51 protein-coding genes and 1 tRNA gene (2 of these 52 cut by a window edge) are annotated in these 57,671 nt (G+C 66.7%); 28 read left to right on the top strand and 24 right to left on the bottom strand.

The window, feature by feature from the left end; genetic code table 11:
• The 3 genes from TK90_RS01310 to rpsU all read right to left on the bottom strand — a co-directional run.
• On the bottom strand, positions 1-1,217 hold the 5' portion of the coding sequence (locus TK90_RS01310; protein ID WP_012981685.1) for an FAD-dependent oxidoreductase. The gene continues 187 nt to the left of window position 1, outside the view; 1,217 of the gene's 1,404 nt are visible here — the first part of the coding sequence; it begins with the start codon at positions 1,215-1,217; the stop codon falls past the left edge of the window.
• Positions 1,218-1,315: 98 nt separating this feature from the next.
• Positions 1,316-1,765, bottom strand: coding sequence for a GatB/YqeY domain-containing protein (locus tag TK90_RS01305; protein WP_012981684.1), 450 nt, complete (start codon positions 1,763-1,765; stop codon positions 1,316-1,318).
• Positions 1,766-1,805: 40 nt separating this feature from the next.
• A complete protein-coding gene (gene rpsU, locus TK90_RS01300) occupies positions 1,806-2,021 on the bottom strand; it encodes a 30S ribosomal protein S21 (protein WP_012981683.1) in 216 nt (71 codons plus the stop codon).
• Positions 2,022-2,197: 176 nt separating this feature from the next.
• Here rpsU and aroB point away from each other — a divergent pair, with 176 nt between their 5' ends.
• The 7 genes from aroB to TK90_RS01265 all read left to right on the top strand — a co-directional run bounded on the left by aroB (position 2,198) and on the right by TK90_RS01265 (position 15,498).
• On the top strand, positions 2,198-3,322 hold the full coding sequence (gene aroB / locus TK90_RS01295; RefSeq protein ID WP_012981682.1) for a 3-dehydroquinate synthase: 1,125 nt from the start codon (positions 2,198-2,200) through the stop codon (positions 3,320-3,322).
• Positions 3,312-4,502: a deoxyguanosinetriphosphate triphosphohydrolase gene (locus TK90_RS01290; protein WP_012981681.1), complete on the top strand. Its 1,191-nt coding sequence runs from the start codon at positions 3,312-3,314 to the stop codon at positions 4,500-4,502. Before aroB ends, TK90_RS01290 begins: the two co-directional genes overlap by 11 nt.
• Before the next feature lie 12 nt (positions 4,503-4,514).
• The gene (locus tag TK90_RS01285; RefSeq protein ID WP_012981680.1) at positions 4,515-6,365 is read left to right on the top strand and encodes an SPOR domain-containing protein; all 1,851 of its coding nucleotides are present in this window, start codon (positions 4,515-4,517) and stop codon (positions 6,363-6,365) included.
• 161 nt (positions 6,366-6,526) lie between these two features.
• Positions 6,527-10,990 carry a glutamate synthase large subunit gene (gene gltB, locus TK90_RS01280; RefSeq protein WP_012981679.1) on the top strand — a complete coding sequence of 1,488 codons (4,464 nt, stop codon included), beginning with the start codon at positions 6,527-6,529 and terminating at the stop codon, positions 10,988-10,990.
• Positions 10,991-11,251: 261 nt separating this feature from the next.
• Entirely contained in the window at positions 11,252-13,036 is a 1,785-nt protein-coding gene (gene dnaG, locus TK90_RS01275; protein ID WP_012981678.1) for a DNA primase, read from the top strand.
• A 200-nt stretch (positions 13,037-13,236) separates the two neighbouring features.
• Complete coding sequence (gene rpoD / locus TK90_RS01270) at positions 13,237-15,126, top strand: RNA polymerase sigma factor RpoD (protein ID WP_012981677.1); 1,890 nt, start codon at positions 13,237-13,239, stop codon at positions 15,124-15,126.
• A 295-nt stretch (positions 15,127-15,421) separates the two neighbouring features.
• Positions 15,422-15,498, top strand: a tRNA-Ile gene (locus TK90_RS01265).
• 65 nt (positions 15,499-15,563) lie between these two features.
• On the opposite strand, the gene TK90_RS01260 is transcribed toward TK90_RS01265, so the two are convergent.
• The gene (locus TK90_RS01260; RefSeq protein ID WP_148216239.1) at positions 15,564-16,565 is read right to left on the bottom strand and encodes a hypothetical protein; all 1,002 of its coding nucleotides are present in this window, start codon (positions 16,563-16,565) and stop codon (positions 15,564-15,566) included.
• Positions 16,566-16,888: 323 nt separating this feature from the next.
• Here TK90_RS01260 and TK90_RS01250 point away from each other — a divergent pair.
• Positions 16,889-18,060, top strand: a protein-coding gene (locus TK90_RS01250; RefSeq protein ID WP_148216238.1) for an IS3 family transposase whose coding sequence is annotated in 2 segments (ribosomal slippage) — positions 16,889-17,147 and positions 17,147-18,060 — 1,173 coding nt in all. Because the reading frame shifts where the segments join, the coding sequence is not laid out codon by codon here.
• Positions 18,061-18,074: 14 nt separating this feature from the next.
• Here the strand turns inward: TK90_RS01250 and TK90_RS01245 are convergent.
• The 7 genes from TK90_RS01245 to TK90_RS01215 all read right to left on the bottom strand — a co-directional run bounded on the left by TK90_RS01245 (position 18,075) and on the right by TK90_RS01215 (position 26,692).
• Positions 18,075-18,503 carry a hypothetical protein gene (locus TK90_RS01245; RefSeq protein WP_012981673.1) on the bottom strand — a complete coding sequence of 143 codons (429 nt, stop codon included), beginning with the start codon at positions 18,501-18,503 and terminating at the stop codon, positions 18,075-18,077.
• Between the two features lie 678 nt (positions 18,504-19,181).
• The gene (locus tag TK90_RS01240) at positions 19,182-19,889 is read right to left on the bottom strand and encodes a hypothetical protein (RefSeq protein WP_012981671.1); all 708 of its coding nucleotides are present in this window, start codon (positions 19,887-19,889) and stop codon (positions 19,182-19,184) included.
• A gap of 19 nt (positions 19,890-19,908) precedes the next feature.
• Positions 19,909-23,178, bottom strand: coding sequence for an LAGLIDADG family homing endonuclease (locus tag TK90_RS01235; protein WP_012981670.1), 3,270 nt, complete (start codon positions 23,176-23,178; stop codon positions 19,909-19,911).
• Between the two features lie 101 nt (positions 23,179-23,279).
• On the bottom strand, positions 23,280-23,999 hold the full coding sequence (locus TK90_RS01230; RefSeq protein ID WP_026148211.1) for a 2OG-Fe(II) oxygenase: 720 nt from the start codon (positions 23,997-23,999) through the stop codon (positions 23,280-23,282).
• Between the two features lie 118 nt (positions 24,000-24,117).
• Positions 24,118-24,900, bottom strand: coding sequence for a molybdopterin-binding protein (locus TK90_RS01225; RefSeq protein ID WP_012981668.1), 783 nt, complete (start codon positions 24,898-24,900; stop codon positions 24,118-24,120).
• Positions 24,901-24,906: 6 nt separating this feature from the next.
• A complete protein-coding gene (gene hemH / locus TK90_RS01220; protein WP_012981667.1) occupies positions 24,907-26,001 on the bottom strand; it encodes a ferrochelatase in 1,095 nt (364 codons plus the stop codon).
• 109 nt (positions 26,002-26,110) lie between these two features.
• Complete coding sequence (locus TK90_RS01215; RefSeq protein ID WP_012981666.1) at positions 26,111-26,692, bottom strand: HNH endonuclease; 582 nt, start codon at positions 26,690-26,692, stop codon at positions 26,111-26,113.
• 391 nt (positions 26,693-27,083) lie between these two features.
• Here TK90_RS01215 and TK90_RS01210 point away from each other — a divergent pair, with 391 nt between their 5' ends.
• From TK90_RS01210 to TK90_RS01175, 8 genes are all read left to right on the top strand, one after another.
• On the top strand, positions 27,084-28,217 hold the full coding sequence (locus tag TK90_RS01210; protein WP_012981665.1) for an NAD(P) transhydrogenase subunit alpha: 1,134 nt from the start codon (positions 27,084-27,086) through the stop codon (positions 28,215-28,217).
• The gene (locus TK90_RS01205) at positions 28,214-28,525 is read left to right on the top strand and encodes an NAD(P) transhydrogenase subunit alpha (RefSeq protein WP_012981664.1); all 312 of its coding nucleotides are present in this window, start codon (positions 28,214-28,216) and stop codon (positions 28,523-28,525) included. The genes TK90_RS01210 and TK90_RS01205 overlap by 4 nt, the downstream gene beginning before the upstream one ends.
• A complete protein-coding gene (locus TK90_RS01200; protein ID WP_012981663.1) occupies positions 28,522-29,910 on the top strand; it encodes an NAD(P)(+) transhydrogenase (Re/Si-specific) subunit beta in 1,389 nt (462 codons plus the stop codon). The genes TK90_RS01205 and TK90_RS01200 overlap by 4 nt, the downstream gene beginning before the upstream one ends.
• A gap of 376 nt (positions 29,911-30,286) precedes the next feature.
• Complete coding sequence (locus tag TK90_RS01195; protein ID WP_012981662.1) at positions 30,287-32,482, top strand: primosomal protein N'; 2,196 nt, start codon at positions 30,287-30,289, stop codon at positions 32,480-32,482.
• Between the two features lie 75 nt (positions 32,483-32,557).
• On the top strand, positions 32,558-34,321 hold the full coding sequence (gene argS / locus TK90_RS01190) for an arginine--tRNA ligase (RefSeq protein ID WP_012981661.1): 1,764 nt from the start codon (positions 32,558-32,560) through the stop codon (positions 34,319-34,321).
• Positions 34,322-34,324: 3 nt separating this feature from the next.
• Positions 34,325-34,909 (top strand): SPOR domain-containing protein, encoded by a 585-nt coding sequence (locus TK90_RS01185; RefSeq protein WP_012981660.1) that lies wholly within the window; start codon positions 34,325-34,327, stop codon positions 34,907-34,909.
• On the top strand, positions 34,909-38,832 hold the full coding sequence (gene hrpA, locus TK90_RS01180; protein ID WP_012981659.1) for an ATP-dependent RNA helicase HrpA: 3,924 nt from the start codon (positions 34,909-34,911) through the stop codon (positions 38,830-38,832). The genes TK90_RS01185 and hrpA overlap by 1 nt, the downstream gene beginning before the upstream one ends.
• Positions 38,833-38,857: 25 nt before the next feature.
• Entirely contained in the window at positions 38,858-40,114 is a 1,257-nt protein-coding gene (locus TK90_RS01175; protein ID WP_012981658.1) for an FAD-dependent oxidoreductase, read from the top strand.
• A 117-nt stretch (positions 40,115-40,231) separates the two neighbouring features.
• Here TK90_RS01175 and TK90_RS01170 read toward each other — a convergent pair whose 3' ends face one another.
• The 3 genes from TK90_RS01170 to TK90_RS01160 are packed head-to-tail and all read right to left on the bottom strand — an operon-like array spanning position 40,232 to position 42,634.
• Complete coding sequence (locus tag TK90_RS01170; RefSeq protein ID WP_012981657.1) at positions 40,232-41,554, bottom strand: HAMP domain-containing sensor histidine kinase; 1,323 nt, start codon at positions 41,552-41,554, stop codon at positions 40,232-40,234.
• A 40-nt stretch (positions 41,555-41,594) separates the two neighbouring features.
• Positions 41,595-42,311, bottom strand: coding sequence for a response regulator transcription factor (locus TK90_RS01165; RefSeq protein ID WP_012981656.1), 717 nt, complete (start codon positions 42,309-42,311; stop codon positions 41,595-41,597).
• On the bottom strand, positions 42,308-42,634 hold the full coding sequence (locus tag TK90_RS01160) for a PepSY domain-containing protein (protein ID WP_012981655.1): 327 nt from the start codon (positions 42,632-42,634) through the stop codon (positions 42,308-42,310). The genes TK90_RS01165 and TK90_RS01160 overlap by 4 nt, the downstream gene beginning before the upstream one ends.
• 96 nt (positions 42,635-42,730) lie before the next feature.
• Here TK90_RS01160 and TK90_RS01155 point away from each other — a divergent pair, with 96 nt between their 5' ends.
• Positions 42,731-43,045: a DUF2288 domain-containing protein gene (locus TK90_RS01155; protein ID WP_012981654.1), complete on the top strand. Its 315-nt coding sequence runs from the start codon at positions 42,731-42,733 to the stop codon at positions 43,043-43,045.
• 7 nt (positions 43,046-43,052) lie between these two features.
• Positions 43,053-43,448, top strand: coding sequence for a DUF3775 domain-containing protein (locus TK90_RS01150; protein ID WP_012981653.1), 396 nt, complete (start codon positions 43,053-43,055; stop codon positions 43,446-43,448).
• Positions 43,449-43,481: 33 nt separating this feature from the next.
• On the opposite strand, the gene TK90_RS01145 is transcribed toward TK90_RS01150, so the two are convergent.
• The gene (locus TK90_RS01145) at positions 43,482-43,793 is read right to left on the bottom strand and encodes a PilZ domain-containing protein (RefSeq protein ID WP_012981652.1); all 312 of its coding nucleotides are present in this window, start codon (positions 43,791-43,793) and stop codon (positions 43,482-43,484) included.
• A gap of 228 nt (positions 43,794-44,021) precedes the next feature.
• Between TK90_RS01145 and TK90_RS01140 the strand changes: the two genes are divergently transcribed.
• The gene (locus TK90_RS01140) at positions 44,022-44,336 is read left to right on the top strand and encodes a c-type cytochrome (protein ID WP_012981651.1); all 315 of its coding nucleotides are present in this window, start codon (positions 44,022-44,024) and stop codon (positions 44,334-44,336) included.
• An 18-nt stretch (positions 44,337-44,354) separates the two neighbouring features.
• Positions 44,355-45,650 (top strand): NAD(P)/FAD-dependent oxidoreductase, encoded by a 1,296-nt coding sequence (locus tag TK90_RS01135; RefSeq protein ID WP_012981650.1) that lies wholly within the window; start codon positions 44,355-44,357, stop codon positions 45,648-45,650.
• Between the two features lie 85 nt (positions 45,651-45,735).
• On the opposite strand, the gene TK90_RS01130 is transcribed toward TK90_RS01135, so the two are convergent.
• Positions 45,736-45,936 carry a YdcH family protein gene (locus TK90_RS01130; RefSeq protein ID WP_017926214.1) on the bottom strand — a complete coding sequence of 67 codons (201 nt, stop codon included), beginning with the start codon at positions 45,934-45,936 and terminating at the stop codon, positions 45,736-45,738.
• 89 nt (positions 45,937-46,025) lie between these two features.
• Between TK90_RS01130 and TK90_RS01125 the strand changes: the two genes are divergently transcribed.
• Complete coding sequence (locus tag TK90_RS01125) at positions 46,026-46,796, top strand: carboxylesterase (RefSeq protein WP_012981648.1); 771 nt, start codon at positions 46,026-46,028, stop codon at positions 46,794-46,796.
• 105 nt (positions 46,797-46,901) lie between these two features.
• Here the strand turns inward: TK90_RS01125 and TK90_RS01120 are convergent, their stop codons facing one another.
• A complete protein-coding gene (locus TK90_RS01120; RefSeq protein ID WP_012981647.1) occupies positions 46,902-47,642 on the bottom strand; it encodes a ferredoxin--NADP reductase in 741 nt (246 codons plus the stop codon).
• A gap of 149 nt (positions 47,643-47,791) precedes the next feature.
• Here TK90_RS01120 and TK90_RS01115 point away from each other — a divergent pair, with 149 nt between their 5' ends.
• Positions 47,792-48,373 carry a thioredoxin family protein gene (locus tag TK90_RS01115; RefSeq protein ID WP_012981646.1) on the top strand — a complete coding sequence of 194 codons (582 nt, stop codon included), beginning with the start codon at positions 47,792-47,794 and terminating at the stop codon, positions 48,371-48,373.
• Positions 48,374-48,482: 109 nt separating this feature from the next.
• On the top strand, positions 48,483-49,013 hold the full coding sequence (locus TK90_RS01110; RefSeq protein WP_012981645.1) for a hypothetical protein: 531 nt from the start codon (positions 48,483-48,485) through the stop codon (positions 49,011-49,013).
• Positions 49,014-49,304: 291 nt separating this feature from the next.
• On the opposite strand, the gene TK90_RS01105 is transcribed toward TK90_RS01110, so the two are convergent.
• The gene (locus TK90_RS01105; protein WP_012981644.1) at positions 49,305-49,658 is read right to left on the bottom strand and encodes a hypothetical protein; all 354 of its coding nucleotides are present in this window, start codon (positions 49,656-49,658) and stop codon (positions 49,305-49,307) included.
• A 293-nt stretch (positions 49,659-49,951) separates the two neighbouring features.
• Between TK90_RS01105 and TK90_RS01100 the strand changes: the two genes are divergently transcribed.
• Both TK90_RS01100 and TK90_RS01095 read left to right on the top strand, forming a co-directional pair.
• The gene (locus tag TK90_RS01100) at positions 49,952-50,158 is read left to right on the top strand and encodes a hypothetical protein (RefSeq protein WP_012981643.1); all 207 of its coding nucleotides are present in this window, start codon (positions 49,952-49,954) and stop codon (positions 50,156-50,158) included.
• A 280-nt stretch (positions 50,159-50,438) separates the two neighbouring features.
• Positions 50,439-51,431: an IS110 family transposase gene (locus TK90_RS01095; RefSeq protein ID WP_012981642.1), complete on the top strand. Its 993-nt coding sequence runs from the start codon at positions 50,439-50,441 to the stop codon at positions 51,429-51,431.
• 30 nt (positions 51,432-51,461) lie between these two features.
• Here the strand turns inward: TK90_RS01095 and nadA are convergent, their stop codons facing one another.
• Positions 51,462-52,544, bottom strand: a complete 1,083-nt coding sequence (nadA, locus tag TK90_RS01090) for a quinolinate synthase NadA (protein WP_012981641.1) — start codon at positions 52,542-52,544, stop codon at positions 51,462-51,464.
• 135 nt (positions 52,545-52,679) lie between these two features.
• Here nadA and TK90_RS01085 point away from each other — a divergent pair, with 135 nt between their 5' ends.
• Together TK90_RS01085 and TK90_RS01080 are read left to right on the top strand one after the other, a co-directional pair.
• Entirely contained in the window at positions 52,680-53,111 is a 432-nt protein-coding gene (locus tag TK90_RS01085) for a hypothetical protein (protein ID WP_041444123.1), read from the top strand.
• Complete coding sequence (locus TK90_RS01080) at positions 53,108-53,647, top strand: protein disulfide oxidoreductase (protein WP_012981639.1); 540 nt, start codon at positions 53,108-53,110, stop codon at positions 53,645-53,647. Before TK90_RS01085 ends, TK90_RS01080 begins: the two co-directional genes overlap by 4 nt.
• Before the next feature lie 97 nt (positions 53,648-53,744).
• Here the strand turns inward: TK90_RS01080 and TK90_RS01075 are convergent, their stop codons facing one another.
• The 5 genes from TK90_RS01075 to TK90_RS01055 form a co-directional block, all read right to left on the bottom strand.
• Positions 53,745-54,044, bottom strand: coding sequence for a HigA family addiction module antitoxin (locus TK90_RS01075; RefSeq protein ID WP_012981638.1), 300 nt, complete (start codon positions 54,042-54,044; stop codon positions 53,745-53,747).
• A 24-nt stretch (positions 54,045-54,068) separates the two neighbouring features.
• Positions 54,069-54,263 carry a type II toxin-antitoxin system RelE/ParE family toxin gene (locus TK90_RS01070; protein WP_018138988.1) on the bottom strand — a complete coding sequence of 65 codons (195 nt, stop codon included), beginning with the start codon at positions 54,261-54,263 and terminating at the stop codon, positions 54,069-54,071.
• 189 nt (positions 54,264-54,452) lie between these two features.
• Positions 54,453-55,445: an IS110 family transposase gene (locus TK90_RS01065; RefSeq protein ID WP_012981636.1), complete on the bottom strand. Its 993-nt coding sequence runs from the start codon at positions 55,443-55,445 to the stop codon at positions 54,453-54,455.
• 236 nt (positions 55,446-55,681) lie between these two features.
• Entirely contained in the window at positions 55,682-56,563 is an 882-nt protein-coding gene (locus tag TK90_RS01060; RefSeq protein WP_012981635.1) for an SUMF1/EgtB/PvdO family nonheme iron enzyme, read from the bottom strand.
• Between the two features lie 184 nt (positions 56,564-56,747).
• Complete coding sequence (locus TK90_RS01055) at positions 56,748-57,170, bottom strand: type IV pilin protein (RefSeq protein ID WP_012981634.1); 423 nt, start codon at positions 57,168-57,170, stop codon at positions 56,748-56,750.
• Between the two features lie 203 nt (positions 57,171-57,373).
• Here TK90_RS01055 and TK90_RS01050 point away from each other — a divergent pair, with 203 nt between their 5' ends.
• On the top strand, positions 57,374-57,671 hold the 5' portion of the coding sequence (locus TK90_RS01050) for a GspH/FimT family pseudopilin (RefSeq protein WP_012981633.1). The gene runs 251 nt beyond the window's last position; the window shows 298 of its 549 coding nt (coding positions 1-298); its start codon is at positions 57,374-57,376; its stop codon lies off the right edge, out of view.

Here is a 57,671-nt window from a genome sequence, read left to right as displayed (position 1 = left end):
AACCAGTCCGCCGGGGACGGACGGAAACCAAAGGCGATCAGCACGCGGTCGGCCGGGATCACATGCTCGGAGCCCGGCACCGGCTCCGGACGGCGGCGGCCGCGCTCGTCCGGCGCACCCATCTGGGTGCGCACCACCTTCACGCCCTCGACCTTGCCGTCGCCGACGATCTCGACCGGCTGCACGTTGAACTCGAACTGCACGCCCTCTTCGCGGGCATGCACCACTTCCTTGCGCGAGCCGGGCATGTTCTCTTCGTCGCGGCGATAGGCGCAGGTCACCGAGGCCGCGCCCTGGCGGATCGAGGTGCGGTTGCAGTCCATCGCGGTGTCGCCACCGCCAAGGACCACCACACGCTGGCCGGCCACGTCGATGAAGCCGTCTTCATCGTGCTCCCAGCCCATCACCTGGCGGATATTGGAGATCAGGAACGGCAGCGCCGGGTACACCCCCGGCATGTCCTCGCCGGGGAAGCCACCCTGCATCGCGGTGTACGTGCCCATGCCGAGGAACACGGCGTCGTATTCCTCCAGCAGGGTGTCCATCTGGATGTCGCGGCCGATCTCGGTATTCAGGCGGAACTCCACGCCCATGCCCTCGAGGATCTCGCGGCGGGTGCGGATCACCTGCTTTTCGAGCTTGAACGGCGGGATACCGAAGGTCAGCAGGCCACCGATCTCCGGGTAGCGGTCATAGACCACTGCCTGCACGCCGTTGCGCGCCAGGATATCGGCGCAGCCAAGGCCGGCCGGCCCGGCGCCAATCACGGCCACGCGCTTGTCGGTCGGGGTGACATCGGACAGGTCCGGGCGCCAGCCGGCCTTCAGGGCCTCGTCGGTAATGTACTTCTCCACCGAGCCGATGGTGACCGCGCCAAAACCGTCGTTCAGCGTGCAGGCGCCCTCGCACAGGCGGTCCTGCGGGCAGACGCGGCCGCAGACCTCGGGCAGGGAATTAGTCTTGTGCGAGAGCTCGGCGGCGGCGAACAGGTTGCCCTCTTCCACCAGCTTCAGCCAGTTCGGGATGAAGTTGTGAACCGGGCACTTCCATTCGCAATACGGATTGCCACAGGCCAGGCAGCGGCCCGCCTGCTGCCCCGCGGTCGCCGGGTCGAACTGACCAATGATCTCGCCAAACTCGTGGATACGAATCTCGGCGGGAGTCTTCTGAGGGTCCTGGCGCGGCAGGTCCAGGAACTGCATCGGATTGGAAGCCATGGATCACTCGCTCCGACGGGAACCGGCGGCATGACGCCACGGGGTTCAACCGTTCATGCGTTCAGGAATGGTTCGTTTCGCTCAAACGAGCGTAACGGTCAAGAATGCCCCAGTGCGGACCGGACCTTCTGGCTCACCACACCCATGTCGGCACGACCGAAGACCCGGGGCTTGAGCACGCCCATCACCTTGCCCATATCACTGGGACCGGCCGCGCCAGTCTCGGCGATCGCCTCGCCGATCATCTGCTCGAGCTCGGCATCGCCCAGCGGCTCGGGCATGTAGGCCTCGATCACGGTGATCTCGGCGGCCTCGCGCTCGGCCAGGTCCTCGCGGCCACCCTTGCGGTACTGGTCGATGGAGTCGCGACGCTGCTTGAGCATCCGGTTCAGGATGGCCAGCACCGCGTCGTCGTCGGCTTCGCGCCGCTCGTCGACCTCGAACTGCGAGACCTCGGCCTGGATCAAGCGCAACGCCGCGAGGCGTTCCTTCTCCCGGGCCCGCATGGCCTGCTTGACGTCATCCTGCAACCGGGCCTTGAGCGACATAAGGGTCCTCGATCCGGGCCAAAGGCCCGAAAGGCGATTCTTAGTACAGACGCACCCGACGGGTCATGTCGCGGGAATTCTTCTTCAGCTGGCGCTTCACCGCTGCGGCGGCCTTGCGCTTGCGCTCGGTGGTCGGCTTTTCGTAATACTCGCGGCGGCGGACTTCCGCGACCACGCCGGCCTTCTCACAGGTGCGCTTGAAACGGCGCAGGGCAACCTCGAAGGGCTCATTCTCGCGAACTCGTACGTGCGGCATACAATCTCCGGATGCGAATGCTGATTCGTCTACCAAAACAAAAACGCCACCCGAAACACTCCGGGCAGCCATGCAGAACTCCCTATGGTAATCCAACCGCCGCCATTTGCAAAAGTCCGTGAAACGATGCCCATCCTGACCGCGCACACGCTTACGCCCAAAGCGGTACGCACGCTATGATGCCCCTGATGAACGCACCCGGCACGCAAAACCTGAACGTCGAGCTGGGCGAGCGCAGCTACCCCATCCGGATCGGACCGGGCCAGCTCGCCGCTGCCGACACCCTGCGCCCGGCGCTGGAGGGCCGCCGCGTGGCAGTGGTGACGAACACCACCGTGGGCCCGCTGTACGGCGAGGCCCTGCGCGAAACGCTCGAACAGTGCGGGATCGCGGGCGAGCTCCTCTGGATCGAGCTACCCGACGGCGAGGCGCACAAGACCCTGGCCACGGTGGAATCGATCATCACCCGCCTGCTGGAGGCCCGGCTCGACCGGGGCAGCCGCATCGTCGCACTGGGCGGGGGCGTGGTGGGCGATATCGCCGGCTTCGCCGCCGCGATCTACCAGCGCGGGATCGACTTTGTGCAGATCCCGACCACCCTGCTGGCCCAGGTCGACTCCTCGGTGGGCGGCAAGACCGGGGTCAACCACCCGCTGGGCAAGAACATGATCGGCGCCTTCCACCAGCCGCGCGCGGTGCTGATCGACACCGACACCCTGAAGACGCTGCCCGAGCGCGAGCTGCAGGCCGGGCTCGCCGAGGTCATCAAATACGGGCTGATCCGCGATGCCGATTTCTTCGCCTGGCTGGAGGCGCATATCGACGAACTGCGGGCGCTGGAACCAAAGACCCTGGCCTATGCCATCCACCGCTCCTGCGCCTGCAAGGCGGAGATCGTCGCCGCCGACGAACGTGAAGGCGGCATCCGTGCCCTGCTGAACCTGGGTCATACCTTCGGCCATGCCATCGAGGCCGGGATGGGGTATGGCCAGTGGCTGCATGGCGAGGCCGTGGGCACGGGCATGGCGATGGCGGCGCGCATGTCGGAACGCATGGGCTGGCTGAGCCGAGCGGAACGCGAGCGCGCCGAGGCCCTGATCCAGCGCGCGGGCCTGGCCCTGGAACCCCCGGACACCATGACCGCCGAGCGCTTCCGCGAACTGATGGCGATCGACAAGAAAGTATCCAGCGGCCGCCTGCGCCTGGTGCTGCTGCGGGCGATCGGCCAGGCCGAACTCACCGACCAGTTCGACGTGTCGGCGCTGGACGCAACCCTGCACGAGGGCGCCCGTGTCGCCTGAGGCCCTGGCCACCACACCCCGGGTCGACAGGGCCTCCGGGCTCGCGCCGTACGCCGCCGACCCCTCGGCCTCGCGCGGGCGCACCTACCCGGAGGCACCAACACGCCACCGCAGCGATTTCCAGCGCGACCGCGACCGCATCGTGCATTCCAGCGCGTTTCGCCGCCTGGAGTACAAGACCCAGGTCTTCATCAGTCACGAGGGCGACCTGTTCCGCAACCGCCTGACCCACTCGCTGGAGGTCGCGCAGATCGGACGCTCGATCGCACGCGCACTGAACCTGAACGAGGACCTGGTCGAGGCGATCGCGCTCGCACACGATCTTGGTCATACCCCCTTCGGTCATGCCGGCCAGCACGCGCTGAACGACTGCATGAAGGCGTACGGGGGTTTCGAACACAACCTGCAGTCGCTGCGGATCGTCGACCTGCTGGAACGTCACTACGCGGAGTTTGACGGCCTCAACCTGACCTTCGAGACGCGCGAGGGCATCCTCAAGCACTGCTCGCCACAACGGGCGCGCGATCTGGGCGCGATCGGCGTGCGCTTTCTCGAAAAGCAGCAGCCATCACTGGAAGCACAGCTGGCCAACGTGGCCGACGAGATCGCCTACAACAATCACGATGTCGACGATGGCCTGCGTTCCGGGCTGCTCGACATGGACCAGTTGACCGAGGTCCGTCTGTTCCGCAAATGTCTGGAGGCAGTTCGTGCACGCTACCCGGACCTCGAGCCGCGACGGGTTCAGCACGAGACCGTTCGCCGCATGATCGACGCCCTGGTCTCCGACCTGATCGAAAGCAGCCAGGCCGCGATCGATCACGAGCAGCCCGAGACCCCGGACGACGTCCGCCGGGCCGGCCAGCCACTGATCCGCTTCAGCCCGGACATGGCGGAACAGGCACACGAACTGAAGGTCTTCCTGCGCGAGAACCTGTACCACCACCATCAGGTCCACGCGGTGATGCACAAGGCCCGCCAGCTGATCCAGGAGCTATTCGCCGCGTTCGACTCCGAGCCGCGGCTGATGCCCGAGCATTTCCAGCGGCATGCCGAGCGACTCGCCGAGGCCGACCCGCATGCCCCGCAGCGCGCGATTGCCGACTACATCGCGGGCATGACCGACCGCCACGCCATCCGTGAACACCACCGCCTGTTCGATCTGGGCACGCTGACCTGAGACTGAGACCCCATGGCGCTCTCCGACCAATGCCTGAAACAGCTCGGCCTGCATACGGCGCCGTTCGACGAGACGCCGGACGAACACTTCATCTACAGCGACCCGTTGCTGGACGGGCTGCTGGAGTCGGCGCGCGCCGCTCTCGATGCCCCGGGTGCCATCGTGATCATGACCGGCGAAAACGGCTCCGGGCGCAGCCTGCAGTTGATGCGCCTGCTGGCCATGCTGCCCGAGCCCTTCGAGCTGATCGCCTTTCGCGCGCGCATCAACACGCAGTTCGAATCGGTGGACAACACCATTCGCAACTACCTGCGCTCGCACAATGCCGATGACCCGGATCGCCCCCTGACCGAACTGCTGGCCGAGCGGGTGGCCCTCGGCCGCGATCCGGTGATCGCGATGGACGACGCCCACCTCGTCGGCACCGACATCGTGAACAACCTGATGCGCATGCGCAGCGAGGTGCTCGAGTCCCAGGGCCGCGCGCCGCGCGTGGTACTCGTGGGCTCCGGCGGCCTGCTCCGCCGCCGCCTGTACCTGCCCGATCCCTCCGACGAGGACCAAGTCACAAGGGTCAATCTGCGGGCCTTCAACCTCGAGCAGACCGGCGCCTACCTGCGCCACCGCCTGCAGGCGGCAGGCCTGGACGACCCCGATCGTCTGCTTGACCAGGAGACCATCCATCACCTGCAGACCACCAGCCAGGGCCTGCCCGGCAACCTGAACCGCGAGGCCAACCAGATCCTGGAGCGTCACTGCCGCAGCGAACGCCATGCCGCCAGTGCAGCCGGCACTACAGCGCCCGGCATTGCGCTGGGTGACGAGGCCGAACGCGAAGAGGCGTCGTCACCCACGACACGCGAGCCAGCGGGCGTCACCATCGACTCCGATGCTGACCTCGATCGCGAAAACGACGCCGAACCCGTGCTTCGCGCCCAGCGCGAAGAGGACGAATTCACTCCGGCCGCCGAGGCCCTCGCGCACACGGACGCCGATGACGAACCGGAGTGGCCACCGGAGCACGAACTCGACGCCCCCCCAGAGGAAAAGCGCGCCGCGCCCTTCTGGAACCAGCGCTGGTTTGTGCCGGCGGTGGCCGCCACGGTCGCTATCGGCATTGCCGCCCCCGTCGCCCTGCAGCTGATGGACGGTGGCGATACCGAGGCGGAACAGGAGGTCGTCGAACTCCCGTTGCCCGAAACCCGGCCCCCGGCATCCCCCGACCAGGACGACCTGGTCGCGCCCGACCCGCTGGAGCATACCGACGACACGTTGACCAGCCCGGACATCGAACCCCTGCCCGGCCAGGAACGCCCGAGCGGCGATCCGATTGCCGGCATTGAAGCCGAACCGGCCGCGGAACCCGAGCCACAGCCCGAGCCACAGCCCGAGCCACAGCCCGAGCCACAGCCCGAGCCACAGCCCGAGCCAGAACCCGCTCCGGAGCCTGAACCCGAGCCCGAACCAGCACCGGAGCCGGAGCCGGAGCCGGAGCCAGAACCGGAACCGGAACCGGAACCGGAGACGACGACCGAGGCCCTGGCCGACGAGGATGGCGACAGTGAGCGCCTGCGCGGCGACCTGGAGTGGCTCGGCAGCCAGTCCTCCGATGCGTTCACCATCCAGTTGATCGCGGCCCCGGACATGTCCACTGCTCGCGGCTATGCGGATCGCCACAACCTTGGCGGCATCCGCTACATCCCCACGCGGGTGAACAATCGCGACTTTGTGGTCGTGCTGGCTGGATCGTTTGCCAGTCGCGAGGCCGCCGAAGGCGCGGCGTCGGACCTGCCCGAGGCGGTACGCAACGAAGGCCCCTGGATCCGCTCCATCGGCTCCGTGCAAGGCGTGGCACGCGAGTAGACTCGCCACGTCGGCACCCGCCAACCCGCACCTCCCCGTGCCTACTTGACCGGCCCCGGTTTGCCGGGAGAATGACGGTTCGGCTATATTCCTGCGCCTTTTTTCGTGTTCTTTTCCAGCCCGACGGCCCGCCCTTCGCGCGCCGTGACCGGAGTTCACCGATGCGACAGAACCAACTGAACGGCACCCTCTACCGCCCCGAATTCGAGCGCGACAACTGCGGCTTCGGCCTCATTGCGCACATGGACGGCGTGGCCAGCCACTGGGTGGTGGACACCGCAATCAAGGCCCTGGAACGCATGACCCACCGCGGCGCGATCGCCGCCGACGGCAAGACCGGCGACGGCTGCGGGCTGCTGATGAAGACCCCCGAGGCCTTCCTGCGCACCCTGGCCTCGGAGTCGAACATCGAACTGGCGGAGCGCTTCGCCGCCGGCATCGTGTTCATCAACCCGGACCGGATCGCCGAGACGCGTGCCGCCGTGGAGAACGCGATCGAGCGCGGGCCGCTTTCGCTTGCCGGCTGGCGCGAGGTCCCGGTGAACCCGGAAGACGCCTGCGGGGCCGAGGCCCTGAAGAGCCAGCCGCACATCCTGCAGGTGTTCATCAACGCCCCGGCCAACATGGACGGCGACGCCTTCGAGCGCGCGCTGTTCGTGGTGCGCCGGCGCGCCGAGATCGCAATGGGCGACGACCCGGTGTTCTACGTGCCGAGCCTGTCCGCGCGCGTGGTCTCCTACAAGGGCCTGGTGATGCCGGAAAACCTGCCGGTGTTCTACCGCGACCTGCAGCGCCCGGAGCTGGAGACCTCGATCTGCGTGTTCCACCAGCGCTTCTCCACCAACACCTTCCCGCAGTGGGGCCTGGCGCAGCCGTTCCGTTTCCTCGCCCACAACGGCGAGATCAACACCGTGCAGGGCAACCGCAACTGGGCGGTCGCACGCCAGCACAAGTTCGCCACCGAGAACCTGCCGGAACTGGCCGAACTGGAGCCGCTGGTCAACCTGGAAGGCTCCGACTCGCAGAGCCTGGACAACATGCTGGAGGTCCTGCTGGCCGGCGGCATGGACCTGTTCCGCGCAATGCGCCTGCTGGTCCCGCCGGCGTGGCAGAACGTCGCGCACATGGACTCCGACCTGCGCGCCTTCTACGAATACAACTCCATGCACATGGAGCCCTGGGACGGCCCGGCCGGGATCGTGCTGACCGACGGCCGCTACGCCGCCTGCACCCTGGACCGCAACGGCCTGCGCCCGGCGCGCTATGTGATCACCAAGGACCGCCACATCACCCTGGCCTCCGAGATCGGCGTGTACGACTACGCCCCGGAGGACGTGGTCGCCAAGGGCCGCCTGAAGCCCGGGCAGATGCTGGCCGTGGACACCGAGTCCGGCGAGCTGCTGCAGCCCGAGGACGTCGATCGCATCAACCGCACGCGCCAGCCCTACCGCCAGTGGCTGCGCGCCCACGTGAAGCACCTGAAGAGCCAGCTGGACGATAACCAGCTGTTCTCCGGCGAGCCGATGCCGCCCGAGCGCCTGGAGACCTACGAGAAGCTGTTCGACGTGACTTTCGAGGAGCGCGACCAGATCCTGCGCGTGCTGGCCGAGGCCGGTCAGGAGGCCGTGGGCTCGATGGGGGACGACACCCCGTTCGCCGTGCTCTCCCGCCACACCCGCTCACTGTTCGACTACTTCCGCCAGCAGTTCGCCCAGGTCACCAACCCGGCGATCGACCCGCTGCGCGAAAGCATCGTGATGTCGCTGGAAACCTGCTTCGGCCGCGAGCAGAACCTGTTCGAGGAGACCCCGGACCACGCCCACCGCCTGGTGTCCGACTCCCCGGTGCTGTCCGAGGCCAAGTTCCGCGAGCTGTGCAACCAGACCGAGGACGCCTTCCGCGTCGAGCGCATGGACCTCAACTACGACGTCCATGCCGGCTCCCTGGAGGACGCCGTGAAGGCCCTGACCGCAAACGCGGTCGAGGCCGTGCGCGGCGGTGCCGTGGTGCTGGTGCTGTCGGATCGCGGCATCGACCCGGAACGCCGCCCGATCCCGGCCGCGCTGGCCGTGGGCGCGGTGCACCACGCGCTGATCCGCGCCAAGCTGCGCACCGATGCCAACATCGTCGCCGAGACCGCCACCGTGCGCGACCCGCACCACTTCGCGGTGCTGCTCGGCTACGGCGCCACCGCGATCTACCCCTACCTGGCCTACTCCGCGCTGCACGGCATGTGCGAGTCCGGCGAGATCCCGAACGCGGACCCGCTGACCCTGGCGCAGAACTACCGCCGCGGTATCAACAAGGGCCTGTTCAAGATCCTGTCGAAGATGGGGATTTCTACCATCGCCAGCTACCGCGGCGCCCAGCTGTTCGAGATCGTCGGTCTGGCCGACGAGGTCGTGGACACCTGCTTCACCGGCACCACCAGCCGCATCAAGGGCACCCGCTTCGCCGACATCGAGGCGGACCTGGAGACGCTGTCGAAGCGCGCCTGGAACCCGCGCAAGAGCGCCGGCCAGGGCGGCCTGCTGAAGTACGTCCACGGTGGCGAGTACCACGCCTACAACCCGGACGTGATCCAGACCCTGCATCGCGCCGTGCAGTCCGGCGACTACGGCGTGTACCAGGAATACGCGGACCTGGTGAACGAGCGCCCGGTGACCGTGCTGCGCGACCTGCTGAAGGTCCGCGACGACATCGAGCCGATCGATCTGGACGAGGTCGAGCCCGAGGCCGAGATCCTGCCGCGCTTCGACTCCGCCGGCATGAGCCTGGGCGCGTTGTCGCCGGAGGCCCATGAGGCCCTCGCCACCGCGATGAACCGCCTCGGCGGGCGCTCCAACTCCGGCGAGGGCGGCGAGGCCGTCTCCCGCTACGGCACCGAGCGCATGTCCAAGATCAAGCAGGTGGCCTCCGGCCGCTTTGGCGTGACCCCGCACTACCTGGTCAACGCCGAGGTGCTGCAGATCAAGGTCGCCCAGGGCGCGAAGCCCGGCGAAGGCGGCCAGCTGCCGGGCCACAAGGTCAACAAGATGATCGCGGAGCTGCGCTACTCGAATCCGGGCGTGGCCCTGATCTCGCCGCCACCGCACCACGACATCTACTCCATCGAGGACCTGGCGCAGCTGATCTTCGACCTCAAGCAGGTCAACCCGGATGCGCTGGTCTCGGTGAAGCTGGTCTCCGAGGCCGGGGTCGGCACGATCGCCGCCGGCGTCGCCAAGGCCTACGCCGACCTGATCACCATTTCCGGTTACGACGGCGGCACCGGCGCCAGTCCTCTGACCTCGGTGAAGTACGCCGGCACCCCGTGGGAGCTGGGCCTGACCGAGACCCACGCGACCCTGCGCGGCAATGACCTGCGCGACAAGGTGCGGCTGCAGACCGACGGCGGCCTGAAGACCGGCCTCGACGTGATCAAGGCGGCGATCCTGGGTGCGGAGAGCTTCGGCTTCGGCACCGGCCCGATGGTCGCGCTCGGCTGCAAATACCTGCGCATCTGCCACCTGAACAACTGCGCAACGGGTGTGGCCACGCAGGACAAGGTGCTGCGCATGAACCACTTCATCGGCCTGCCCGAGATGGTCATGCACTACTTCCAGTTCGTCGCCCGCGAGACCCGCGAGTGGATGGCGAAGCTGGGCGTGCGCAGCCTGACGGACCTGATCGGCCGTACCGATCTGCTGGAGATCCTGCCGGGCGAGACGCCGAAGCAGCAGCACCTGGACCTGAACGGCCTGCTGGCCAGCGGCGATCTCGACGACAAGCCGCGCTTCTGCAAGGAGCCGAAGAACGAGCCGTTCGACAAGGGCGAGCTGGCCGAGAAGATGGTCGCCGAGATGCTCGAGGCGATCGAGAACAAGGCCGGTGGCGAGTACCACTTCGACGTCGCCAACACCGACCGCTCGATCGGCGCGCGCCTGTCCGGCGAAATCGCCAAGCGCCACGGCAACCAGGGCATGTCCGACGCCCCGATCACCGTGCGCATGAAGGGCACGGCCGGTCAGAGCTTCGGCGTCTGGAACGCCGGCGGCCTGCACCTGTACCTGGAAGGCGATGCCAACGACTACGTCGGCAAGGGCATGACCGGCGGCAAGCTGGTGATCCGTCCGCCGGAGGGCTCGAGCTTCGCCAGCCAGGACACCACCATCATGGGCAACACCTGCCTGTATGGCGCGACCGGCGGCAAGCTGTTCGCCGCCGGCCAGTGCGGCGAGCGCTTCGGCGTGCGCAACTCCGGCGCGATCGCCGTGGTGGAAGGCATCGGCGACCACGGCTGCGAGTACATGACCGGTGGCGTGATGGTGGTGCTGGGCAATACCGGCATCAACTTCGGCGCGGGCATGACCGGCGGCTTCGCGTTCGTGCTGGACCGGGAGAACGACTTCCCGGACCGCATCAACAACGAGCTGATCGACCTGCACCGCCTCGACACCGAGGACATGGAGGCCCACCGCAACTATCTCGAAGAGCTCATCACCGAGTTCGTGCACGAGACCGACAGTGCCTGGGGCCGCGAAATCCTCGAGCAGTTCGACCACTACCAGGGCTCGTTCTGGCTGGTGAAGCCCAAGGCCTCCGAACTCCGGGGCCTGCTGGCCAACCTGCGCCAGGCCGCCTGACCCGCCCTTCGGCGGAACCTTGAAACGGGCCCCTCACGGGGCCCGTTTTATTTGCAGCCCCGAATAACCCGTCATCGCGAGGAGCGAAGCGACGTGGCGATCTCCACGGGCAACCCCGGCATCCGCCCCGGAGACCACCGGGACTCGCCCGCAGCTCGCCGCGGCGGGCGCAACACCCAGCCATGACGTGTTGCGGCCCACCGCTGGGCTATCATGCGAACCTGACGACGAGCACACCCCCGAGGAATAGCCGGCGACACCATGGCAGGTCTCATCCCCCAGGCATTCATCGACGAGTTGCTTGAGCGCAGCGACATCGTCGAGGTGATCCAGCGCCGCGTGAGCCTGAAGAAGGCCGGGCGCGAGTTCGCCGCCTGCTGTCCGTTCCACGGCGAGAAGACGCCGTCGTTCTATGTCTCGCCGCAAAAGCAGTTCTACCACTGCTTCGGCTGCGGGGCACACGGCACCGCCATCAGCTTCCTGATGGAGTACGAGAACCTGAGCTTCCCCGAGGCGGTCGAGCAGCTGGCCGAGCAGGCCGGACTCGAGGTCCCGCGCGAGGCCGGAGGGGACGACAAACGCGAGGCTCACGCGCCGCTGTATGAGGCCCTGAACGCGGCGGCCGAATACTACGTGCAGCAGCTGCGCCAGACGCCGAAGGCCGTCGAGTACCTGAAGAACCGTGGCATCGACGGCAACACCGCCCGCGACTACCAGATCGGCTGGGCCCCGCCCTCGGGCCTGATCGAGGCACTCCAGCCACGCTTCAGCCCGCAGCAGCTGGTGGATGCCGGCCTGGCCGCACGGCGCGACGACGGCGGCATCCGCGAACGCTTTCGCGCGCGCATCATGTTCCCGATCCGCGACCGGCGCGGGCGCATCACCGGCTTCGGCGGGCGCCTGATCGAGGACGGCGAGCCGAAGTACCTGAACAGCCCGGAGAGCGAGGTATTCCACAAGGGACAGACCATCTACGGCCTGTTCGAGGCGCGCAAGGCCGGCACCCGGCTGGATGACATCGTCGTGGTCGAGGGCTACATGGACGTGGTCGGGCTGGCGCGCGCCGGTTTTCGGCGCGCGGTGGCCTGCATGGGCACCGCCCTGACCCGCGCCCACCTGGACAGCCTGTTCCGCCAGGTCTCGCGCATCACCCTGTGTTTCGATGGCGACGCCGCCGGGCGCCGGGCGGCCTGGCGCTCGCTGGCCGAGGCCCTGCCCGCGATCCAGGGCCTGCGCGAGGTGCGCGTACTGTTCCTGCCCGAGGGCGACGACCCCGACAGCCTGGTCCTCCGCGATGGCCTCGCCGGCTGGGAAGGGCGGCTGGCCGCTGCCCTGCCCCTGTCCGAGACGCTTGTCCGGCTACTGCGCGAGGAACACCCGACCGACACCGCCGAAGGCCGCACCCGCTTCGCGCATGCCGCGATGAAGCTGGTCGCCACCACCCGTGACCCGCTGTTCCGCGACCAGCTGGTCGAGCGTGTCGCCCAGGAGACCCACCTGAGCCCGGAGCGGCTGGGCGAGCAACTGCGCGAGGCCGAGGACGGGAACGTCCGTGCGACGGGCCCGGCCTCCGGACCCTCGGACATTCCCGAGGCACCATCCGCCGAGCCGGCGGGCGCCGCGCGGGAGACACCCTCCGCCCTGTGGGGGGCGCTGCTTGCACGTATCCTGCAGCACCCCGAGCTCGAGTGGTCCCAGTCCGAACTGGCCGACCTCACGGCCTTCCCCGGCACCGCCGCGCAAACGCTGGGCAAGCTGCTGGAGGCCCTGCAAGAGCGCCCCGGCTGCAGCAGCGCCCATCTGCTGGAACGCTTCCGTGATGATCGCCACTTCAACCGCCTGCAGGCCCTGGCCGCCCGGGAACTTGGCGATGGCGACCCGAAGGTGACCCAACAGGTGGCCATGGACTGTGCCCGCCAGCTCCTGCTGCAGCAGGCACGCACGCGGATTCGTGAACTCACTCGCGCAGACGGCGGGCTCGCTACGGAACAACGCGAGGAACTCGCGCGTCTTACTGCATTACTGCAGAAGACAAACACCGGTTAGGCTCCCCCGAAGTGCGCCCATCGAAGGCCGTAACTCATTGAAATCGAAAAACCTGCCCCCAGATCTCTTGTCGGGATTTCCGCGACCCGGCAGAGGGTTTGGCGGGCGAATCCCGGCAATATAAGAATCTTCTGCTACAATGTAGGATTGATTTTTCTACGACCCATTCAGCGACCCAGGCACCTCGGAGTACGACGTCCATGAACCGTGAAGAGCAACAATCCCAGCTCAAGGAACTGATTGCCAAGGGCAAGGAGCAGGGATACCTCACGTATACCGAGGTCAACGACCACCTGCCCGACTCGATCATCGACTCCGACCAGGTCGAGGACATCATTGCGATGATCAACGACATGGGCATCGCGGTGCACGAGCAGGCCCCGGACGCCGACAGCCTGCTGTTGTCCGATGGCTCCGTCTCCGCCGACGAGGACGCCGAAGACGCCGTGGCCGCGCTCGCCTCGGCCGATTCCGATTTCGGTCGCACCACCGACCCCGTGCGCATGTACATGCGCGAGATGGGCACGGTCGAACTGCTGACCCGCGAAGGCGAGATCCGCATCGCCAAGCGTATCGAAGAGGGCCTGATGCAGGTCCTGTTCGCGCTCGCCCATCACCCGGGCGCGATCGAACACCTGATCCGCGAGTACGACCAGATCGTCGAGAACAACGGCCGTCTGACCGATCTCGTGGTCTCCTTCATCGACCCGAAGAACCCGCTGGATGGCGAAGCCGTCGCGCGCGGGCTGGTCTCCCCGGAAGACGCCCAGAAGGCCGAGGAAGCCCAGAAGGCCGCGGCCGCCGAGGCCTCGCCGGAGCTGGACGCGATCGTGGAAGAGGTCGAAGACGCCGAGGAAGAAGACGCCGAACCGGTGGACACCGGCCCCGACCCGGAAGAGGCGCGCGAGCGCTTCAACAAGCTGCGCAAGCTGCACGCCAAGGCGCACAAGGCCTTCGAAAAGGGCGACCGCAAGGCCTACGCCACCGCGCGCGAGGCCACCGCCAAGTACTTCATGGAGTTCAAGCTGGTGCCGCGCATGGTGGACCAGCTGACCACCAAGCTGCACGGCACCATCGACCGCATCCGCAGCCATGAGCGCCGCATCATGGAACTGGCCGTGAACCAGGCGCAGATGCCGCGCAAGTCGTTCATCGACAGCTTCCCGAAGAACGAGACCAACCTCGACTGGATCAAGCAGGCCTGCAAGGCCAAGGGCAAGTACACCACTGCCCTGGCCGAGCACGAGGACGAGATCGTGCGCCTGCAGAAGAAACTCGCCGAGATCGAACACGAGGCCAGCCTGAACATCTCCGAGATCAAGGAGATCAACCGCCGCATGTCCATCGGCGAGGCCAAGGCCCGCCGCGCGAAGAAGGAGATGGTCGAGGCCAACCTGCGCCTGGTGATCTCCATCGCCAAGAAGTACACCAACCGCGGCCTGCAGTTCCTCGACCTGATCCAGGAAGGCAACATCGGCCTGATGAAGGCCGTGGACAAGTTCGAATACCGTCGCGGCTACAAGTTCTCGACCTACGCCACCTGGTGGATTCGCCAGGCCATCACCCGCTCCATCGCGGACCAGGCCCGGACCATCCGCATCCCGGTGCACATGATCGAGACGATCAACAAGCTCAACCGCGTCTCCCGCCAGATGCTGCAGGAGATGGGCCGCGAGGCCACGCCGGAAGAGCTGGCCGAACGCATGGAGATGCCCGAGGACAAGATCCGCAAGGTGCTCAAGATCTCCAAGGAACCGATCTCCATGGAGACCCCGATCGGCGACGACGAAGACTCCCACCTGGGCGACTTCATCGAAGACGAGAAGGTCGCCTCGCCATCCGACTCCGCCGCGCGCGAGAGCCTGTCCGAGGCCACCCGCGAGATCCTGTCCACGCTGACCCCGCGCGAGGCCAAGGTCCTGCGCATGCGCTTCGGCATCGACATGAACACCGACCACACCCTCGAGGAAGTCGGCAAGCAGTTCGACGTCACCCGCGAGCGCATCCGCCAGATCGAGGCCAAGGCCCTGCGCAAGCTGCGTCACCCGACCCGCGCCGAACTGCTGCGCACCTACACCGACGCCGAATAACCGGCGTCCCGGCCGAACGGCCGGAACCTGCCCTGCCGATGCGGCGCCATCTCTCCCTTTCCGGGTAGAATGGCGCCGCAGTCGTTTGTACCCTCCCCGAATACGGGCCTGTAGCTCAGTTGGTTAGAGCAGTCGACTCATAATCCCTTGATGGACAAGGACGAAAGCAGAAATAACGTAGACAATTCAGCGCCTTGCAGACGCTCAAGGCGGATCGAAACGATGGGGCGCGCCGCTGGGAAGCAGATGGGAAGCAGCTTCCAGGAACGGCACGAAATGCCCCGCAGACAGTTCAGGGCCTATAGCTCAACTGGTTAGAGCAGCAGACTCATAATCTGTTGGTTCCAGGTTCAAGTCCTGGTGGGCCCACCACCTTCACGCCCCGGCGGCTTCGGCTTCCGGGGCTTTTTCGTTGTGGCTGGCGTGACGGGTAGCCCTCATTCGCCCGGCTTGCTGTCCACTTCGTACAGGTGCTTTCCCTTCACCGGGGCGCCCTGGTCGCCCTTCACGATGGTGGGCTGAATCCAGACCAGCCGGTGTTGCCTTCGCTCCGGGCCGTGGGCCTGGTTTCGCCAGTGTCCGCGCCTCCAGTGCGGGGAAACCTCGCCGCCGCCACGAACAGCCGCCGCGCCCTGGATGGAATCCCCAAGGAACTGGATTCGTCGGAAGCCTTGAGCCTTGGCCTTGCTCAGCACGCGGTCCCTTTGTTTGCGACTGGTGGCGCTGGCGTACTTGCGGGCTATGGTCTTTGGGGTGTCGTCGGAAAATCGTTCGTTGACCTCCCGGTGCGGTGAGCCCAGGTAGCAAAGCGCGTTCATCAGAAGGCGCGTCGCGGCCGGGAAGGCGGGCTCCCATTGGGTGTAGACCTCCCGCAGGTGATCCACGCGGGTGAAGTCCCGCTGGGCGTCTTGGATGGACTGGCCGACAGTCATTCCCGGTTCGCCACCCAGGACGAACTCCAGTTGTTCATCGGCGGCCATGAACCGCGCGACAGGCAACGGCTCGGCATAGTCCAAACCTGGATCCGCAGCCGTGAAACAGATCATCAGGACTTCCCCGTCTTGCACGTAGGCGCCGTCGATGTAGCGGCCCCGGCTTGGTAGCTGTAAGCCATCCACCTGGCCGAAGTGCAGGTAGAACGCATCGAAGGGCAGCCGCAACTGGTCGACGGCTATCTGGTCCACGTCGGTCTTCGTGAACATGTCGGCCAGCGCGGGCTGGATATGGAAGATGTTCTCGCCGTTGGTCAGGGAGGACTGGTAGGCGCCGAATACCATTTCCTGGTGCTGTCCCCATTGGTCCGGGTCTGCTGGCACGGTGGGGTGCGGGTCAGCCTCGATCAGCCGGCGGGCTACTTCCCCGAAAACTGTACTTGCCAGCAGGCCGCCAAGTTCTTCGCGGTCGCCGCCGCTATGCCCATAGAACTGGTCGGCGGTCATCTCGAACGCCGGCCGCATGTGCTTGGCGTAACGGACCGGGTGGTACTGGAATGTTGGTTTCCCCATGCGTCCCCCTGGTGTCTTTCTGGTTCTCGTTCTGGGGCCAGTCTAGCAACCATTGCGCCCCCTTCGGCCATGAATCCACCCCTGTTCTCAACCCCTTGGCTGCCGCTCAGCCGCCCCGGTTCCCTTCCCAAATCCCGGGGTCAAACCTTGCCTTTTGTCCCCGAAACAGTCTTTCAACGCCGGGCCGTGCTGTGCTGGTCTAATGTTGGTGGACACCTCGATCGGTGGAATGATGAGGATCTGATCGAGGAGACGATATGGGACGCAGGAATTTTGATCCGGAGTATAAGCTTCGGGTTGCCCGGATGGTGGTGGACGAGGGCCAGGGTGTGCCGCAGGTGGTGCGGGATACGGGGGTCGGCGAGACGGCGGTCCGGCGCTGGGTCGAGCAGCTCAAGGCGGATCGATCCGGCGAGGCGGGTGATGGTCGCCCCCTGACGCCGGAGCAACGCCGGATCCGGGAGCTGGAGGAAGAGAACCGCCGACTGCGAGAGGACAAGGCCCTACTAAAAAAGGCTTCGGCCTTCTTCGCCCGGGAACTGCTGTGATGGTTCGCTGCATCACGACGCTGGCGAAGAAGGCTCCGGTGAAGCGGGTGTGTGATCTGCTGGAGGTGAACCGGTCGGGCTACTACGCGGCGCAGACGCGCCGCCGGCGGCCGCGCCAGCCGTGTGCACTGGAGGCACGGGTCAAGGAGGCGTTCGAGCAGTCGGAATGGACCTACGGCAGCCGCCGTGTGCAGGCCGCCCTGCGTTCGGACGGTGTGACGGTGGGCCGCTACCGGGTCCGCCGTCTGATGCGGGAACAGGGCCTGCGCCCGGTCTGGAAGCGGGCGTTCGTCGTGACCACCCAGCGGGATGCGACCGCGCCGGTGGTGGAAAACCACCTGGACCGGCAGTTCCAGCCATCGCGCCCGAACGCGGCCTGGGTGACGGATATCACCTACATCCGGACCCGCACCGGCTGGACGTATCTGGCGGCGGTGCTGGACCTGTTCAACCGCAAGGTGGTGGGCTGGTCCATGAGCCGAAGGCTGGATGCCGAGTTGGCCTGCAGTGCGCTACGCATGGCGCTGCAGAGCCGGCAACCCGAGCCGGGGCTGCTGGTGCACTCCGACCAGGGCTGTCAGTACACCAGCGACGCCTGGCGGCGTCTGCTGGTGCAGCACGGCGCCCGGGCCAGCATGAGCCGGCGGGGTAACTGCTGGGACAATGCGGTGGCCGAGCGCTTCTTCCTGAACCTGAAGACGGAGCGCGTCTGGCGACGGGACTATGCCAATCACGGCGAGGCCACCCGGGACATCACCGACTACATCGTCGGCTTCTACAACGAGCGCCGAAGGCACTCAACCCTGGGCTACCTGTCGCCCAACGCCTACGAGCGAAAATGGACAGCCGAACCTCCTATCGAGGTGTCCGAAATCGCTTGACCACTACATGCCGCTCAGGCCGTCTCGGCGGTGACGAGGCCGCGCTGGAGGTCGACGGTGATCCGCTGACCCTCGATGACGGTGGCGCAAGCCAGCAGGAAGATTTCCACGAACTCGTTGCGCTCCTCCTCCGGCATCTCCGAGGAGGCACTGGAGGCATTGAAGGTGCCGAACATGGTGTCGTGGGCGCCGGCCGAGTACAGGATCAGCCGCTGCATGGCGGCCTGGTCGTCCGGCGATGGCGCAGCGGTATCCAGGACCGGCTCGTCCAACTTCTGCTTGATCGTGGAATAGAGATGGAACAGGTATTCCGCCGCGCTCTGGCGGCCCCGCCGATCCTGCAGGGTGAAGTTGGCCGAAACCGCCTCGCCACTGCGAGCACGCAGGACGATGTGCTTCGGCTCGGGCTGATCGTCGGCGTACGGATTCAGTATATGGGCCACGAGGTCTCCCGCAGGGTGTGGACGAATGGCGGGCCAGAGTACGAGACCGCCGTCGAGATTTCCATGGCGCCCCGTGCCAGCCGAGTGGCTGCCCACTCTGGTGAATGCGGGAATGGGCTCCACCTTCGGATTTAGCAGGCCAACGGGACGCGCAGAACTGTTCTAGACTCGGTTAGACGGCGGAAATGTGGCTCATGGTGTCCTCCGTCTGGATGTGCTCGATTCCGATATGCCCTTCGCGTCCGCTGCATCATGCCGGGATGCGTGAGACCTGATCCAGCTATTAGCGACGGGAAATATCGGGATATGATCACAAGGTGGTGGGCATATACCGAAAAAGGTAGATCCACCGAACGTGGCAAAAAACAACAGGGGGTATCGAATGCGGGTTCTCGTTTTAGCTGCGATAGCAGCCCTTATGAGCGTTCCAGCGCTCGCGGCACCAGCACCAATGACCGCGGTGGTGATCGATGCGAGCAGCACCGTCAATCACGGAGGTGGCTGTCGGAAAAGCTCGCCCCCAGGCCAGTGCTGTCACCGAGACAACTCCACGGGAACGGTTCATTGTCATTGAGCTGGCTTTTGCCCTCGACCACCACCCCTTTACGATCGGTTGTGATACTCAGTGAGTGCAGGGCACAACCGCATCATTTACTCCAATTCAATCCAAGCTTAGAGCTAGCACTTGGAGTAACCACAGTCGCGGCAGGTGGGGCAACCGTCGACAATCTCGAGGTGGTCGCCGCACTGTGGGCAGAGGGACGCGCCCATCGGCATGGACTGCGGCAACTCCAAAGTGGGCATATCAGGAGGCCGAGCGGTCCGAGCGTTGTCGCGGTAGGTGGCGGCCAAGTCGCGTAGCGGGCGCGGGTGGCCGTCCGGGTCGAGGAAGCCGCGCCGCTGTAGGATCTGTTGCAGGGCGTGGGCGATGGCGGCGACCTCGGAGGGATGGTAGAGAGGCTTGCCGTAGTCGTTGGTGCCGCTGCGGACCGGGCCGCGGTCCCAGGTGACCTTGCGCAGGTCGCGCAGGGCGCGGGCGGCGTAGCCCCCGCGGGCCGCCAGCGACAGGCTGCGCATGGTGGCGGAGATCCACTGGTAGGACTCGGAGTGCTGCCCGGTGGGCAGGAAGAACTCGATCGGGCGCTCGATGGTGACGCGCTCGCCGCTGACCGTGCCGGAGACGGCTACGAAGCTGACCACCAGATAGACCGTCTGCGGCCCGCCCTGGGTCCAGTAGCGCACCTTCTCGGTGACCGACTCGAGCTCGCCCTCGGGGCGCGACGGGATGCGCTTGCCCAGCGGGTGGTCGTCACCGCCGGACGCGCCCTCGCCCTGCGGGGCATCCGAGCGGCGAAAGGCGATGATGGGCTGGTCGATCCGGTGCATCGTGTCCTCCCCGACGGCCTCAGACGTCGTCGTAGTAGCCCTCGTCCAGCGCGGCGAAGAGATTCGCGGCGGTGTGGATCTGTCCTTCGTATTCCACCTCTTCGTCGCCGCGCAGGGTCAGCTCCCGGCCGTCCGTCAGGGTAAAGGTGTACCAGGTGCTGCGCAGGCGTTCCGGGTCCACCAGCACGCCCATCTGCGCCTGCGGATTCGGCCGGTAGGTGGTGCAACCCTTGAGCCCCGCGCGCCAGGCCTGCAGGTAGACCTCTTTAAACCCCTCGAACGGGATATCGCTCGGGACGTTGAGCGTCTTGGAGATGGCCGAGTCCACCCACGGTTGCGCGGCCGCCTGCATGCGGATATGGGCGTCCACGCCGACGCGTTCCGCGGTGATCGCGTTAGCGGGCAGATCCTCCGGGCCCGCCTCGGGATCCACCAGCGCCCGGTAGGCCAGCAGCTCGTACGAGTAGCAATCCACCGCCTCGCGGGTGCGCCGCCCCGGGCGACGGATGTTGCGCGTGGTGTGGTGGAGAAAGGTCGGCTCGATGCCGTTGCTCGCATTATTGGCGACCGAAAAGCTGATGGTGCCGGTGGGCGCGATGGAGGTGGCGTGGGTAAAGCGCGCGCCCTCCTCGGCCAGCGCCGCGACCAGCGCCGGGTCCTGCACGGCGACGTGCTGCATGTAGGGGCTGAAGCGGGCGTGCAGTTCGCGCCCCTTCAGCACGTCGCCCACCTGGTAGCCGGCCTCGGCGAGAGCCGGCTGCCGCCGCAGCATGTCCGCGGTCAGCGTGAAACCCTCGTCCATGATCGGCGCCGGGCCCTTCTCGCGCGCCAGCTCCAGGCCGGCCCGCCAGCTCGCCAGCGCCAGGCGGCGACAGACCTCCGCGGTGAAGCCAGCAGCCGACTCCGAACCGTAGGTCTCCCCCAGCATCGCCAGCGCCGAACCGAGCCCGAGGATGCCCATGCCGTGGCGGCGCTTGCGCAGCATCTCGGCGCGCTGCTCTGGCAGCGGCAACCCGGAGATGTCCGCAACATTGTCCAGCATGCGCGTGAACACGCGCACCACCCGCTCGAAGCGTTCCCAGTCGAAGGCGGTGTCGGCGCTGAACGGCGCGGACACGAATCGGGTCAGGTTCACCGAGCCCAGCAGGCAGGCCCCGTCCGGCGGCAGCGGCTGCTCGCCGCAGTTGTGCGCACACAAACCGTTAGCATCAAATGCGTGCACATCTGGAACAGACACATCAAAAACTTCTTCAATCCCGCCGGGTTCGATCTTCGTAACCCGTGCGACGAAACGCTCACGGTTCAGGCCGCGCTTGTATCGGGCCAGGGCTTGTTCCAGACGTCGTTTCTTGTCCGTGTCCGCGAAGCCGACTTGCTGGAGAAAGCGTTGGAGGTTCTCACCTCTGACGATCAGCTCGTGCTGCGCTTTGATCGCATACTCCTTAGCGCCGCCGTTACCGTCTGGCAGGTGGCGCATCCCGGCCGAACGGCGGTTCCTGTAGATTGATGACGCAATCCCCAGCCTCAGAAGCATCCGTTGTACGGCTTCCAAACGCGACATATCAGACTGTGAGAGGCGAACGCTGACACCCTTCTGCTGACCGCCCTGAACGGAACCATCAGCGTCGAACATCCCCCGGAGAAATCCTCGACAAAACTCGCTTGAAGCTTGCTCCATAGCCGGAGTAACCGACTTCGCGCCCGGCCCCATGCCAACTTCTTCTGCCAGAGACTTTAGGGCAGCCAGGCTAAGCCTGAATTCGTTCCGGCCAGCCACTTCCTGCCATCCTGAAAAATCACTGCGATGTGGCAAGGTCCGGGCAGACCTCATTACCTCTTCCATAATCCCTTCCACCCCCGCCGGGGAAACCGCATCGGGACTGGTGCCAACAACAGCGGCCAGCTTCCAAACCGATAGCACCGCCTTGTCGTTCTTGAGGGTGCCGTCACCGACCAACATACCCAGCAAGTAACCTTGCTCATGGGTGTATTCACCAGGCCACTCGGCGTGGGCGCGATGGTCGTTGAGCAACACCCGATCGCCTTCGCGCAGCCGCGCCGCCGCACACCATTCTGTTTCCGTGACATAACGTGTGTAGCGGGTAACGCGACGCAACCGGTGATCGGCCGTCAGTTTCAACTGATAACCCTCAGCAGTAGCCAATCGAACGACCTGCTTTGCCCCAGTCGGGACGAAACCTTGTTCGCCCGTTGTGTAGTCTCGGCCATCAACCCTCACGCGGAATTGCTGTCCCAACAGATCTCGCACCTGACGCGGCCCGATAGACGTGTGGATCCATGTGTCTGCCGTAACGCAGGGGTTGGTGGCGCGGATCACCTCGTCGAACCAGGCGTTGTTCTGGCGGTTGACCTGATCGATCAGGATGACGCCGGGTTCGCCGACGTCATAGGTGCTGCGCATCAGGGTTTCCCACAGCTCGCGGGCGCGCACGCGGCGACAGACACGGCAGGCGACCCGGCCCTGGTCGTCGACGCGGTAGCCGTCCTCGACCACCGGCCAGTCGCGATAGACGAGATCGGATGCGGGCACCCCGTCCTGTTCCACGGGCAGCAGCGGGAAGGCCAGCGCCCATTCGTCGTCGCGCTCCACGGCCTCCAAAAAGGCATCGCGCACCAGCACGGACAGGTTGAACTGGGTCAGCCGCCCCTTGCGGCGCTTGGCAAGGATGAAGCGCTCGATATCCGGGTGGCCGATGTCCAGTGTCGCCATCTGCGCCCCGCGGCGGCCGCCGGCCGCGCCGATGGTGCGGCAGGTCTGGTCGAAGATCTGCATGAACGCGACCGGGCCGTTGGTCGGGGCCCCGGCGCCCGCGACCAGCGCACCCTTCGGGCGCAGGGTGCTGAAGTCGTAGCCGATCCCGGCCCCGGCCTTGAGCGTCAGCCCGGCGACGGTATTGGCATCCAGGATGGCCTGCAGCGAATCGCGAATCGTGCGCGAGACGGTGCAGTTGATCAGCGTGGTCTGCGGCTTGTGCGCCTCGGCCCCGGCATTGGCCAGGATCCGCCCGGCCGGGATGGCACCGTTGTCCAGCGCCCAGCGGAACTCGCGCTCGATCGGCGCGCGCTGGTCCGGCGCCTCGACGGCCGCCAGCGCACGCGCAACGCGGTCGAACATCGCCTCCATCGAGGCGTCCACCGGCTCGCCGTGCGCATCGCGCAATTGATAGCGCTCGGCCCAGATGGAATACGACGAGGGTTGCAGCGACACGTCCGGAGAGGTGCCCTGAATAGATATCACATTGTCATGCGATTGCCAGCTGTCGCCCATGGTGGCCCGCCGCTCCGCGTTCGGTCCCGGGCTTCCGATAGCCCTTCATCCGATCATGGGCGCCGGTGGCGAGTGCTGCAACACAGCCCCACCAGCCTCCGTCAAAAACGGTCGAGACTGGCGAGCGGACCTGACAGGTCGCGCACACGCATCCAGGAGGCGATGCTGGCGCGCCAGCGGCGGGTGGGCAGCACCGCGTGCGGCACGCTCTGGCTGAGAAACATCACCAGCGTGCCGGCCGTCGGCTGGATACGCTGGCATTCGCGGCCCGCATCGTCATAGATCGCGAGCTGGCCACCGTCCTGCTCTTGCCAGTCGCGGTTCAGGTAGAACACCAGCGACAGCCGGCGGCAGTTGCCGGCCTGAAAGGCATCCACATGCCGGGCGTAATGGGTGCCGGGCGGGTACAGGGCAAAGTGCGATTCGGTTTCGAACAGTCCCGGGATCAGGGTGCGGCCCACCTGCAGCCGGATCGCGTCCAGGCGCTCCATGAACGCCTGCTGCGCCGGGCTGGCACCGTCCAGCCAGTGGATCCAGTCACCGCGGGTGGCCCGGTCATGGTGGCGCTCGCCCCCTCGGCCGATGCGCGCCTGCGCCAGCTGCGCGGCATCGCGCAGGGCGTAGACCTCGTCGCGCAGCGCATCGACGCTCTCCGCAGGCAGGAAGTCGGGCCAGACGCACCGCTGATCGTGCACCAATGCATCCAGCCAGCCCTCCGGCTCGCAGGCTTCGGGAACCCGGGATTCGACGCCGACTGGCGCGCGGGCCGGGGGCCTCTCGGCAGGGTCCGACCACTCGGGGCCGGGAACGGGCAGATTCACGTGCGGGGTCTTCCATTCGGACCGCCCAAGCGGCACACAGGCGGATGCCTGCAAGCCAGCAATATACCCCGCCCGGCTCGCCGCGCAAGCACTTTCGGCGGGGTCTGCCCAAACCGCGTCAGTGGCCCAGGAAACCGCCGGCGATCAGGTGCTGACGCAGCGCGGCCTGTCCCTCGGTGACACGGGCGCGGGGGCCGCGCAGGCCCAGTTCGACCTGCGGGGCCTGGCGGTCCATCCGCGGCAGGCAGGAGATGCGCAGATCGGGGAATGCCGCCTCCATGGCCTCAAGCACCGGGACCAGGCGGCTCTCGGTCACGTTCTCGAGCACCAGGACCTCCTCGACCGAGCCGGCGGCGGCATCGCGCCCGGGGAAACGCTGGTCCAGCACCCAGCGCACCATCGGTTCGGCCATGACCGGGAATCCGGGCACGCAGTGATGCCGCCCGCAGCTAAGCCCCGGGATGCCGTTGACCGGATTCGGGATCAGGCTGGCCCCTTCCGGCAGTTCGGCCATGCGCACGCGGTGCGGCCAGGCCTCTGCGCCAAAGCGTTCCTCGAGGATGGCCATGAAATCCGGGTGCGGCCGCAGGGGAAGACCAAGCGCCTTGGCCAGGCAGGCGCGGGTGCGATCGTCCGGTGTGGCGCCGATCCCGCCAAAGCTGAACACCTCCGCCCCGGTCGCCAGGGTCTCGCGAAAGGTCTGCGTCAGGCGGCCGGCGTGGTCCCCGACGATACGGATCCAGGCCAGCTCCAGCCCCTTCTCCGCCAGGGCCGCGGTGAGGTGTTCCTGGTGCCGATCCCGGCGCTTCCCGCTGAGCAGCTCGTCGCCGATGATCACGGCACCGATCTCGGTATCGCCGGGTGCCTCCTCGACTCGCCCAGGCGCGGTGGTCTCGTCCATCGCGGCCTACTGCTGCGCACCCAGGGCCAGCGCCCGCTCACGGGCGGAGGCGCGCGCCTCGAAGGCGTTGTCCGGGTCGTCCAGCCACGGGGCGATGTGCTGGCGGGCCAGTCCGGCCAGGAAGTCGAGGTGGTCGGCGCGGTCGTTCAGCGCCGGGATGTAATGGAAACGCTCGCCACCGGCCTTGAGGAAGATTTCGCGGTTCTCGTCGCCGATCTCCTCGATGGTCTCCAGGCAGTCGGCCGAGAAGCCGGGGCAGATCACGTCCACTGAACGCACGCCCTCCTTGGGCAGCGCCTTCATGGTCTTGTCGGTATAGGGCTTCAGCCATTCCTCGCGGCCGAAACGCGACTGGAAGGTGACCTGCCACTGATCGTCGTTCAGGCCCAGCCTGGCCGCCAGTTTCTGGCCGGTGGCATGGCACAGGCAGTGGTACGGGTCGCCCTTCAGCAGGTAGCGTTTCGGGATACCGTGGAACGACATCACCAGGCGGTCCGCCCGGCCGTGCGCATTCCAGTGCTCGCGCACGCTGCTGGCCAGGGCCTCGATGTAACCGGGCTCGGCGTCGTAGGAGGCGACGAACTGGAGATCCGGAACCCAGCGCCAGCCCTTCAGAACATCCGCCACCGCATCGAAGGTGGAGCCGCTGGTGCTCCCCGAGTACTGCGGATAAAGGGGCAGCACGATCACGCGGCGAACACCCTGGCGGCGCAGCTCGTCCAGACCCGCCTCGATGGAGGGATTGCCGTAGCGCATACCCAGCGCGACCGGGACCTCGTCGCCGACCTGTTCGGCCAGACGGTTGCGCACGCCCTCGACCTGACGCCGCGAGATGGCCAGCAGCGGCGAGCCGTCGTCGGTCCAGACGGTGGCGTACTTGGCGGCCGAGCGGCGCGGGCGGATGTTCAGGATGATGCCGTTGAGGATCAGCCACCACAGCGGGCGCGGGAACTCGACCACGCGCGGGTCCCAGAGGAATTCCTTCAGATAACGCTTGAGTGCCGGGGCGGTGGGCTCGTCCGGCGTCCCGAGGTTGGTCAGCAGCACGCCCGCCTTGCGCGGCTGGCCATGGCGGTAGTCCGCTTCTCCGAAGTACTTCATGGTGCTCCCTGCGGCAATAGAGGATGGATGACTCCTGTCGGAGTCACGCCCGTTGGGTTGGCTCCCTGCCAAGGATAGCGCGAGCCGCGCACGGGGCGCGCGGGTGCGGTCAGCCGAGGCGGCCGCGCAGGGGGCTGGTCCGGGGGAAGTGCGCCAGCAGGAACTCCATCTGGTCGGCCAGCACCCGCTTGCCTTTCAGGTAGATGTATTCCGCGTGGGTGGGCGTGAACGGGATCGCCAGCAGCTGCATGCCGGCCTGCTCGGGGGTGCGGCCGGCCTTGTGGTTATTGCAGCGCTTGCAGGCGGTCACCACGTTGTTCCAGGTATCGGCCCCGTTCTGGCTGATCGGGGTGACGTGGTCGCGCGAGAGATCGCGCTCGTAAAAGTGCTGGCCGCAGTACAGGCACAGATGCGCGTCGCGGCGAAACAGCGTGGTGTTGTTGAGCGGCGGGATATAGTGATTGAAGCGGGACTGGCGGGTGCCGAAGGTGGCGATGATCGAGTTGACCTCGACCCGGGACTGCAGCCCGGTGCGGGCGTTGATGCCCCCGCGCACGCGATACAGCAGACTCCCGCAGGCGTAGGCGACCTGCTCGGTGTAGTAGAGGCGCACGGCCTGTTCCAGGCCGATCCATTCCAGTGGCATACCCGCGGCGTCCGTACGCAGGACCTGATGCTCGGTCGGCAACATGACCTCGTCCCGTCTCCAAGGAAACACGGATTTGCTCACGCGGAACTTGAGCAGGCCCGACGCCGCCGGGCGTGAGCAAATCCATGTCCCCTTCGCCGAGTCGACCGCTGGCGCGGTGCGGGATCGCACGAAACTTGCTTGACAATAAACAGGCCGAGCCCGCAACGCAATTACAGCCGCATGAACACCGGTTGGGCGCGTGGATGCGGGCCCGGAGAACGCGCCCCATCAACGGGCTGTTTAAGCGCGAAGGCGATTCCGCTACACTTGCTGGCCGTTTTTTCCGCCGAATGGGCCACAAAAGCCTTGTTCGGCGTCCTTAATACCACCCGCGAGCGCGGCCGAACGTCCCGGAGGGATTGCGGGGACGCTTGGCCCGGGGAGAGAGCGCATGGCAATCAAATTATCCGTTCCCAAGGAGTCCGCCAGCGGCGAACGTCGCGTGGCCCTGGATCCGACGGTGGCGGCCAAGTTCAGCGATCTGGGCGTCACCGTGCAGCTGGAGAAGGGTGCCGGCTCCAATGCCCATTTCCCGGACACGGCCTACGAGAAGGCCACCGTGGTCGATACCGAGACGGCCTACGGTCAGTCGGACCTGATGGTCCGCGTGGCCCCACCGACGGTGGAAGAGGTCAACCAGCTGCCGGAGGGCTCCACCGTCGTCAGCCTGTTCCACGCCCACCGCAACCCGGACGTGGTCAAGGCGATGCAGGAACGCAAGATCCTGAGCTTCGCGATGGAGCTGATCCCGCGCATCTCGCGCGCCCAGAGCATGGACGTGCTGTCGTCGCAGGCGGCCGTGGTCGGCTACAAGGGCGCGATCATGGGGTCGGATCTCTCCTGCCGCTTCTTCCCGATGCTGACCACCGCGGCCGGCACCATCCGCCCGGCCAAGGTCATCGTGATCGGTGCCGGCGTGGCCGGGCTGCAGGCGATTGCCACGGCCAAGCGCCTGGGCGCGATGGTCGAGGCCTACGACGTGCGCTCCGCGACCAAGGAGCAGGTCGAGTCGCTGGGTGCGAAGTTCCTCGATCTGGGCGTCTCCGCCGAGGGCGAAGGCGGCTATGCCCGCGAACTGACCGCGGAAGAGAAGCAACAGCAGCAGGACGCGCTGAGCGAGTTCATCGCCAAGGCCGACGTGCTGATCACCACCGCCGCGATCCCGGGCCGCGAGTCCCCGAAGCTGATCCCGAAGGACATGGTCGAGGGCATGAAGCCGGGCGCGGTGATCGTGGATCTCGCGGCCGAGGGTGGTGGCAACTGCGAGCTGTCCAAGCCAGGCAAGACCAGCCGGCACAAGGGCGTGATCATCCACGCCCCGCTGAACGTGCCCTCGCAGGTCCCGCTGCATGCCTCCGAGATGTACGCCAAGAACCTGCTCAATTTCCTCACGCCGATGATCGCCGAGGGCGGCGAGTTCAAGCCGGACTGGGACGACGAGGTCATCGCCAAGAGCGTGCTGACCCGCGACGGCGAGATCGTGCACGAGGCCACCCGTGAGGCCCTGAAGGGAGCGCAATCATGATCATCGAAGGCTTTATCGCGCTGTACATCTTCATGCTCGCGGCCTTCACCGGCTACGAGATCATCTCCAAGGTGCCGGTCATCCTGCACACCCCGCTGATGTCCGGTTCCAACTTTGTCCACGGCATCGTGCTGGTCGGGACCATGGTCGCGCTGGGCCATGCCCAGACGCCGCTGGAACAGGCGATCGGCTTTGTCGCCGTAATCCTGGCCGCGGGCAACGCCGTGGGTGGCTATGTCGTCACCGAACGCATGCTGGAGATGTTCACGACCAGCAAGAAGGACGACAAGAAGGGAGATAAGGCATGAGTCTGATCATCAACCTCGCCTACTTCGCGGCGGCGGTGCTGTTCATCGTCGGCCTCAAGCAGATGTCCTCCCCGACCACCGCACGTCCGGGGATCATCTGGGCCGGCGTGGGCATGGTGATCGCCACGCTCGTGACCTTCGTGCACCCGGAGATCTCCGGCGGCGTGAACTACACCCTGATCATTCTGGGTATCGCCATCGGTGGCGCGCTGGCCTGGTGGAGCGGCAAGAAGGTCGCGATGACCGACATGCCGCAGATGATCGCGCTTTACAACGGCATGGGCGGCGGCGCCGCGGCCGGTATCGGTGCAATCTACCTGCTGCAGGCCACCCCGGAGACGGTCACCAACACCGGCCTGGCGATCGCGGTGACCGGCTCGCTGATCGGCTCGGTGGCCTTCTCCGGCTCGCTGGTGGCCTACGCCAAGCTTGAAGGCCTGATGAAGAAGACCTTTACCTTCGGCGGCCAGCAGATCGTGAACATCGCGATCTTCGCGATCACCGTGCTGCTGGGCTTCATGATGGCCACCAGTGGCGGCGAGATCGGGTCGTTCAGCCTGCTGCTGTTCTTCGTGCTGGCGCTGGCCTTCGGCATCCTGATGACCCTGCCGATCGGCGGCGCCGACATGCCGGTGGTTATCTCGCTGTACAACGCCCTGACCGGTCTCGCGGTCGGCCTGAAGGGGATCGTCCTCGACAACCCGGCCCTGATGATCGCCGGTATCGTGGTCGGTGCGGCCGGTACGCTGCTCACGCAGTTGATGGCCAAGGCGATGAACCGCCCGATCAAGAACATCCTGTTCAGCCAGTTCGGGGGTTCCAGCGGCGGCGCCGAAGAAGCGATCGAAGGCACCATGAAGGAGATCCAGGCCAACGACGCCGGGATCATGATGGCCTACGCCGAGAAGGTGATCATCGTGCCGGGCTACGGCATGGCCGTGGCGCAGGCGCAGCACAAGATCTGGGAATTCACCCAGTTGCTGCAAAAGCGCGGCGTGGACGTGAAGTTCGCGATCCACCCGGTCGCAGGCCGCATGCCCGGGCACATGAACGTGCTGCTGGCCGAGGCCGGCGTGCCCTACGACATCATCTTCGATCTCGACGAGATCAACGAGGAGTTCAAGACCGCGGATGTCGCGATGGTGATCGGCGCGAACGACGTCGTGAACCCGGTGGCCCGGACCAATCCGGAATCGCCGATCTACGGCATGCCGATCCTGAACGCCGACCAGGCGAAGAACGTCATCTGCGTGAAGCGCGGCAAGGGCGCGGGGTTCTCGGGCATCGAGAACCACCTGTTCTATGCCGACAACAACCAGATGCTGTACGGCGACGGCCAGAAGGTAGCCGCCGAACTGGTGGCATCGGTCAAGGCCCTCGGCTAGACCGATGCCGGGCCTCGCGCCCGGTTTCCGCTTGCAAGCCCGGCCCCATTTTCGGTGGCCGGGCTTTTTTGTGCGCAGCCCTCCGAGAGGCCAATACCGGACCAATCCCTGTACACGACCTGTACAGGATACCCACAGGTGGATACAAACGATGGCAGTTAGGTGACACAACAGCCAACCGATATCATCAATGACACACAACTAGCTGATAACACGAAACAAAAACACTTTGGTCGCTTTTTAGCCATTCTGATACGAACCAAGCAGCAACAGGCGTTTAGCGGCTTTCACCCCATTTCCTCCACAGAGTTGTCCACAGGTTTTGTGGATAACGGTCACACTCTTGTGCGTATGCGGACTGGCGTAGACTAGCCACATGCCCGAGACCGGAATTGCCCAGGTCGCACTCGACCGACCGCTGGACCGCCTGTTCGACTACCGGATCCCCGAAGACACCGATCTGAGGCCCGGGCAACGAGTCCGTGTACCCTTCGGTCGTGGCGAGGCGATCGGCATCGTGGTCGCACTCGCGAATCAAAGCGACGTGCCCGAGAACAAGCTGCGCGAGGCACTGGGTTCACCCGATGCGCAGCCCATCCTGACGCCGATGGTGCTGGAACTCCTGCGTTTCGGGGCCCGCTACTACCACCACCCACTGGGCGAGGCCCTCCTGAGCGCGCTGCCCCCCGCCCTGCGGCGTGGCCACCCCTTGCCCATCCTGGCCCCCGAACCCCTCTGGCGGCTCACGGCGGCGGGCCACAGGGCACTCGCGGAAGGGCAGGTACGGGGCCGCCGCCAGCTCGCCATCCTGCGTGCCCTGCCCGCGCTCGGCGCCGCGCTGGACCGCACGACACTGTCCACCGCGGCCGCCCTGCAGATCACCGCGAAGGATCTGCGACAGCTGGAGGCACGCGGCTGGCTGGAACAGACGCGTGCCGATCCGCTTGCTCCAGCGCCCCCTACCGGCACCGGCTACACCCTGACCCCCGAGCAGGAGGCCGCCATCGCGGCGGTGTCGCCAGACGACCCCCGCCCGATGCTGCTGGAGGGCGTCACCGGAAGCGGCAAGACCGAGGTCTATCTGCGCATGGCCGCCGATGCGGTCGCGCGTGGCCGTCAGGTCCTGTTCCTGATCCCGGAAATCGCACTGACGCCCCAGCTTGCCGGGCGCATCCAGCAGCGCTTTCCGGGACAGGTTGCACTGCTGCACTCCGGCCTGGCCGAGGGTGAGCGCCTGCGTGCCTGGGAGGCAGCCCGGCAGGGCGAACGCCGCATCGTGGTCGGGACCCGTTCCGCCCTGTTCGTCCCGCTGCCCGAGCCGGGCCTGATCATCGTCGACGAGGAACACGACAGCGCGTTCAAGCAGCAGGACGGCTTTCGCTACAGCGCGCGGGATCTGGCGATCAAGCGTGGCCAGCTCGAGCACACCCCGGTCGTTCTGGGCTCGGCGACACCCACCCTGGAGACCCTGCACGCCGCACGCCAGGGGCGCTACACCCATGTGCATCTGCGTTCCCGCCCGGACGGCACGCAACCCCCCAGTGTGGAGACCATCGACACCCGCGTGCACAGCCCGGACGAGGGCCTGACCGCGCCGCTGCTGGATGCCATGCAACAGACCCTGGCCGCCGGAGCGCAGTGCTTTGTCCTGCTCAACCGGCGCGGCTTTGCGCGCGTGCTCGCCTGCGAGAGTTGTGGCTGGGTCGCCGACTGCCCGGATTGCGATGCTCACCTCACCGTGCATACCCAGGATCGTCGCGCGATCTGCCATTTGTGCGGACACCAGGAGCGCCGGGCGGAACGCTGCCCGGAATGCGGCGAGGCCCTGATCAATCGCGGGCTCGGTACCCAACGCCTGGAACAGGCCCTGGCCCGGCACTTCCCCCAGACGCCGATCATTCGCCTCGACCGCGACAGCGTGCGCCACAAAGGGGCCCTGGAGACCGCACTGGACCGCATCCGTCAGCTGGATGCCGCGATCGTGGTCGGCACCCAGATGCTGGCCAAGGGTCACGACTTCCCGCGCGTCGGACTGGTCGGCGTGATTGACGTCGACCAGGGGCTGTTCAGCGTGGATCTGCGCGCTACCGAACACACCCTGCAACTGATCGTGCAGGCCGCCGGTCGTGCGGGCCGGGGTGACGGTGGCGGGCGCGTCCTCCTGCAGACCGGCCACCCCGATCACCCCCTGATGCGGGGGCTGGATGCCGGTAACTATCCGGCGATGCTCGAGCCCCTGCTGGCCGAACGCGAGGCGGCCGGGCTGCCGCCGTACGGGCACCTGGCCCTGGTCCGCGTCGAGGCCGCCGAAGCCGCAGCGGCGCATCGCCACGCGGAGACCATCGCCGGACACCTGCTCGCGGCACGGCACGGAGACCTGCGCGTGCTGGGTCCGGCCCCCGCCCCGCGCCATCGCGTGAACCGGCGTTTCCGCGAGCAGATCCTGCTGCGCGCGGCCGAGCGTCAGGCCCTGCACCGGACGCTCACGCAGGCCCGACATGCGTGGCAGACGGAAGATCTGCCGCGTGGGGTTCGCATCGCGATCGATGTGGACCCGGTCTCCCTCGCCTGAACCCCGCATCCAGCGGGCACCCGGCCTGGATTCTGGTTAGAATGCGGGCCTTTTGAGACAACGGACCCGGTTCCTTTGAAAGACGCCCTTACCCAGGCCCTCGCGGCCGCCCTGGAGACCCTGGTGGCCGATGGCCGCATACCCCCCGATCATGGTGTCGAGGTACAGGTTACGCGTGCCCGCGACCGCGAACACGGCGACTTTGCCAGCAATCTGGCGATGCAACTCGCGCGCCCGGCCAAAGCCAAGCCCCGCGACCTGGCCGAGGCCCTGTGCGCCGCGATGCCGGCCGTGCCCGGCCTGGCCGGCACCGAGATCGCTGGCCCCGGCTTCATCAACTTCCGCCTGGCCGCGGATGCCCGCACCCAGGTGCTGGGCCGCATCGCCGCCCAGGGCGCCGACTTTGGTCGCTCCAGCGTGGGCAACGGCCGCCCGGTGCAGGTGGAGTTCGTCTCCGCCAACCCCACCGGCCCGCTGCATGTCGGCCACGGCCGCGGCGCGGCCTTCGGCGCCACCGTCGCCGACCTGCTGGACTTCTGCGGTTTCGACGTCACCCGCGAGTACTACGTGAACGACGCCGGGCGGCAGATGAACATCCTCGCCGCCAGCGTCTGGCTGCGTTACCTGGAACAGCACGGCGTACAGGTCCCGTTCCCCACCAACGGCTACCAGGGCGACTACATCTACCCGGTCGCCGAATCCCTGACCGCGCAGATCGGCGAACAGGCCGTGCACCCGGCCACGGCCGTCACCCGCGACCTCCCGCCGGACGAGCCGGCCGGCGGCGACAAGGAGGTCTACATCGACGCGGTGATCGCCCGTGCCCGCGAACTGCTGGGCCCGGAGCTGTACCGCACGGTGTTCGACTGCGGCCTGAACGCGATCCTTGAAGACATCCGCGACGACCTGCGCGAGTTCGGGGTCGAATACCAGTGCTGGTTCTCCGAACGCAGCCTGGCCGACTCCGGTGCGATCGACGCCGCGGTGCAGGATCTCCAGGCACACGGCGCGCTGTACGAGCAGGACGGAGCCCTGTGGTTCCGCTCCACCGACTACGGCGACGACAAGGATCGCGTAGTGCGCCGCGAGAACGGCGACTACACCTACTTCGCCTCCGACATCGCCTACCACCGCGAAAAGTTCCAGCGCGGCTTCGAGCGCGTGATCAACATCTGGGGCGCCGACCACCACGGCTACGTCCCGCGCGTGCGCGCCGCCCTGCAGGCCCTGGGCCTGGAGGCCGACCGCCTCGACGTGCTGCTGGTGCAGTTCGCGATCCTCTACCGCGGGGGCGAGCGCCTGCCGATGTCCACCCGTGCCGGGCAGTTCGTCACCCTGCGCGAGCTGCGCGACGAGGTCGGGTCGGATGCCGCGCGCTTCTTCTACGTGCAGCGCCGTTGCGACCAGCACCTGGACTTCGACCTGGACCTGGCCAAGTCGCAGTCCAACGACAACCCGATGTACTACATCCAGTACGCCCACGCGCGTATCGCCAGCGTGCTGCGCACCGCCGCGGAGCGCGGCCATACCGCCAGCGCGTTGGACGACACCGGGCTGTCCGCATGCCTGACCGAGCCGCAGGAAGACGACCTGCTGGACCGCCTCGACCGCTTCCCCGAGGTGATCGCGGCAGCCGCCGAGGCCTGCGAACCGCACCAGATCGCCCAGTACCTGCGCGAGCTGGCCGCCGGCTTCCATACCTACTACAACGCCGTCCCATTCCTGAACGCCGAGGACGCCACCGTGATCGGCGCACGCCTGGCGCTGCTGACCGGCATCAAGCAGGTGCTGCACAATGGGCTGCGCCTGCTCGGCGTTACCGCCCCCGAACGGATGTAGCCCATGGCCCAGGCCCGCCGCAAGCGCCGCAAGACCACTCCCGCCCGCTCTTCGCGACCGATCCCGGGCTGGGTATGGATGTTCGCCGGCCTGCTGATCGGGCTCGGGATCGCCGCCGTGCTCTATCTCCAGGGGGCCGACCGTTCACCCGATATCGGCGCGCTGTTCGGCGAACCGGAGACCCCGGCCGAGCGGGCGCCCGCGGCGGAGCCGGAGCGTCTGCCCACTGATGACGAGCCGCGGTTTCGCTACTACGAGCTGCTGCCCGAAGACGAGGTCCGCGTCCCTCGGGGCGAACGTGAAGTCCCGCAAGACCAGGTGATCCCGCCCCCGGCTTCCCCGGCCGAGGGCGATCCGGTGATCCTGCAGATCGGATCCTTCCGACGGTTCGAACAGGCCGACGAGATGAAGGCCCGCATCTCCCTGCTGGGCCTGAGCCCGCAGGTACACGAGGTCCAGGTCGAGGGCGAGACCTGGCACCGCGTCTTTGTCGGCCCCTTCACCCAGGAGGACGACGTCAACCGCGCCCTGGACCGCCTGCGCTCGGAGAACATCGAGGCCCTGCGCCTGCGTCATCGGGACGGTTGATGGCCGCGGCCGGCCCGGACCTGGACGCCCTGGCGAGGACCGTGGAGGCCCTGCCGCAGGGCCGCGAACGCCGCGAACTGGGCGAACTGCTGCGCCGGGCCCGCCAGCGGCACAAGCGCGGCCAGCCCTGTGACCGGCTCGTCTCCACCCTGACCGAACGCCTTGCACGCGCCGAACAGGGCGGCGCCGAACGCCAACACCTGCGCCCGCAGCCCACTTACGCCGGCGACCTGCCGATCCACGCCGAACGCGAACGCATCGTCGCCGCCATCCGCGAGCATCCGGTGTTGGTGCTGTGCGGCGAGACCGGCTCCGGCAAGACCACCCAGCTACCCAAGCTGTGCCTGGAGGCAGGGCGCGGCGAGACGGGGCTGATCGGCCACACCCAGCCGCGCCGCATCGCCGCGCGTTCGGTGGCCAGCCGCATCGCCGAGGAGCTCGGCACCACGCTGGGCGGCGACCGGAATTCCACCGTCGGCTTCAAGGTGCGCTTCTCCGACCAGACGGGGCCGAACAACTGGGTCAAGCTGATGACCGACGGCATGCTGCTGGCGGAGCTGGCACATGACCCGGAGCTGCGCGCCTACGACACCCTCATCGTCGACGAGGCGCACGAGCGCAGCCTGAACATCGACTTCCTGATGGGCGTACTCAAGCGCCTGTCGAAGAAGCGCCCGGAGCTGCGCATCATCATCACCTCGGCGACGCTGGACCCGGAGCGCCTGTCCGCATTCTTCGACGACGCCCCGATCCTGACCGTGGCCGGACGCACCTACCCGGTGGAGCTGCGCTACCGCCCAATCGAGCCCGAAGACGCCGACGAGGACAATTCCACAGAACGCGGCGAACGCGACCTGTTCGACGGCATCCGCGACGCGGTGGCGGAATGCGAACGCGCCGGCCCCGGCGACATCCTGGTGTTCCTGCCCGGCGAGCGCGAGATCCGCGACGCCCACAAGGCCCTGCGCGGCCAGGTGCGCGCCGACACCGAGGTCCTGGCGCTGTACGCCCGCCTGTCCGCGCGCGAGCAGGCGCGGGTGTTCCAGTCGCACAGCGGGCGGCGCATCGTGCTGGCCACCAACGTCGCCGAGACCGCGCTGACCGTCCCCGGCATCCGCTTCGTGATCGACTCCGGGCTGGCCCGTATCTCGCGCTACTCCTGGCGCTCGCGCGTGCAGCGCCTGAGCCTGGAGCCGATCTCGCAGGCTGCCTGCGACCAGCGCGCCGGGCGCTGCGGCCGCCTGGGCCCGGGCATCTGCATCCGCCTGTTCTCGGAGGACGATTACAACCTGCGCCCGCCGTTCACCGACCCGGAGATCCAGCGCTCCAACCTCGCCTCCGTCATCCTGCAGATGGCCGCGCTGAAGCTGGGCCAGCCACGCCAGTTCCCATTCGTGGATCCACCCGATCCGCGCCTGGTCAAGGACGGCTACCGCCTGCTGGAGGAGCTGGGTGCAGTGGACACGCGCGGGCGCACCACCCCGCGCGGCCGCCAGCTGGCGCGCATGCCCATCGACCCGCGCCACGGCGCGATGCTGCTGGCCGGAGCCGATCATGGCTGCGTGACCGAGACCGCGACCATCGCCGCCTTCCTGTCGCTACAGGACCCGCGCGAGCGCCCGGCCGAGGCCACTCAGGCGGCGGACCAGGCCCACCGCGAGTTTCAGGTCGAGGGCTCCGACTTCATGGGTATGCTGCGGCTGTGGGAGGCCTGGCACACGGCCCGCGAGGACCTCGGCTCGAATGCCCTCAAGCGCTGGTGCCGCGAGCACTTCCTCAACTTCCTGCGCATGCGCGAATGGCAGGAGCTGCGCGTGCAGCTGCTGCGCCTGGCCCGAGAGATGGACCTGAAGCCAAACCACCAGCCCGCCGACGCCGAGCCCGTGCACCGCGCCCTGTTGACCGGGCTGGTCAGTCAGATCGGCCAGAAGACCGAGCGCGGCGACTACCTCGGCGCACGCAACCGCCGCTTCCAGATCCATCCCGGATCGGTCCTGGCGAAGAAGAAGCCCGCCTGGGTGATGAGCGCGGAGATCGCCGAGACCACCCGTGTCTACGCCCGCGACAACGCCCGCATCGAGCCCGACTGGATCCTGGCCGCGGCGCCGCACCTGCTCAAGCACCACATCTTCGAGCCGCACTTCCAGCGCCGCAGCGGGCGCGTCGGGGCCTTCGACCGCATCACCCTGTACGGCCTGGTCGTGGCCCCGAAAAAGCCGGTGGACTTCGCGAAGCACGACCCGTCCGAGGCGCGGCGTATCCTGATCCGCGAGGGCCTGGTCGGCGGCGAGCTGCGCACCCGCTCGAAGGGGGTGCAGGCGAACCGCGAGGCGGTGGCCGAGATCGCCGAGCAGGAGGCGCGCGGGCGCCGGCGCGACCTGCTGGTGGAGGAAGACCGGCTGTTCGACTTCTACGACGCCCGCCTGCCGGCGGACATCACCGACGGCACGAGCTTCGAGACCTGGGCGCGCAAGGCCGAGAAGCAGGACCCCGACGCCCTGCGGATCGACCGCGCGGAGCTGCTGAACGAGCCGGACGCCACCCTCCCGCAGGGCGCCTACCCGGACCACCTGGAGCTCGAGGGCCTGCGCCTGCCACTGGCCTATCGCTTCGAGCCGGGTCAGCCGGATGATGGCGTGACCGTCACCATCCCCATCGCCGCGCTGAACGCGGTGCCCGACTGGCTGGGCGACTGGCTGGTACCGGGGTTGCTGGAGGAACGCGTGACCGGCCTGTTGAAGAGCCTGCCCAAGGGCCTGCGCCGGCAGTTCGTACCCGCGCCGGATTTTGCAGCCGCCGCCCTGGCGCGGATCGAACACCGCCAGGGCCCGCTGATCCCGGCGCTGGCCGAGGCCCTGCGCGCGATGACCGGCACCGAGATCCCGCTGGATGCCTGGCGCCCGGAGACCCTGGAACCGCACTTGGTGATGCGCTTTCGCATCCTCGACCCGGAGGGCCAGGAGCAGGCCAGCGGCCGCAACCTGGCCGCGCTGAAGCGCCGGCTGGGCGGCAGCGCCGAGGCCCACTTCGACGCCAGCCGCCCGGACGAGATCACCCGCGAGGGCATCACCGAATGGGACTTCGGCGCGCTGCCGGAGAGTGTCGAGTTCGACCACCAGGGCGCCCAGCTGCGCGCCTTCCCGATCCTGGTCGACCGCGGTGATGCCGTCTCGCTGGAGCTGGAACCCGACCCCGCGAAGGCCGAACGCGCTCACCGCGCCGGCCTGCGCCGGCTGTTCCTGCTGAGCGCGCGCAAGACCGCCCGCGACCTGCGCCGCCAGCTCCCGGAGATCGAACGCGCCTGCCTGAACTACTCGACGCTCGGCAGCTGCGAGGCCCTGCGCGACCAGATCCTGGAGGCCGCGGCCGACCGCGTATTCCTGGCCGAACCGTGGCCGCGCGATGCCGAGGCCTTTCGAGAGCGCCTGGAGGCCCGCCTGCCCGAGTTCTCGCCCACGGTGATGGAGCTCTCGCGCCTGGCCGCCGAGATCCTGCGCCACTGGCACGACCTGCGCACCCGGCTGCAGGGGGATCTGCCGCTGTCCTGGATCGAGGCCGCACGCGACATCCGCGGTCAGCTCGAGGCGCTGGTCCCGGCCGATTTCCTGCTGCGCACCCCGCATGACGTGCTGCCCGAGCTGCCGCGCTACCTGCAGGCAATCGACAAGCGCCTGGAACGCCTGACCCAGGCCCCGGACAAGGACCGCGCCCGGCGCGTGGCGGTCGAGCCGCTGTGGCAGCAGGCACAGGAGCTGATCGCGCGGGCGCCGGACCACCCGGACGTGCTCGCCTTTCGCTACCGCATCGAAGAGTTCCGCGTGTCGCAATTTGCCCAGGAGCTGGGCACCCGCGAGAAGGTGTCGCCGAAGCGGCTGGAACGCGAATACGCAGATGTGATCCAACGCCTGGCCAGTGGCACATGAGCGTTCTTGATAGGGGAAGCAGCGGATGCGCGTAGTCGTGATCGGGGCCGGAGTCATCGGCGTGACCACCGCCTGGTACCTGCAGGAGGCCGGGGCCGAGGTCGTGCTGGTGGATGCCGCCCCCGCCCCCGCCACCGGCTCCAGCCAGGCCAACGGCGGCATGCTGCATGCCAGCCACGCCGAACCCTGGAACACCCCCGGCGTCGGGCTGGACCTGCTGCGCTTTCTCGGCCGCACCGAGTCACCGCTCCTGCTGCGCCCGCGCGCCCTGCCGGGGCTGACCGGGTGGGGCCTGCGCTTCCTGTGGAACAGCCGCCGCTCACTGTTCGAGCAGCACACCCGCCTGAATGCCCAACTGGCCGCGTTCTCGCTCCGGGAGATCGACCGCCTGCAGCGAGAACTGGCGAGCGAGGGGCTGGACTTCGACTTTCGCCGCTGCGGCATCCTGAAGCTGTTTCAGGACCCGGCCAGCCAGGCGCACAACCGCAGCGCCAGCGAGGCGATGCGTGACGAGGACGTGCGCTTCGAGGACTGGGACGTAGAGCGGATCATCGCGGAGGAGCCGGCACTGGCCCCGGTGCGCGACCGCCTGTGCGGCGGGCTGTTCTTCCCCGGGGACGCGATCGGCGACGCGGCACGTTTTACCGAACAACTGCTCGCGATCGGCCAGCGCCGGGGCATCCGCTACTACCCGAACGTCACCGTCCGGCGCCTGCGCACCCACCGCGGCCGCATCGACGCGGTGGAGACCTCCGAAGGGCCGATCGCGGCGGATGCCTGCGTGGTCGCCAACGGCTACCACGCCCCGGACCTCCTGCGCCCGCTGGGGCTGCATCTGCCCGTCGCCCCGGTAAAGGGCTATTCGCTGACCCTGCCGATGAACGCCGACTGCCGGCTGAACCTGCCGCTGATCGATGACGCCAACAAGGTGGTGATGACCCCGCTGGGCAACCGCCTGCGCCTGGCCGGCACGGCCGAGTTCGCCGGCCGCGACCGTCACCTGAACATCGAGCGCGCAGCCAATGTCCTCGATCAATGCCGGCGCACCCTGACCGGCCTGCCCGCAACCTTCGACCCGCAGACGATGGCGCCCTGGACCGGGCTGCGCCCGATGAGTGCCCGTGGCACGCCCATCCTCGGCCCCACCACCATCGAGGGCCTGCACCTGAATACCGGGTCCGGACACCTGGGCTGGACCTTTGCCTGCGGGGCGGCGGCACTGGTGCGCGCGGGGGTGCTGGGCGAATCGCCGTCCTTCCCGATGGACGACCTGAGGCTCTGATCTCGGCCCGGGGCGATGCGTTTCGCGTTGTTCAACGCATCCCACGATAGGCAGGACGGGCTGCAGGATGTGTTGAGCGCAGCGAAACGCATCATGAGGCAATGCAGGCCATCCCGCTTACGACGTGGGGAACACCATCCGGATACGGGCCCCATGCAGCTCCGGTGCCTGCTCGATATGCAGCTCGCCACCGTGGTCCTGCACCAGGGCCTGGATGATGCTGAGCCCCAGGCCCTGACCGGCCTCGGCAGCGCCGCGTACGTCCGCGCGCTCTCCCCGCTCCAGTACCCGGGCACGATCCGCCGGCGCGATGCCGGGTCCGTCGTCGTCGATGGTCAGAGTGACAGCCTGCGGCGTGCACTGTGTCGAGATCCGCACCCGGCTGGTCGCGTGGCGGATCGCGTTGTCCAGGGTGTTACCCAACAGTTCGAAGATCGCACCCGGCTCCATGCGCAGGGCACAGCCCGGATCGAGCTCGCTGCCCAGGTCCACGCCCTGCTGGCTGGCCAGACGCCCGAGCGCCTGGCAGGTACGTTCGATGATGGGGGCTAGCGGCTCGGGCGCCTGGAACGGCGCCGGACCGAGGCGCTGTGCCTGGCTGAGCTGGTGCTGCACCATCGCCTGCAGCCGATCGACCTGGCGCCGCATGTCCTCGGGGTCGGGGTTCTGGCTCTCGAGGTTGAGACGCAGCGCGGAGATCGGGGTTTTCAGACTGTGCGCCAGGTCGGCCAGGGCATTCTGCTGGCGTTTCAGCCGCGCGCGCTCGAACTCGATCAGGTCGTTAATGCTCCCGGTCAGGGCCTGCACCTCGGTCGGGTACGGGCCCTCCAGCCGGCCGTGGTCCCCGTGCCGTAACGCCTCCAGGTCGCCCTGCACGCGCCGCAGCGGCCACAACCCCCAGAACCATAGCGCCAGCCCCAGGGCGACGATCAGCGAGAACGTCATCGTCATCAGCCCCTGCCAGAGGCTGGCGCGATACTGCTCGACCTGTTCCTCGAAGGCCTCGCGGTCCTCCAGCATCTGGAAGGTCAGCCCGACCTGGCCACCGTCCAGCTCCCACTGCACGGGGAGACTGAAGGCAAAGAAGTCGTCCTCCGACCAGCCACGCAGGGAGACCCCTACCGCGGAAGGAGAGCGCCAGAGCGTGCGACCGTCCGGCCCGAGAATACGGGCATAAAGACCGCTGGCGGGCAATTGCAGACGGCTCTCCGGCAGCATCTCGGGGACACGGACCTCGTTGCGCCCGACGACTTCAACCAGCCCCATCAACAGCAGGACCTGGGCCTCCAGACGGGTCTCGACGGCATCCGCCGCGTTGTCGCGAAAGGCGGCTTCCAGCACCCAGGCCGTGAGCAGGGAGAACACCAGTACGGTAGCCCCAGCGACCAGCGCCAGGCGCAGGGTCAGGCTGCTGCGGATCTGGCGCAGGGGGTGTCTCATGAGATGGCGGACAAAGGGGCGATGCAGCCTGTATGCGGCGTCATGAGCCCGAGGTGGAATCCGACGGGGTCGCGGTATCCGCCTCGCGCACGAAGCGGTAGCCCCGACCGCGCAGGGTCTCGATCAGCCCCAGGCTGCCGCCCGGGTCCAGCTTGCGGCGCAGGCGGCCAATCAGCACCTCGATCACGTTGCTCTCGCGATCCTCGTCGTGCTCGTAGAGGTAGTCCGCCAGCACTTCCTTGCTCAGCACGCGCCCCGGCTGGCGCACCAGCGTCAGCAGCAGGCGGTACTCGAAGGTGGTCAGCGAGACCGGCTCGTCGTTCAGGCGGACATCGTCGGTGGCGGTGTCGATCACCAGCGGCCCGAACTGCAGTTGTTCGCGGCCGGCCTGCAGGCTGCGGCGCGCCAGGGCACGCAGGCGCGCCACCAGCTCCTGGATGTGAAACGGCTTGGTCAGGTAGTCGTCGGCCCCGGCCTCAAGCCCTTCGACCTTGTCCTGCCAGCGGTCACGGGCGGTGAGGATCAGGATGGGCAGCTGCGGTTTCACCTCGCGGGCCTTGCGAATGACGTCGAGCCCGTCCATGCCCGGCAGCCCCAGGTCCACCACCGCGATGTCGCAGTGGTATTCGGTCAGCAGGTACAGGCCGGTGTCGCCATCCGAGGCGGTATCCACGCGGCAGCCGTTGTTCTCCATCTCCTCGGCGATCTGGCTGCGCAGAGCCAGGTCGTCCTCGATCACTACCACGCGCAGATTCATGGGTCGAGCTCCGTCCCTTCCTCGATCTTGATCGTTCGTACCTGCTGGTTGTCGGTCAGGATACGCACGATGAACACGCGATTCCCGTACTCGGTCAAATCTTCGCGTGCGGAGAGGACCCGTCCCGGGTAGTTGGCCTCGACGCGCGAGACGGCCTCGTCCAGGGTCCAGACGGCCGCGCGCGGGTCTTCGGTGATGAACTGGGCCTGCGCCGCGAAGGGCGCCACGAGGACCGCCAGCAGAAGCCCGAGCATACCCGCACCGCCGATGACTCGGCGTCTCCGGCCATCGCCTTTGGCAACGGTCTCCGGTCCGGGGCGCATAGCGGTAGTCTCCGTGACGGTGTGGGCGAACAAACTCTTGCAGCTACAAGGCTATAGGCCTAGCCTGAACGTTATCTGAAACCGGATGTTCCCGTCATGACCCAAGCCCCCGCCCCCTCCGAACCCGAGGTACCTCTGGAGGAAGAAGCCGGCCCCCTGCGCTGGGACGAACTGATGCCGCATTTTGCCCGTGGCGTGGTGATTCGTGTGGCGCCCGAACTGGACTTGATCGAAGTGGCCCGCGCGTTTCGCGACGACGCCACCCATCAGGTCAGCGAATGGCTGGCCAATAACCAGGTCGCCCGCGCCTCGGATGACGATGCACGCCGCTGGGCCGCGAACGACCCCGTGTTCACCGCGATCGTCGCCGCCCCCTGGGTGCTTGCCCAGGAACGCAGCACGGCCCACTGATACCGCCATGACCTTGCCACTGGGCATCGAGGACGACACGCTGGCCCGCCTGATCCAGGCGGCGCGGGAGTTCCACGCCAAGGAGGAGGTCGTGTTTCCGGACTCGAGCCCCGACACCTCGGACGATGACTGGGCCATGCAGGTCCTGGCGGATCACGCGGGCGATCTGACGCTGCGCGAGCTGGAGGACACCCTGAGCGGGCTCGGGCCGGAGTACCAGGCGGAGCTGCAGGCGCTCAGTGCGGTCGGCCGGGGCGACTACGCGGTGGAGGAATGGGAGGGCGCGCTGGAGGATGCCCGCGACGACTGGAGCCCGGACACGGCCCATCGCCTGATTGCCAACCCGATGATCGCGGACGAATGGGAGGCCGGGCTGGAGCAGATGCAGGCCGCCGACCGTTAAGGAAACGGCGCCCCAGGCCCGACCAGGGCCGAATCACGCCCCCAGCGCGGCAGAATCGAACTGTACGGCAACCCCGTCTTCCATCACCCGCACCACCTGCGCCTGCACCCGCGGCGGTTCGCCGCCGTCCCCGAGCAGGCCGAACACCTGCAGCATGAACTGATCGCCCGGACCCAAGCCCTTCAGGACATCAATTCCGGACTGGTCGCGATCCTCCCAGGCCAGGAAGGCCCCACCACCGGAGATATCGTTCGTGGTAAGCCGTACCTGGCTCCCGTCACTGCATTCCGCCACCACCTCGACGGTCATCGGGATGCGCGGATGGCGCCGACGTTCCCCTGTCATGGCCTTTCTCCTGCTGCAGATGCCTTCTCAATGCATCGAAAAGATGGATACGTTGTGCTATATCCCAGCTCAATGATCGTTCCATCACACGATCAGGCGCAACTCCGGGCGAACACACCCGGAAGTGCATACCGGCCCGGCAACCGCACCGGGCAGCAGAAGCAAGGCAGTACCGAGATAGCTGTCGCCATATAAAAAAGCCACTTCTAGACGGAGGAGTCCGTTCACATGAAGCAATCACGTTTGTTCGTGGCGGGGCTGGTGGCCTCGCTGGCGATGGCCGGTACTGCATCCCAGGCAATCGCCGACAATGACGAAATCACCCGTGGCCAGCTGATGGCCGCTTCCTGCAAGGCCTGCCACAACGCGGCGGGCGCCGAGAAGGGCGTCCCGGATCTGGGCCGCATCTCTGCGGATGTCATCCGCAGCCAGATGCGCGCATTCCGCGATGGGGACCGTGACGCGACCATCATGGATCGTCACGCCAAGGGCTACACGGACGAAGAGATCGAAGCGATGTCGGTCTACTTCTCGCGCTTCTGATCACGGGGGATAACCACAATGCACAATTTTACTCGACGCCACTTCCTGAAGGCCTTCGGGATCACCAGCGCGGCTGCGCTGACCGGTATTGGCTGCGCCCCGCGTGCCGCCCGTAACGGCGCCAAGGCCCATGTGGTCGTGGTCGGGGGCGGCTCCGGCGGTGCCACCGCGGCGCGCTACCTCAAGCAGTTCTCGCCGGACATGATGGTCACACTGATCGAACCCAACGCCACCTACGTCACCTGCTACGGCAGTAACTGGGTGATCGGCGGTTTCGAAAGCATGGATGCCATCACTCACGGTTACCAGAACCTGCGCGACCGCGACGGTATCGACGTGATCGAAGACAAGGTCGTTGGTGTGGATGCCGACAGCCGTACCGTGCGCCTCGAAAGCGGCGGCAGCCTGCAGTACGACAAGCTGGTCATGTCTCCGGGCATCGACTTCCGCTACGACGACATGCCCGGCATCGAAGAGGCCGACGCGGAGACGATCCCGCACGCGTGGAAGGCCGGCTCGCAAACCGAACTGCTGCGCTCGCAGCTGCTGGAGATGCCGAACGGCGGCGTGTTCGTCATGGTCGCCCCGCCGAACCCGTTCCGCTGCCCGCCGGGGCCGTACGAGCGCGTCTCGCTGATCGCGCATTACCTGAAGGAGCACAAGCCACGCTCCAAGATCATCGTGCTCGACTCCAAGGACAACTTCTCCAAGCAGGGCCTGTTCGAGGAAGGCTGGGCGATGCACTACGGCGACATGATCGAGTGGCGCGGCGCCTCCGACGGTGGCCTGGTCGAGGAGATCGACGTCGGCGGAATGACCGCCCGCTCCGACAGCGGCTTCGAGCGCGTCCGCGCAGATGTGATGAACTTCATCCCGGCGCAGCGGGCCGGCCAGATCGCCCACGATGTCGGCCTGACCAACGACGAAGGATGGGTCCCGGTCGACCAGCGCACCTTCAAGTCGGAGATGGACGACAACATCTACGTACTGGGGGATGCCAGCGTGGCGGGCGCCATGCCGAAGTCCGGTCACTCGGCCAACAATCAGGGCAAGATCGTCGCCGCGGCGATTGTGCGCGAGTTGATGGACCAGGAGCCGCTCGATCCCTCCTCGGCCAACACCTGCTACAGCCTGATCACCCCGGAGCACGGGATCAGCGTGGCGGCCGTGTACAAGTACCAGGATGGTGCCCAGGCGGGCGTCGAAGGCTCTGGCGGTGTGAGCCCCTCGGGCGAGACCTCAAGCTTCCGTCGTCGCGAGGCCGAATACACCCGCGCCTGGTACGCCGGGATCACCCACGATATTTGGGGCTAGACTCGTTCACAGCCGTTACAGCTGTGAACGATGGACAGAGACGGCGCCTGCGGGCGCCGTTTTCTTTTGGGTGCTTCGGTTCGTCTCAGGCATTCAGGTCGGGGATCAGGCGACTGCGCAGCCGCTGGATGGCGTCTTTCAGCTGCAGCTTGCGCTTTTTCAGCCGCTGAATCGCGAAGGCATCCGGTGCAGGCTGCTCGTGCATCACCGCGATCGCGGAATCCAGCGCCCGATGCTCGGACTCAAGCTCCGCCAGTCGTGCACGAATCTGACTCTCCGTCTCCAACAGCCCCTCCTCGCTTGTCTGTGCGGTCACGAGATACTTCCAGCTCGCGTATCATCGCAGACCCACCTCGCCCGAACCATCCCGAACCCATGGCCATCCGCAACACCAGCCTGCCTATCGACACCCCACGCGGCATCCGACTGAACGGCGTCCTGGTCGAACCGCATGACGGCCCACTGCTGGGCCAGGCCTGCATTGCACACTGCTTCGCCTGCTCCAAGGACTTCCCCGCGACCGTACGCCTGGCGCGTGCCCTGGGCGAAGAGGGCATCGCCACGCTGCGCTTCGACTTCGCCGGCCTGGGCGACTCCGAGGGCCGTTTTCGCGACAGCACGCTGGACACCTATTGCGAGGACCTGAACGCGGCACTGGACGCATTGAAACAGGCGACCGGCGAGCCCACCGACCTGCTGATCGGCCACAGCTTCGGCGGGGCGATGGCCATCCATGTCGGCAGCCAGCGCGAGGAGCTGGCCGGTATTGTCACCATCGCCGCGCCGAGCCGGCCCGGGCATGTCGCACACCTGTTTGGCGACATCGCCGACACCATCCAGCACGAGGGCTTCGCGCGCGTGAATATCGGCGGTCGCCCGGTCGAGATCGGACGGGCATTCCTGGATTCGATCGAAGCACCGACACTGGACAGCGCGCTGGAACGCATGTCGCAGCCGCTGCTCCTCCTGCATGCCCCCGGCGACACGGTGGTCAGCGTCGACCATGCCCGCAAGATCTTCCAGCAGGCCCACCACCCCAAGAGCTTCATCGCCCTGCATCAGACCGACCACCTGCTCTCGCGTCCGGAGCACACCCGGTATGTCGCCGGGCTGATCCACGCCTGGGCCGCCAACCTGCTCGACTAGCCCCAGCGCACACCACGATTTGTAGGAGGCCAGCCCTCTGGCCAATGGGGTTTTCTCGGCGTCCCATCGGCCAGAGGGCTGGCCTCCTACACCATGACCCAGGCCCTACCAGTAATTCTCGGTGGTGATGTGTCCCGGCGTGCGGCGGCGGTTCTTCTCCAGGCCTCGCTCGCGGAGGATGGCGGACGTGTCCTTCACCATGGCCGGGTTGCCGCACAGCATCACCTGCGAGTGCTCCGGCGCGATCTTGAGCCCGGCATGATGCTCCAGGCGCCCCTCGGCAATCGCCGCAGGGACACGGCCCTCGAGCCCTCCCGGGCAAGGTTCGCGGCTGACGAACGGGATGTACTGGAACTGTTTCGGGTCGCGCTCCTGAAACTGCCGAATCGTATCCTGGTAGGTCAGTTCGTCCGCCTTGCGCACGGCGTGGATCAGCCGGATATTCTCGAAACGCTGCCACGGAGTGTCGGTCTTCAGCATCGACAGGAAGGGCCCCAGCGCGGTGCCGGTAGACAACAGCCACAGGTCGCGACTGTCGGGCAGCTCGTCCAGCGTGAAGAACCCCGTGGCGCGCGGCATCAGTTCTACCGTGTCCCCGGGCTCCAGCTGCACCAGCCGGTTCGACAAGGGGCCCTCGGGGACCGTGATCAGGTAGAAATCCAGCGGGGTCTCGTCCGGTGCGTTCACATAGGAATAGGGGCGCGCGACCGGCTCGCCGTCAATCTCCAGGCGCAGCCGGTTGAACTGCCCGGCCTTGAACGGCTCCACATCCGCCTCTACCCGTAGCGAGAAGAGACGGTCCGTCCACTGTTTGCGCTCCTGCACGGTCCCCGTGACCCAGCCCATATTTCCGACTCCATTACTCAAGTATTATCCAGACTGGTGCCGCGCCCGGATGGTTTCAAGCGGTCCTTCAGACGATGCGGATTAATCCGCCCCGCCCCAATCCGTATAATCGGCGCCCATATCCCCAATCACAGCTTAATGGAGCAACCATGGCCCGCACCCCCTCGCAGATGATCGAACTGGGCACCGAGGCCCCGAACTTCTCCCTGCCGGACGTCGTCTCCGGCGACACCATCAGCCTCGACAGCTTTCCCGACGCGAAAGGCTACATGATCGCCTTCATCTGCAATCACTGCCCATTCGTGCAACTGATCCGCCACGAGTTCGCGCGCTACGGCCGCGAGTACTCCAACAAGGGCATCGCGGTGATCGCGATCAACTCCAACGACATCCAGGCCGTGCCAGATGATGCCCCGGACAAGATGAAGGATGACGCCCGCCGCTTCGGTTACAACTTCCCCTATTGCCTGGACGAGGACCAGTCCGTGGCCAAGGCCTACCACGCGGCCTGCACCCCGGACCTGTACCTGTTCGATGCCAACCGCAAGCTGTTCTATCGCGGCCAGTTCGACGAGACCCGCCCCGGCTCTGACAACCCGGTGACGGGGCGTGACCTGCGCGCCGCCAGCGATGCCCTGCTGGCCGGGCAGCCCGCCCCCGAGCCGCAGCACCCGAGCCTCGGCTGCAACATCAAGTGGCGTCCGGGCAACGAGCCGGGCTACTACGGCTGACGCACCTGCCGCAGCGGGTCAACCGAATCGACCAAGCGGGAGCGGGCTGACCCGCGCGGCCGCCGCGCCCGCCGTATACTGGACGCACACCCTGAACTATGGCCACCGCATGCCGCCCAGCAACGTGATCGACGGCCCGCGTGTCGCCACCTGGCGCTGCCCCTCCTGCCAGGAGGCCGTCCCGCGCCTGCTGCCCAATGGCGACAGCAACCGTATCCCGGTCCCACCCGCGCGCATGGCACTGCCGGACAATACCGTGCGCCAGGCCTGCGAACGTGTGCAGGGGCTGCGTGCACCGGAGATCTGCTTTGCCTGCGGCCAGGCCTACCAGGAGCTGCTCGGCACGCTGGTACGCCCGCCGGCCGAGCTGGGCGACGCCCGTGGCGAACCCGGACTCAATGACAGCGGCATCATCGGGGCCCTGCTGCCGATCGCCGATCAGGGCACGCAAATCCTGATCTTCAACGTGATCAACGAGGAGTTGCGCTGCACCGAGATCGAGCGCCTGGCCAGCTTCAACCCCGACCGCCTGACTTACCCCGGTTCGCGCGGCGCCATCGCCCCGCGCATCTGGGCGCTCTACGAGGACCACCTGGCCCAGCTGCACGCCCGTGCACCAACGCCTTACACCCCCGACTAGGACCCCGTCGACTCCAAGGTTGACGCCCGGCGTGCGACCCCGAAAAGCCGGCAAAAAGCTGCCCAGGAACGCCACCATGTGGCGTGTAGCAGCGATCTCCGCCAATAGCCTCGACGCGGGGCCAGGCGAACCTCGGGGTTGCGCCCGGAGATGGCCACAGCCCTTGGCGGGGCCTCGCCATGACGAGGACTGCGAGAAGCACTGTCATCGCGAGGCGCGCAGCGCCGTGGCGATCTCCGGGACCCGCCCCGGCGTTCGGGCCCGGACAACCGTTGGGGCTACTACCAGGGTTCAGGCCTCGTCGGCATCCACGCGCGCCAGCATGCGCATGCCACCCACCATGCAGCGCAGCGCCTCGAGCGTCTGCAGGTCGAAATCCGCCCCGGTCTCGCTCGGGAGTCGCCAGTACTTCGGACGGCAGGTGGCGGGGCGTTCGGCCGGCATAGCCCTTGCCGCGGGCTCGTCGACGGCCACCAGCAGGTCGGCCCAGGCCAGCTCCTCCGGTCTCACCTCGGCCATCGCGCGCGCAGGATGTACCTCGATCCAGTCCTCGAACTCCGCCGCCGCAGCCAGCTCGGCCACGCGCGAGGCGCGGCCATCGGGACGCTCGGCCGCCACCAGCAACCGCGCGCGCCGCTTAAACATCTCCGCCCCCCAGGGGAACACTGATCCATGTACACGCTCGCGCTCGAGTCGCTTTTGCGCGCGCAAAAGCGGCCGAGCCCCTTCGGGGTTGGCACCCCAGGTTCTCCGATCCTGCGTTGCGGCCCTTGCCGGTAGAACCACTACCGGCTGCGCACCGCGCCTTGTCTCGGAAAACCTGGGGTGCCAACGCGAGTGTGTACATTAATCAGTGCTCCCCTGGCAGGTGCTTTTGTATGGCACGACCGACTGGCGTCAGGCTATAACGCACATGATCGAAACGGAGAACGGACACCATGGCCCACCTCGACTGGTCGCATTATCCGACAAATGAACTGAAGCTCGTCTACAGCACGCTGCACGCGCAGCTCACCCTGGAGCCCGAGCTGATGGATTCCGAACTGATGGCCGACCTGCAGACCCACCTGCAAAAGGCCGCCAAGGCCGACGGCGTGGACGTCTCCACCCACTCCCAGTGGGCCGCCTGGCTGAACGACCGCTAGCCGAACGCCGCACCGTAGGAGCCTGCTTGCAGGCGAATGCCCTTGCCCGCGTCCGACTCTGGCGGGAGCTTCGCCTGCAAGCAGGCTCCTTGTGTCTTGCGGTTCACGGATCGCTACCATGAACCGTATTGGGCTCGGGTAACCCGTCAGGCTCCTGAGGTCACGAACCTGTTCTGTAGATTGGCCCCCGAGTCCTTTCTCATCTCGAAGTTTGAACGGTATCCAAGACCCCCCTCCGTGACGGACGGGTGAGGCTGTACGGACAAGGCGAGAGGACGAGATGGCTCATATTGGCGTTGATGTTAGCAAGAACAAGCTCGACTGCATGTGGGTCCGGGATCTGGAGGCGGGCAAGGTGAAGCCCAAGGTGTTCCCGAACCGCCAAGACCAGTACCGGGAGCTGCTGCACTGGCTCGAGCGCAACACCGGCGAGACCCCCGAGGGGCTCCATGTGTATCTGGAGGCCACCGGCATCTACCACGAGCCGCTGGCGTACTGGCTTCATGATCAGGGGGTGCAGGTCCACGTGCTGAACCCGGCCCAGGTGCGTTCGCATGCCAAGGGCATGGGGGTGCGCAACAAGACCGACCGCAAGGACAGCATGATGCTGGCCCGCTACGGCATCGAACGCGCACCACGACGCTGGCAGCCCGAACCGCCGGAGGTGCGGGAACTCAAGCGCCTGCTCAGCCGCCTGGAGGCTCTGGAACAGGATATGCGGCGCGAAGAGAACCGCCTGGAGAAGGCGCGTTTCAGTGAGGACACCCTCGCTCAGGCGTCGATCGACAACGTCCTGCAGGCCCTGCGTGAGGAACACCGTCGGCTCCAGCAGCAGATCGACGATCACTTCGACGCCCATCACCACCTGAAGCGGGATCGGACCTTGCTGGAGAGCATCCCCGGCATCGGCCGCGTGCTGTCGGCCTCGATGACCGCAGCGCTGCGCAGCCGCGCGTTCACGAGCGCTCGACAAGCGGCGGCGTTCCATGGGCTGGCACCGGTCCTGGAAGAATCGGGGACCACGGTCCGGCGGCCCTCGCGGTTGGCGAAGATCGGTTCCAGCCGACTGCGCAAGGCGCTCTACATGGCGGCGGTGGTGGCGACCCGGTACAACCCGGACGTGCGACACCAGCATCAACGTCTGCTGACACGCGGCAAGGCCAAGATGTCGGCGATCGGGGCGGCTATGCGCAAACTCCTGCACATCGCCTTCGGTGTGCTCAAATCCCAAACCCCGTATCAAGCCCGCCATGAAACCCCTTGCACCCCGTAGGGCAAGACGGTATCTACCGGGGGCGTCGTGTCAGGCATCGCCGGCGGTGGCCTTGCGGTGTTCGGCGGCGAAGTCGAGCATGCGCTGGGTGGCCACCAGGGCCTTCTGGCGCGCGGTCTCGTCGACGAAGATCTCGTTCTTCGCCGGCTCCGCGGTGTCTTCCAGGGTCTCGGCCAGCGAGACCAGGTCGTTCATCGCCATCCACGGGCAGTGGGCGCAGCTGGTACAGGTGGCGCTGTGGCCGCCGGTCGGGGCCTCGATCAGCGTCTTGTCCGGCGCGGCCTGCTGCATCTTGTAGAAGATGCCCTTGTCGGTTGCAACGATGAATTCCTGCTCCGGGCGATCCTTCACGGCCGCGATCAGCTGGCTGGTGGAACCGACCACATCGGCCTGGTGGATCACCTCGCGCGGGGACTCCGGGTGCACCAGCACCGCCGCGCCGGGGTGGCGACCACGCAGATCCTCTAGTGCCCACGCGCGGAACTCGTCGTGCACCACGCAGGAGCCGTCCCACAGCACCATGTCGGCACCGGTGGTGCGGCGGATGTAGTCGCCCAGGTGCTTGTCCGGGGCCCACAGGACCTTCTTGCCCTGATCGCGCAGGTGCTCGACCAGCGGCACGGCAATGCTGGAGGTGACGACGTAATCGGCCTGCGCCTTCACGTCTACCGAGGTGTTGGAGTACACGACCACTGTGTGGTCCGGATACTGGGCGCGGAACTTCGCGAACTCGTCCGCCGGGCAGCCAAGATCCAGCGAACATTCGGCCTCCAGCGTCGGCATCAGCACGCGCTTCTCCGGGCTCAGGATCTTGGCCGTCTCGCCCATGAAGCGCACCCCGGCGACCACCAGCGTCTCGGCCGGATGCTCCTTGCCGAAGCGCGCCATCTCCAGGGAGTCGGCTACGCAGCCGCCGGTCTCGTCCGCCAGCCGCTGCAGCGACTCGTCCACGTAGTAATGGGCCACCAGCACCGCGTTGCGCTCGATCAGCAGGCGCTTGATCCGGCGCACCAGTTCGTCGCGCTGGGCATCGGTCAACGCATGCAGCGAAGCCGTCACGTGATCCGTGCGCGGCACTTGGAAGATCGGAATTTCGGCCACCGGTGCGGTCATGGGTCCTCGACATCCCGGCATGCGGGGCAAATTATCGTTAGCTAATAGTACGACAGGCCCCAAGGCGCTGTCGTTCCTACACATTGTGGGGGCGTGCCCGCGCATCCCAACCCGGGCGCCTATAATGCCCCGGCCATGACCGACCTGAAACAGCAATACAAGGCAATGACATTCGAGGAACGCATGGACCTCGCCCTGTCCGTGGACCTCGAGGTGCACTGGCGTCCCCTGCTGGTCCGCGACCAGCACGCCCAGGTGAAGGCCTACTTTTCCCGCCGCATGGACCTCACGCCCGAGGAGGTCGCCCTGCTGCTGGCCGACCCCAACCAGACCGTACGCCTGAACTGCGCCAAGCGCCCCGACCTGACACCGGAACAGGTCGAGGCCTGCGTGAACGACCGCGACCCGAACCTGCGCTACTTCGTCGCGCGCAATCCGCTTCTGACCGAAGCGCAGCGGGAACAACTGATGGATGACGAAGACGAACTGGTGCGCATTGCGGTGCGCAAGGGCCCGAAAAAACGCGGGACCCGCGCCCGCCCCGGACAAGCCGAGATGATCCGTTGACCGAGACTCGCCCCGAAAAACCGCAACGCCCGAAGCCTTCCCGGCGCCGCCGCGCCCTGAGCTGGGGCGTCCAGATCGGCATCGCGCTGTTGATCTTCCTGGCCGTACGCGCCTGGATGGCGCGCGACATGGTCGAGGGCCCGGCACCCGAATTCGAGGCACAACTGCTGGATGGCACGCCAGTAACGCTCGCCGACTACGCGGACGAGCCCATGCTGCTGCACTTCTGGGCCACCTGGTGCCCGATCTGCCGCCTGGAGGAAGGCGAGATCGTGCGCCTGTCGCAGAGCCACCCGGTGCTCACGGTCTCCATGCAGTCCGGCACGCCGGAGGAGGTGCTGGAGCACCTGAACGAACGCGAGCGCGAACTGGCCGTGATCAACGACCCGCAGGGCGAACTCGCTTCGCAATACAACGTCCGCGGCGTACCCGCGACCTTCATCATCAACCCCGACGGCGAGATCGTCTTCCGCAAGCAGGGCTACGCCCCGCCCCTGGAGTTGCGCCTGCGCCTCTGGCTCGCCCGCTGGCTGTAGGGAAAACTGAGCAGTCTCACGTCGAGACGGTGCAATTCGCTGCGCTCAGCGCGCCCCACGCCGACCTCATATCCACCCACGCCCTCGCGGCCGCCACTCAAGCCGCCCGCGGCTCAATTTCACGACGCACGCGTTCCGAAAGTTCGAGTTGCGCCTGCCTCAGTTCATACTCGAGCTGGAGGTTCAGCCAGAAACGCTCGGAAGTGCCGAAATAACGCGCCAACCTCATGGCCGTGTCAGCCGAAATGCCACGACGCTCGCGCACAATGTCGTTCATGCGCGTCGTCGGAACATGCAATGCCCCAGCAAGCGCGTTCACACTGAGACCCAACGGGGCAAGAAACTCCTCGCGCAGGACCTCACCTGGATGGATGGGTCGCATACCGCTTGTGCTCATGGTCTAACCTCCTTCCGGAACCCTTCAGTGGTAATCGACGATCTCCACATCCTCGGGACCTTCGTCCGTCCACCGGAAACAGATGCGCCACTGGGCGTTGATTCGGATGCTGTGCTGCCCTTCGCGGTCGCCAGACAGGGCCTCCAGCCGGTTCCCCGGCGGAGAACGCAAATCCTGCAGTGTCTCCGCCGCTTGAAGCTGAATCAGCTTGCGCTCCACGATTGTTCGGACGCTCGACCAACGCCGACTCCTGCCCGTTTCGAACAGCGCCCGGGTTTCCCTACACCGAAAGCTTCTGATCATGGAAACAGAATATAACGCTTAACGGTAAGCAGCAAACTAATGGTGCAGTTCGCTGCGCTCAGTGCACCCTACGCATCGCCACCCAACCGTAGATACCGTCTTGCCCTATGAGGTGCAAGGCGTGTCATTTCGGGGTTGATACGGGGTTTGCGACTTGAGGACGCCGAAGGCGATGTGCAGGAGCTTGCGCATGGCCGCCCCGATGGCGGCCATCTTGGCTTTGCCCCGCCTCAGGAGGCGGTGGTACTGGCGCCGCACGTCCGGGTTGTAGCGGGTGGCCACCACAGCGGCCATGTAGAGCGTTTTGCGCAGCCGCCCCGAGCCGGCCTTCGCCAGCCGCGGGGGTCGCTGGACCGAGGTCCCGGACTCCTGCAGGACCGGTACCAGCCCATGGAACGCCGCCGCCTGCCGAGCACTCGTGAACGCACGGCTGCGCAACGTCGCGGCCATCGACGCCGACAACACCCGGCCGATGCCGGGGATGCTCTCCAGCAAGGCCCGATCCCGCTTGAGATGATCATGCGCGTCGAAGTGATCATCGATCTGCTGCTGTAGCCGACGGTGTTCCTCGCGCAGGGCTTGCAGCACGTTGTCGATCGACGCCTGGGCGAGGGTGTCCTCGCTGAACTGCGCCTTCTCCAGGCGATTCTCCTCGCGCCGGATGTCCTCCTCAAGGGCTTCCAGCCGGCTGAGCAGGCGCTTGAGCTCCCGCACCTCGGGCGGCTCGGGCTGCCAGCGCCGTGGCGCGCGCTCGATGCCGTAACGCGCCAGCATCATGCTGTCCTTGCGGTCGGTCTTGTTGCGCACCCCCATGCCCTGGGCGTGGAAGCGCACTTGGGCCGGGTTCAGCACATGGACCCGAACCCCCTGCTCATGCAGCCAGTAGGCCAGCGGTTCGTGATAGATGCCGGTGGCTTCCAGATACACCTGAAGCGTCTCGGGCGCTTCACCCGTGTTGCGCTGCAGCCAGCGCAGCAACTCCGGGTACTGGTCCGGGCGGTTCGGGAATACCTTCGGCTTGACCTTGCCCGCCTCCAGATCCCGGACCCACATGCAGTCGAGCTTGTTCTTGCTGACATCAATGCCGATATGGGCCATCTCGTCCTCTCGCCTTGTCCGTACAGCCTCACCCGTCCCTTACGGGGGGCTTGGATACCGTTCAAACTTCGAGATGAAAAAGGACTCGGGGGCCCATCTACGGCACAGGTTCGTGACCTCAGGATGCGATCGGGTTACCCCGAGCCCGGTGCGGTCCATGGTAGCGATCCGTGAACCGCAAGACACAAGGATGCGTTGAGCAAGGCGAAACGCATCGTGCTCAGGCAACCAAACGCCTAATCATCCAGCTCCCGCAGGACGCGGAAACCGAGGTTGGTGTCCATCTCGTCGATGTTGCGGCGACGCCGGGCGGCGCTTCGGGTGGCGACTGCCGGGTCGAACCAGGAGCCGCCCTTGACCACGACCCACTCGTTGTCCGGATCGCGGCGGTATACGCCATCGCGCGGCAGGCTGGCATGGTCATCATGCCAAGGGGTGGAGGTAAATTCCTGCACGTTGCCGTGCATGTCGTACAGGCCCCACAGGTTCGGCTGGAAGCTGCCAACATCCAGCGGGCGGGACAGCGGGAAACAGGCGGGCAGGTACCACTTGCGGCGCTGGCGGCGCTCCTCGTAGGGGAACAGGGAGTTGAAGTGCACATCGCGGCAGCCCACCACCTCGCCGAAGGCAAAAGGCGTACGCGTACCGGCCCGGCAGGCGTATTCCCACTCGGCTTCCGTGGGCAGGCGATAGCGCTTGCCGGTCTCCTCGCTCAGCCATTCGAGATACTGCTGGATGCTGGCCGGCTTGATGTTAAAGATCGGCGTGCGCGGTGTCCGCGGCCATACCAGCCAGTCCCAGGGCTCCCAGCCCGTCGCCTCGGCGAAGGCGTCCCACTCCTCGCGCGTGACCGCGAAGCGGCCCAGCGCAAAGGGCCTCTCCAGCACCACATAACGCCGCGGCGACTCGTGTTCCTGATGCCCGTACTCCGAGGCATCCGAACCGATCTCGCCCTCACCCGCCGGAATCACCTGCAACTCGGGCGTCACCGCCCCCGAACGCGCCTCGTCACGAAACGTGACATCCAGCCGCACCTTGCGCGCCGCTCGCTGCTGGAGATCCAGCAGATCCGCCTGTTCCATTGCCTGAACGTTGCGTGTTGCCGCCTCAGCCGTCATAGCGCCCTTTCACCACATGGAATGAGGACCTCGTCAGCACAAAGCCCTTGTCCAGATAGGCACGCAAGTTTCCAAACCGTTCCATTGCTGACACAAAAAGCAGACAAGCCACCGCTTGGTGGCTTGTCGCCCCGATAGCACGTTCTCACGAACAAAATCCTGCGGACTGGCGAGATAGCGGGCGCTACCAGCACGCCTCCGGCGTACGCGCTGCCTGCCCACCAGAGACTTCCAACGTGATGGTGCCGCAGCTGCTGTCGTTTGCCTGCCGCCCAGTAGCGGTCGCCGTGGCAGTAAACCCGGAGCCGGATGAGGAGGAAATCGCCAGGTTGTAATGACCATCATCCGTTACGTCGTTCAACCCCAGCCCCACCGGGCGACTCTCGGTCAGCTCGGAGTTTCCTGCGTATTCCGGGTTGTTTGCCCGGAAACGTTCTTGCTCGAGCTGAATCCGCAGCAGAGAGTCGTGCGCATCGGCACGCTGCGCTTTCAGGATGTGGTTCTGATAAGCGGGATAGGCGATTACGGCAATGATCGCGATCACGGCCACCACAATCATCAACTCGATCAGCGTAAAACCTTTGGGTCTGTTTTGTTGGCGGCGCATGGCGGCCTCCCTCGTTCGAGCGAAAACGACTGTCTTTGATTTCACCACATCCCCCCCCACTGCAATGCCTAGCACAGGCGAACGGTGGATTACGCACCTCCAACGGTGGCCAATCGCGCCGCTCAGCCACCCCGGGTACATGGGCCAAATCGTATACTACAGACAACGCTACACGCGCGCCGCGCGCACCGACCGGAGCACCCATGTCCCAGTTGTCACGCCAATTCGGGATTACCCTGATCGAACTAATGATCACCATTTCCGTCCTGGTGATTCTGATTACGCTAGCCGTCCCAGCCTTCAACCTGGCCGAGCAACGCCGCCTGGTCGGGGCGGCGGAAAGCGCCCTCGATCAGATTCAGACCGCCCGTAGCGAGGCAATCAAGCAGGGGCGGGACATCTGGTTCGTGAGTCAGACCGATGGTGACGATTGGTGCCACGGCATCTCGCAGACGGCCGGCTGTGACTGCTTTGAGCCCGCGGGTGCGGGTGACGCGTGCG

The organism is Thioalkalivibrio sp. K90mix (assembly GCF_000025545.1).
GTDB lineage: Bacteria > Pseudomonadota > Gammaproteobacteria > Ectothiorhodospirales > Ectothiorhodospiraceae > Thioalkalivibrio.
Note: the sequence above shows the minus strand (reverse complement) of the source record. Positions and strands in the feature narration are given on the sequence as shown.

Coding starts and splice junctions, on each gene's coding strand:
- TK90_RS01305 (WP_012981684.1), bottom strand. CDS start 1,765: ATGTCGCTCAAGGCCCGGTTGCAGGATGACGTCAAGCAGGCCATGCGG.
- rpsU (WP_012981683.1), bottom strand. CDS start 2,021: ATGCCGCACGTACGAGTTCGCGAGAATGAGCCCTTCGAGGTTGCCCTG.
- aroB (WP_012981682.1), top strand. CDS start 2,198: ATGATGCCCCTGATGAACGCACCCGGCACGCAAAACCTGAACGTCGAG.
- TK90_RS01285 (WP_012981680.1), top strand. CDS start 4,515: ATGGCGCTCTCCGACCAATGCCTGAAACAGCTCGGCCTGCATACGGCG.
- gltB (WP_012981679.1), top strand. CDS start 6,527: ATGCGACAGAACCAACTGAACGGCACCCTCTACCGCCCCGAATTCGAG.
- dnaG (WP_012981678.1), top strand. CDS start 11,252: ATGGCAGGTCTCATCCCCCAGGCATTCATCGACGAGTTGCTTGAGCGC.
- rpoD (WP_012981677.1), top strand. CDS start 13,237: ATGAACCGTGAAGAGCAACAATCCCAGCTCAAGGAACTGATTGCCAAG.
- TK90_RS01260 (WP_148216239.1), bottom strand. CDS start 16,565: ATGACCGCCGACCAGTTCTATGGGCATAGCGGCGGCGACCGCGAAGAA.
- TK90_RS01240 (WP_012981671.1), bottom strand. CDS start 19,889: ATGCACCGGATCGACCAGCCCATCATCGCCTTTCGCCGCTCGGATGCC.
- TK90_RS01235 (WP_012981670.1), bottom strand. CDS start 23,178: ATGGGCGACAGCTGGCAATCGCATGACAATGTGATATCTATTCAGGGC.
- TK90_RS01225 (WP_012981668.1), bottom strand. CDS start 24,900: ATGGACGAGACCACCGCGCCTGGGCGAGTCGAGGAGGCACCCGGCGAT.
- hemH (WP_012981667.1), bottom strand. CDS start 26,001: ATGAAGTACTTCGGAGAAGCGGACTACCGCCATGGCCAGCCGCGCAAG.
- TK90_RS01215 (WP_012981666.1), bottom strand. CDS start 26,692: ATGTTGCCGACCGAGCATCAGGTCCTGCGTACGGACGCCGCGGGTATG.
- TK90_RS01210 (WP_012981665.1), top strand. CDS start 27,084: ATGGCAATCAAATTATCCGTTCCCAAGGAGTCCGCCAGCGGCGAACGT.
- TK90_RS01205 (WP_012981664.1), top strand. CDS start 28,214: ATGATCATCGAAGGCTTTATCGCGCTGTACATCTTCATGCTCGCGGCC.
- TK90_RS01200 (WP_012981663.1), top strand. CDS start 28,522: ATGAGTCTGATCATCAACCTCGCCTACTTCGCGGCGGCGGTGCTGTTC.
- TK90_RS01195 (WP_012981662.1), top strand. CDS start 30,287: ATGCCCGAGACCGGAATTGCCCAGGTCGCACTCGACCGACCGCTGGAC.
- TK90_RS01185 (WP_012981660.1), top strand. CDS start 34,325: ATGGCCCAGGCCCGCCGCAAGCGCCGCAAGACCACTCCCGCCCGCTCT.
- hrpA (WP_012981659.1), top strand. CDS start 34,909: ATGGCCGCGGCCGGCCCGGACCTGGACGCCCTGGCGAGGACCGTGGAG.
- TK90_RS01175 (WP_012981658.1), top strand. CDS start 38,858: ATGCGCGTAGTCGTGATCGGGGCCGGAGTCATCGGCGTGACCACCGCC.
- TK90_RS01170 (WP_012981657.1), bottom strand. CDS start 41,554: ATGAGACACCCCCTGCGCCAGATCCGCAGCAGCCTGACCCTGCGCCTG.
- TK90_RS01165 (WP_012981656.1), bottom strand. CDS start 42,311: ATGAATCTGCGCGTGGTAGTGATCGAGGACGACCTGGCTCTGCGCAGC.
- TK90_RS01160 (WP_012981655.1), bottom strand. CDS start 42,634: ATGCGCCCCGGACCGGAGACCGTTGCCAAAGGCGATGGCCGGAGACGC.
- TK90_RS01155 (WP_012981654.1), top strand. CDS start 42,731: ATGACCCAAGCCCCCGCCCCCTCCGAACCCGAGGTACCTCTGGAGGAA.
- TK90_RS01150 (WP_012981653.1), top strand. CDS start 43,053: ATGACCTTGCCACTGGGCATCGAGGACGACACGCTGGCCCGCCTGATC.
- TK90_RS01145 (WP_012981652.1), bottom strand. CDS start 43,793: ATGACAGGGGAACGTCGGCGCCATCCGCGCATCCCGATGACCGTCGAG.
- TK90_RS01140 (WP_012981651.1), top strand. CDS start 44,022: ATGAAGCAATCACGTTTGTTCGTGGCGGGGCTGGTGGCCTCGCTGGCG.
- TK90_RS01135 (WP_012981650.1), top strand. CDS start 44,355: ATGCACAATTTTACTCGACGCCACTTCCTGAAGGCCTTCGGGATCACC.
- TK90_RS01125 (WP_012981648.1), top strand. CDS start 46,026: ATGGCCATCCGCAACACCAGCCTGCCTATCGACACCCCACGCGGCATC.
- TK90_RS01120 (WP_012981647.1), bottom strand. CDS start 47,642: ATGGGCTGGGTCACGGGGACCGTGCAGGAGCGCAAACAGTGGACGGAC.
- TK90_RS01115 (WP_012981646.1), top strand. CDS start 47,792: ATGGCCCGCACCCCCTCGCAGATGATCGAACTGGGCACCGAGGCCCCG.
- TK90_RS01110 (WP_012981645.1), top strand. CDS start 48,483: ATGCCGCCCAGCAACGTGATCGACGGCCCGCGTGTCGCCACCTGGCGC.
- TK90_RS01105 (WP_012981644.1), bottom strand. CDS start 49,658: ATGTTTAAGCGGCGCGCGCGGTTGCTGGTGGCGGCCGAGCGTCCCGAT.
- TK90_RS01100 (WP_012981643.1), top strand. CDS start 49,952: ATGGCCCACCTCGACTGGTCGCATTATCCGACAAATGAACTGAAGCTC.
- TK90_RS01095 (WP_012981642.1), top strand. CDS start 50,439: ATGGCTCATATTGGCGTTGATGTTAGCAAGAACAAGCTCGACTGCATG.
- nadA (WP_012981641.1), bottom strand. CDS start 52,544: ATGACCGCACCGGTGGCCGAAATTCCGATCTTCCAAGTGCCGCGCACG.
- TK90_RS01085 (WP_041444123.1), top strand. CDS start 52,680: ATGACCGACCTGAAACAGCAATACAAGGCAATGACATTCGAGGAACGC.
- TK90_RS01075 (WP_012981638.1), bottom strand. CDS start 54,044: ATGAGCACAAGCGGTATGCGACCCATCCATCCAGGTGAGGTCCTGCGC.
- TK90_RS01065 (WP_012981636.1), bottom strand. CDS start 55,445: ATGGCCCATATCGGCATTGATGTCAGCAAGAACAAGCTCGACTGCATG.
- TK90_RS01060 (WP_012981635.1), bottom strand. CDS start 56,563: ATGACGGCTGAGGCGGCAACACGCAACGTTCAGGCAATGGAACAGGCG.
- TK90_RS01055 (WP_012981634.1), bottom strand. CDS start 57,170: ATGCGCCGCCAACAAAACAGACCCAAAGGTTTTACGCTGATCGAGTTG.